This is a genomic window from Streptomyces sp. ID05-39B, assembly GCF_033794725.1.
GTDB lineage: Bacteria > Actinomycetota > Actinomycetes > Streptomycetales > Streptomycetaceae > Streptomyces > Streptomyces bobili.
In genome coordinates, this window is sequence record NZ_JARGEF010000008.1 from 1 (window position 1) to 57,671 (window position 57,671).

The following is a 57,671-nucleotide window of genomic DNA, read 5'->3' on the forward strand; positions in this document are numbered from 1 at the left end:
ACACGCGGATACGACCCGATACGCTTCTTCACCTGGAGAGTGCTTCTTCCCATGCAACCAACAGGACCCTCGACAAGTCCCATCGTTGCAGGTCAGGAGTACTCTCCGCTTATTTGATCAAGCCTCGGACGCCCCACCTCGTGAAAGCGCGAGGCTAATACTCCAGTCTGACTTCGCGATCTTGCTGCGGACCCGGCGGGGAAACGGGGTACGGCCACCGCGTGATCATCGGTTGGTGTGTGGACAAACGAAGATCGTGCGGTGGCCGCGGGCCATAGCGTAGACCCTGCTCGCTGGCGGATGATGTTCGACCAAGCCATGGCCCGGATCGCGGGACGGTTCGGCCGAGTTGAGCCACGAGCGACCGCCCGCGCCTACCTGCTCGGACTGCTGTCGAGGGCGGAGCGGAAGAACTGCTGGCAGCTGGCTGAACAGGCCGGCCTGGCCCGGCCGGGGCCGATGCATCGTCTGCTGCGCTACACCCGCTGGGACGCCGATGCCGTCCGCGACGACCTGCGCGCCTACACCGCCGACCACCTCGGCACCGACGGCGCGGTGCTCATCGTGGACGAGACCGGCTTTGTGAAGAAGGGCCGGGCCTCGGCGGGCGTGCAGCGGCAGTACACCGGTACCGCGGGACGCATCGAGAACTCTCAGGTCGGCGTGTTCCTCGCCTACGCCACCGACCGGGGACGGGCGTTGATCGACCGCCGTCTCTACCTGCCCGAGCACTCCTGGTGCTCCGATCCCGAGCGCCGCCGGGATACCCGACGACGTGCAGTTCACGACCAAGCCCCGCCTGGCCGCAGAGATGATCGCCGCCGCGCTGGACGCCGGCATCACCGCCTCCTGGGTGACCGGCGACGAAGCCTACGGCCAGGACCCTCGCCTGCGGCATGCCCTGGAGGCACGCGGCATTGGCTACGTGCTGGCCGTCGCCTGCTCCACCCGGGTGCGGATCAACCACGGCCGCACCCTTGTCCGCGCGGACACCGTCACTGACCGTCTGCCCGCCACGGCATGGCAACGGCACAGTGCTGGCAACGGTGCAAAGGGCCCGCGCCACTACGACTGGGCCTGGGTCCACATCGGCAGCGGCAGCACCCGCCACCTGCTGATCCGACGCAACCGCACCACCGGCGAACTCGCCTTCTACCTCTGCTGGTCACCCACCGCGGTGACGCTGTCCGAACTGGTCCGCGTCGCCGGCATTCGCTGGAGCATCGAGGAGTGCTTCCAGGCCGCCAAGAGCCACGTCGGCCTCGACCACTACCAGGTCAGGAACTGGACCTCCTGGCACCGGCACGTCACCCTCGCCATGCTCTCCCTGGCCTTCCTGGCCGCCATCGCCGCCGACGCGGCCCCCGACCGGCCCGCCGATCGACACCATCCGGACCGCAGCAGCGACCCGATCTCCTTGACCGTCCCGGAGATCCGCCACCTACTCGCCGTCGTGTTCCACCCACCGGCCATGACCGCAGCCAGACTGCTGCACTGGTCCGCCTGGCGCAGACAGCACCAGGCAACAGCCCGACGCAGCCACTACCGACGGCGCCTCGGCGAACCTGCTGGATAGGCCACGAAACCGCACTGGAGTACTAGGAGGACAGGGACTGTGCCGCAGTAGGCGCGACGCCATCCACGTGCCCCGCGGGGCACGCCGCTGAGGGGCCGAGCACCGCGGTCCGGTGACACGGGCCGGGGCGGTGGGGTACTGCCCACAACGGGCGGTGTTCAACGATGCGTTCACTGTCGGACAGCATCTGCGGTTGTTCCGGATGGCCTACCGGTCGCCGACGCTGGAGCGCGCCGGCGAGCTGATGGAGCTGCTTGCGCTGACCGGCTGCCGACTACGGCAGGTCGGCGGGCTCAGTGGTGGAACGCGACAGAAGCTGAACCTGCTGATCGCGTTGCCCTGGAGGTCGTTGCTGCCGTCCGGCGTACACCGGCTGCGGCGCACGCCATGTTCGACGGGCGTTGCGTCAGGAGGGGATGGTCGTTGTACGGGTGGACGACTGGCGAGGCGGAATCACAGGCGGCCTGGCGACCAGTTGGCGACGAGGAGTGAATCATGGCGAGCGTGGGTTCCTCGGGCGGGCGAAATCCCGTCGCCTCCGCGACCGACGCCGGAAGCGCCCTTTCGCTCGCTGCCGCAGCCAACGTTGCCGATCCACCTCCTGTTTTCCCCTCGCTTCGTCACTTGGCCGTCATTCCCGACGGCAACCGGCGTTGGGCGGAGGACAGGGGTCTGCCGAGCCTGGAGGGTCATCGACGCGGCTGTGAGCGGACGCTGGACCTACTCGACCGATGCCGTGCGGGCACCGGGATCGAAGTTCTCACGCTGTGGACGACGTCCGTCGAGAACCTCAGCCGGTCCCGCGCGGAGGTAGACCAAGGGCTTCCCGTAATCGCCGAGTTCGTGGGGTACGTCGCCTCTTTGGGACAGTGGCGTATCGGGTTTCTCGGCGATCTCGATCTCCTGCCGCTCCCCATGGCGGCAGATCTGCGTGACCATGCGCACCGCAGCAGTACCGTGCAGGGTCCGCTGGTGAACTTCGCCATCGCCTACAGCGGCCGGGACGAGATCGCTCGTGCCGTGCGCAGGCTTCTGGACAGCCGGACCGCGGAGGGGCACCTCCTTCCAGGACAGGAGCCGTTGCGCGCTGCGGAACTGGCTCGGCACCTCGACACCGCCGGTCTGCCCGATCCGGATCTGGTGATCCGCACCTCCGGGGAGACCCGGCTGTCGGGCTTCATGCCGTGGCAGACGCTGCACTCCGAGCTGTACTTCTCACCCGTCCTGTGGCCGGACTTCGATGCGTCCGCCCTGGAGGAAGCGTTGGAGGACTACCGGGGCCGTCAACAGCGCGGAGGACTGTGACGTGCCGGCCGCGGCGCGTGCCGCGCCAGGGTGTGACGATGATCGAGCGGGCGGGACGCGTGTGATGCGAACGGCTGGTCACCAGGCGCGTGCGCTGGACGGGGATACTTCGGTCACGGTCGAGTGCCGGCCGAGTCTGCGCATGAGGGAGGTGCGCAAGAGCTATCGCAGCGGCCCCGTCCTGCGAGGCGTGTCCCTGGACCTGTTCCCGGGGCAGCTGGTGGGTGTGGTGGGTGAGAACGGCGCCGGGAAAAGCACATTGCTGCGGATCCTCACCGGCGACCTGGCCGCGGACAGCGGACTGGCGGAGTGCCGGGGGAGGGTAGGCAGCTGCCCGCAGGACGCGGTGCTCCACGGAGCGTTCACCGTCGAGCAGCATCTGCGGTTCTTCCAGGCTGCCTACGGCCTGAAGAACCTCGACCGGGCCTTCGAACTGCTCGACCAGCTGAACTGCACCGGCTACCGGAACCAGCGCGTGGCGACGCTCAGCGGTGGGACCCGGCAGAAGCTCAACCTCGTGCTGGCCCTGATGCACGAGCCGCAGGTGCTGCTCCTGGACGAGCCGTACCAGGGCTTCGACTGGGACACCTACCTGCGCTTCTGGGACCTGGCCCGGACCCTGTGTGACCGGGGCTGCGCGGTTCTGGTGGTCTCCCACCTCGCCTACGACGCCTCCCGCCTGGACACCCTGTACCGCCTGGACGCAGGCGTGCTGCGGGAAACGGGACAGTCCGCCACGGGTGGGTGGGGCCCGTGAAGCGGTGGTGGTCCTGCCTGCGGTCCGCGCTGCGGTTCGCACTCATCGAACAGGCCCGCAACCGGTTGGCGCTGCTCATCGTGCTGCTGTTCGTCCCGCTGTGGACGACCCTGGCGTTCGAGGTGGTGGCCAGGACGCCACTGCGTTTCCACGTACGCTCGGTGGACCGTTGGTTGGTCATGGACGCCAACGTCCTGACCCAGATCACCGGGGCGCTGCAGGCTCTGACCCTGGTCATCGCTTTCATGATGTTCATCGCCACCGCCCGCTCCGCCCTGTTCGACCGGCGTCTGGTCCAGGCGGGCTACCCGCGGTCCTGCCTGGCGGCGGCGAAATGCGCCACGCTGGTCCTGGTGGCCGCCGTCGTCGCCGTCTACGCCACCGCCTGGACCCACCTGCTGTGGCACCCGGTGCAGCCCATGGTGTTCGCAGCGGGCATGTTCACCGGTGCCCTCACCTACGGAGCATTCGGCATCGTGCTCGCGGCCGTGCTGCGCAGTGAACTCGCCGGGATGTTCCTGGCCATCATGACCAGCTCCATCGACCTGCTGCTGCAGAACCCGATGATCAACCCGAACGCCGACAGCCCCGTTGTGCGCTACCTCCCCGCCCACGGCGCCGTGCAAGCCTCCGTCGCAGCCGGTGGGCTGCACACCGTGCCCTGGAGCTCCTTGTTGCTGGGCGCCGGCTGGGCACTTGGCATGGCCGCGCTGGGCATGACGGCCTTCGCCGTACGCACCCGCACGCAGCGTCTTGCCGCTACCCAGGCGGCTGATCAGCACACCGCCAGGGACGCCACCGCCTCTGTTCAGGCACCGTGAACCGCCGCCCGCTCGCGACCGGCCAGGTACCTGGTCTCCCTCGATCGCCGCAGACCGCGTTGGGCCGCCCCCGCCATGCTGAGCTCTCGCATGCGCGTGTGCCTTGGACATGAGACGCATCCTTCTTCGGGCTCCCGAGCTGTCGAATCCACAGGGCATCGTCGCCGGCGTCCGGCGGGTGCTATCGGATCCGTTCCATGGCCCACTGCGGCAGGTGTTCGAAGAACGCGACCGCCTCCGGGCGCCACCTCGAGCGCCAGTCGGCCGCCCCGGTCGAGGCCAGTTCCGCGTAGCGCTGCATCTCGCTGCGCATCCTTGCCGGCACCCCCCGGAGCTCGGCGATTTCACGGACGGCCCCGATGGTCTCCTCGGTGCAGTTCGGGTCACCGAGCGCGGACTCCACCACGGCCTTCTCGGCATCCGTGGTGGCCGAGAGGATGGCATGGACGGTGTAGCTGCGCCGCCCGCCCCGGATGTCGGCGCCCATGGGCTTACCCATGACCTGTGCGTCTCCGAACAGGTCGAGGTAGTCGTCGCGCATCTGGCCGCCGATCCCCACCAGCCGGGCGTAGCGGCGCAGTTCCTCCTCGAAGGGGGCGGGTTGCTCGCCCGCGGCGAGCAACCCCAGCTGCATGGGGGCCAGCACTGAGTAGCGAGCGGTCTTGTAGTCGGCCACACAGTGCAGCACTTCCTCGTCCGTGTTGGGGGAGAAGTCGCGCTCGAGGTCGATGATCTGGCCCACGAAGGTGTCTGAAGCCGCCCTGGTCTGCGCTTCGACCATGGCCTGCCGGATCGCAGGGGGTGCTTCGGACTCCAGGAGGACCCGTAGAGACAGGGCGAGCGCGAGGTCGCCCGCAAGGATGGCAAGTCCGAGGGCGGCCTGCGGGTGGGCGGGAAAGTTGCGCCGGTAGGCGTAGTACGTGGAGGGACCGCCCCGGCGGGTGGGGCTGTCGTCGATGATGTCGTCGTGGATCAAGCCGTGCGTCTGGAGCAGCTCGACGCTCAGCGCAGCCTCGTCCACTGCCTCAACCGGCTCGGTGGTCACCAGGCGGGCGGCTTCGTATACCAGCGCCACGCGCATCCGCTTCCCCCCGCGCAACGACAGGTCCCGCAGCAGATGCAGGCACTCGGGCGTGAACCTGCTGAACGACGGCACCTCGAGATCAGTGCCAAGAGCGTGGAAGTACTCCTTGAACAGCGTGCTGAAGTGGTTCTCATAGCCGGCCAGACGCGCCTGGATGTGGGTGGTCAGGACAGCGGCATCAGTCACGGAATTCCTCCTGATCGAAAGGACCGGGTACAGGCGAGAACCGGCCGACGGCAGCCCGGAGCGAAGCTGGGTACAGGCGCAGACCGGCCGACGACAGCCCGGAGCGAAGCACTGGTGTGCGCTTCACTGCCTGGCCGCCAGGGGGCGTTCGGACTAGGAGGGTTGAGGTCTCAGGAGCTGTAGGAGACGGCGGCAACGGCCAGCCTGTGCAACGCGCTGTAGGCGGCGGGCGGGAACGCAGCCGTCTCAAGCATCTGTACGACGTGATCGTAGCGGGCAGTGATCATGGCCTCTGTTCGTTGCCGCGCTCCCGTCGTCTCCAGGATGGTCCGCACTTCGCCCGCCCCCCGCTCGTCCAGGTCGGGCCGACCCACCAGGGCACCAAGACGCTGCCGCTGCTCGGGACCGGCCGCCTGCATGCCCAGAGCCAGCAGCACTGTGCGCTTTCCCTCCCGCAGATCACCCAGTCCCGGAGCACACGCGCCGTCCGTGCTGCCGAACACATCCAGCAGATCGTCCCGGAGCTGGAAAGCCTCACCCAGCGGCAGCCCGAGGTCCGTGAAGCGGTCCAGGACCTTCGCATCGGCTCCGGCGACAGCAGCGCCCAGTTGCAGGGGGCGCTCAACTGTCGCCGTAGCGGTCTTGTAACGGACGATCCGCAACGCCGCCTCGACATCATCCGCGTCCAGGCCGGTGCCCATCACGTCCAGGTACTGGCCGTACATCACCTCTTCCAGCATCACGTCGTACAACGCGTGCACCGCTTGCCGCCGTTGGCAGGACAGCTGAGCGGTGTGCAGCAGCTCCTGCGCCCAGATCAAGGCAAGGTTGCCCACCAGCAGGGCGCCACCCGCACCGAGCCGCTCCGCGCGCTGCGACGGGACCAGGCGTGTGCGCAGGGCGCGATGAACGGCAGGTCGGCCACGGCGGCTGACCGAGTCGTCCATGATGTCGTCATGGATGAGAGCGAAGGCCACGAACAGTTCCAGTGACGCGGCCACCCGCACGGCGGTCTCCGTGTCCCCACGGCCGCCGGCGGCGTGCCAGCCGACCACACACAGCAGGGCACGGATGCGTTTGCCGCCGGCAGTCAGGAAGGACCGCAGCGTGTCCACGACCTCGGGGGGAAGGTTCTGCCGGCCGGCCGTGCGAACCTTGCCGTCCAGAAATTCCCGCAGTGCCGCATCGACTCGCTCGCGTACCGCCGACAGATCGACTTCTTCCTGCATCCCGGTGGCAGCCGATGTCACAGGACCACCCCTCCGGCCCGGGCCACGAGCTGACCGGCCTGGCTCGTGAAGAGCGGAACCCGGCAGCTCCGCCCGGCCGGTACGCCCGGTTTCCGCAACAGCCCGCGCCGCCTGCAGCGCCACGTCACGCATTTGATCTGCATGCATCATCAACGACAGGAGTGGCGCTGGATCACGCCCGCTCCACAGCGGACCGGCGCTCCTGAATCAGCAGGCGCAGGCACGCCACCGGCTGTTCCGGCAAGGGACCGCGTGCGACACCGGCGCCCCGCGAAGTGATGGCCCGAAGCCGCTGATGGTGCAGACGCAGGACACAGCGCACCAACGGACGATGAGGCTCTGCGACTTCGGCGACGATTCGGCCGGCCTCTTCGAGCGTGGCATGCGCGGTGTCGGCAGTTGCTGAGATCAGTGCGCGGACACCGGGAGTGTCCCGGCCCTGCTCGAGATCGCCACGCGTCACCCCGTGCCGCTGAAGGTCATCGGTGGGCAGGTAGAGGTTTCCGCCCCGCAGATCCTCCGCCAGGTCGGCGAGGAAATCGGTGCGCTGGCACCCGTCGGCGAGCAGCCGGCAGGAACGGGCGAACCGCTCGTCACCACCACCTGGCTGCACCAGGCCGGTGGTGAGCATGGCGAACGGCCAGGTGAGCTGATCGATGTAGGCCTGGTAGTCGGTTTCGCCGACGAAGCCGGGGAAGCCCAGATCGATCTGCGTACCTTCCAGGTAGGACTCGACCCATCGCCGCGGCAGGCCACACTCTGCGGACGTATGCAGAAAGGCCCGGAGCAGCGGGTGCTCCGCCCGGCCGGTGTCCAACCCAGTCCGCACAAGGCGCACCCACCGGCCGAAGCGTCGCCTGCGCTCCTCAAGGGCGCCCCAATCACACACATCGTCGGTGAAGGACGCGAACGCGAAACCGGCGAGCAGATGCGGCTGGGATGCCGTCGGCGCCAGAACCCGAGCAGCCGCGAAAGCCGCCGGATCGCTACGCATGAGGAACCGCGCCACGTGACCGTAGTCCGCCCGCAGCCGCCGCCCTTCCACTCCTGCTGCGTCCAGACACCGCCGCCACAATCGCACGGGCTTCCCTCGCTCACATATAGAGGTGCAGGCAGGACTACATACGCACCGACGGCGATCCATCAGGTCAACGAACGAAGCACGTCATCTGTCACGCCGTTGGCTGCAGACGGCCTCGCAGAGCAGCCGCGAGTTCGGCGAGCTCCGAAGACGGCGGGACGCACGGGGCAACAGCGACGCCGCGAAGATCCTGCTGCACCCGGATGTCGGCGAACTCACCCTGCGCATGCAGACCTTCGACGTGCGTTCCTGTGCGTTGTCCGGCGCAGCTCGCGGGCCTGGGCGTCATGAGGGGACGGGTTCCAGTTTGCAGCGAAAATGGCGGAGGAGCGGGGGCTGATCGACCAGGCGGTAGCCGGGGGTCCGTTCCTTGGTCTTCACCGTGGTGGTCGAGATCGCCGTCAACCTGGCGCGCACCCGGTGCTGGTTCAACGGGGTATCGGGGACAGCTGGGGGCCGGTCTGGGGTCTGGAGACGCTGGCCTGGGCGGTCGCGGCCACCGACGACTGCACCCGGGCGGCATGGCTCCTGGGCGCCGCCCATCGCATGTGGCCGGAGACAGGGGTGGCGCTGGGGGGCCTGCGCCCGTTCCACGAGGCGCACGTCGCTGCCGAACACCGGGTACGCGATCCCTGGGCGCCGTCCCGGGCTTCCCTGTGCTCCAAAATACCCCCGGGGGTACCTGTGTTACGGTCGTAAGCATACCCCCTGGGGTAATTCTTCATCAGAAGGGAGTACCTCGTGTTCTTCGTCGACACGATCGAGGTGGCCGGGCTCGGCAACCGCAGTTACCTGGCGGGCGGCGAGCGGACCGCGGTGGCGGTCGACCCGCCCCGTGACGTGGATCAGGTGTTCGCGGTGGCGGCCCGGCGCGGGGTGCGGATCTCGCACGTCGTCGAGACGCACGTCCACAACGACTACGTCACCGGCGGCCTGGAGCTGGCCCGGATCACGGGTGCGGCCTATCTCGTCCCTGCCGGGGCCAGGGTCTCCTTCGAGCACGTACCAGTGCACGACGGCGACCGCGCGGAGATCGACTCGGACGCGGGCCTGACCCTGCACGCCGTGGCGACCCCCGGTCACACCCCGCACCACACCTCCTATGCACTCGAGGAGAACGGCACGGCGGTCGCGGTGTTCACCGGCGGTTCGCTGCTCATCGGCACGGTGGGCCGCCCGGACCTGGTCGAGCCGCGGCTGACGGAGCAGCTGGCCCGCGCCCAGCACGCCTCCGCGCACCGCCTGGCCACCGAGCTGCCCGACGAGACGGCCGTGCTGCCCACGCACGGATTCGGCAGCTTCTGCTCGTCCTCCCAGGCGGAGGGCAGCGACACGACCATCGGCAAGGAGAAGGCGTCCAACGAAGCCCTCACCAGGGACATCGACACTTTCGTCGCCGACCTGCTGGCCGGCCTCGACGACATCCCCGCCTACTACACGCACATGGGCCCTGCCAATGCGGCCGGACCCGCGCCCGTCGATCTGACGCCGCCCGCCGCCGCCGACGCCGAGGAGATCGCAGCCCGGCTGGCGGCCGGGGAGTGGGTGGTGGACCTGCGCAACCGCGTCGCGTTCGCCGCCGGGCATGTCTCCGGCTCGTTCAACTTCGAGGCCGAGGGACAACTCGCGACGTATCTGGCCTGGCTGATTCCGTGGGGCAAGCCGGTCACGCTGCTCGCCGAGTCACCCGGGCAACTCGCCACCGCCCAGCGCGAACTGGTCCGCGTGGGCATCGACCGCCCCGTTGCCGCGGCCACCGGCGAACCCGGCGACTGGGTCCGGGAGGGGGAGGCCCAGGCTTCCTTCCCGCGCGCCACGTTCGCCGATCTCGCCGGCCGGCACCCGGCGGAGGGAGTCGTCGTCCTCGACGTCAGGCGCGGCTCGGAGCGGGCGGCCGGATACATCGAGGGCTCGGTCCACATCCCGGTCCACGCGCTCCACGGCCGCCTCGGCGAGGTTCCCGACGGTGAGGTGTGGGTGCACTGCGCGGGCGGCATGCGGGCGGCCATCGCCGGTTCGCTGCTGGATGCCGCCGGCCGTTCCGTCGTCGCGCTGGACGACTCCTTCGACGCGGCCGAAAAGGCCGGACTCACCGTCCGGACCCCCTGACGGCATCGATGCCGCAAGACATCCCACCGATCTTCCATACCGACCACGAGACAGGAGCGAGAAGCCGCCATGAGCATCTTCCGACGAAGCCGGAGCGGTCCGGGTCGCGTGACCGCGCAGGAGGCGGCCGCGTGCACGGGCCACGGGGACACCGCCGAGAGCGGCGGTGACGCCGTACTGCTGGATGTGCGTGAGCCCTACGAGTGGCAGGCGGGGCATGCGCCGCGCGCTGTGCACCTGCCGTTGTCCGCGTTGGCCGCCGGGGCGGGGCTGCCCGCCGAGGCGCAGGCGCGGCCCCTGGCCGTGATCTGCCGCTCGGGCAACCGGTCCAGGCGGGCCGCGGAACTGCTGGTCGCCCGGGGCGCGCAGGCCGTGGACGTGATCGGGGGGATGGAGGACTGGGCGGGGGCGGGCCTGCCGGTGGTGGACGCACGCGGTGGCAACGGCACCGTCGCGTGAGCGCGGTCATACTCGCTCTGGCCGCCGGAGCGGTCATCGGCGTCGCGCTCGGCGCGCTCGGGGGCGGCGGCAGTGTGCTGGCCGTTCCCGCCCTGATCTACCTGCTCGGCTTCAGCCCGGTCGCAGCCACGACCGCCAGTCTGGTCATCGTCACGCTCACCTCGGGCACCGCGCTGGTCGCGCACGCCCGTGACGGCAACGTCCGCTGGCGTACGGGACTGCTGTTCTCGGCGGCCGGGATCGGCCCGGCGATGCTGGGCGGCGCGCTCTTGGCCCGTATCCCGGCGGCCGTACTGACGGCGGCCTTCGCCGTGGTCGCGGGAGTCGCCGCCCTGCGTATGCTGCGGTCCCGGCCGGCCGCGGAGGGCGCCGTGACGGTGCGGCCGGGGCGGGTGGCGGCCGCCGGTGGCGGGCTCGGCGCGGTCACCGGTGTCCTCGGCGTCGGCGGTGGCTTCCTCGCCGTACCGGCCCTGGTGAGCGTGCTGGGCCTGCGGATGGGGAACGCGGTGGGTACCAGCCTGCTGGTCATCACCGTCAACTCGCTGGCCGCGCTGGCGACGCGCGCCGGCACGGTCGAGGGGCTGGACTGGGCGGTCGTCGGGCCGTTCGTCGGGGCGGCGATCCTCGGCGCCTGGGACGGGAAGCGGCTGGCCGCGAAGGTCTCGGGACACACACTTCAGCGGATCTTCGCGCTGTTGCTGCTGGCGGTGGCGGCCTTCATGCTGATCGACGCGGTGCTGTGACGGCCGCCGCGGCGAGGGTCCTCACGCCAGCGACAGGAACAGCTTCTCCAGGCGGGCGCGCATCTGCTGGGCGTCCTCGCCGTTCTTGCGGCCGGATTCGATGTCGGTCATGCACTGCTGCATGCCGGTCGCGATGATCGCGAAACCGGCCCGGTCGAGCGCGCGGGAGGCCGCGGCAAGCTGCGTGACGACGTCCTCGCAGTCACGTCCCTCCTCGATCATCCGGATCACACCGGAAATCTGACCCTGTGCGCGGCGCAGCCGGTTCAGCACGGACTTCAGGTCCGCACCCTCGAGCTCCAGTTCCACGATCACTCCTCAAAGAAAATACCCCTAGGGGTACTGTACGTCCCGGTTCGGGACGGCGTCGACCATGAAGGATCACATCTGTCATGACCAACCCCTCCGCCCTCGTCACCCTCGGCACCGAGCAGGCCCGCACCCGGCTGTACGATCTCACCGTCATCGACGTGCGCACGCCCGCCGAGTACGCCTCCGGCCACCTGCCCGGCGCCCTGAACGTTCCGCTCGACCACGTCCGCCGTGCCCTGCCGGAGATACGGCACGCCGCCGGACGCGGTGACGTCCTGGTGGTGTGTGCCTCCGGAAGCCGTTCCGAGAACGCCTGCAAGCTGCTGGCCGAGCAGGGCGTCACCACGGCCACGCTCTTGGGTGGCACCGGCGCCTGGGCCGCCGAGGGGCACGACCTGCACACACCGGCCGCCTGCGACACGCGGGCCGGCTGGAGCATGGAACGCCAGGTCCGCTTCACCGCCGGCAGCCTGGTTCTGCTCGGCCTCCTCCTCGGCCTGCTCGTGCACCCGGCCCTCCTGCTGCTATCGGCCGGCGTCGCGGGCGGCCTGGTCTTCTCCGCCCTCACGAACACCTGCGGCATGGCGGTCATGCTCGGCAAGCTGCCGCACAACCGCCCACGTGCGGCCGATCTCGACGCAACGCTGGCCGCTCTGCGCAGCCGCTGAACCCGCGTTCCGGGGCGCCCGTGGAGACTCCATGGGCGCCCCGGACGTCAGTTCGCTCCCGTCGAGCCCGCTGCGGCCTTCCGGCGCACGTCGTCCATGTCGACGGCCCGGATCTTGGCGATGAGCTCCTCCAGGGCCTGGGAGGCGGCGCGCCGGGTTGCGAGTACAGGTGTTGCTCTGCTGGGATTCGACCTGGTTCTCTGCGCGCAGCGGTTCGAGCGGACGGATCGATCTTTTGAGAGCTCTCTGACCTGCGAATTCGTGAGCGAGGCGCTTGCGATGGCGACGCTTGTAAGTAGTTCTTGCGGGATTCTTGACGCTCGGACGACGCTCGCATTGGAAGTCTGGGCCTCCGCGGTAGCGATGCGCATGGCCGACTGGTCCCACGCTCCGCAGAGCCGAGCGCGACCCGATCGCACCGCTTGATACCGCCCTGGTATCATCTCCGTATGGCGATGACACTCCGACTCCCCGACGACCTTGACTCGAAGCTCACCGAGCGGGCTCGTCGAGAGGGGCGCAGCAAGCAGGAACTTGCCATTGAGGCCATCCGTGACGCCCAGGACCGGGCCGAGCTGAAGATCGATGACGTCCTGGCCGAGCTCATGGACAGCGATGGGGAGATCCTGGACTACCTGAAGTGACGGACGTGCGCTACATCCAGATCGACGAGATCCTGGCCATCGCCCGCACGGTCAACGGTACCGAGCACAGCGTGCGTGACATGGGCCTCCTCGTGTCTGCGATCGAGCGACCCCGCACGAACGTGTTCGGAGCCGAGTTGTATCCCGCACTGCACGAGAAGGCTGCGGCACTGCTGCACTCCGTCGCCCGCAACCACGCGCTGATCGACGGCAACAAGCCCACCGCCTGGCTCGCCATGCGTGTCTTCCTGCGGTTCAACGGCGTCAGCGCCAGTACTGCCCCGCCGCCCGTCTCCGCGGCCGGCCCGTTCGTCGAGGAAGTCGCACAGGACGACATCGATGTTCCGGCGATCGCCAAGCGCCTCTCGACCTGGTTCCCCGTTTCCTGACGTTCGGCGAGGCAAGGGTGTCTCGTGTGGAGTGCGTGGCGATCCTGGAGCTTCCTGCAAAGGGGATCTGACCTGAGGTGAGCATCACCGGAGCAGCTCTGGGCGAGGTGTTCACCAGCCCCGAGCCCCTCGGCGTCGTCCTCGGTCTGGTCGTCGGCAAGACCCTGGGCATCTTCGCCGCAACGTACCTGGCCGCACGCTTCACCCGCGCCCGCCTCAACCCCGCGCTGGCCTGGGCCGACGTGCTGGGCCTGTCGGTGCTGGCCGGCATCGGCTTCACCGTGGCCCTGCTGATCGGCGAACTCGCCTTCACCGACAGCCAGACAGCAGAGCACGTCAAAGCCGCCGTCCTGATCGCCTCCGTACTCGCCGCACTGCTCGCCGCCGCCCTGCTGCGCCGCCGCAACACCATCTACCGGCGCCTGTACGAAGCCGAAACCGTCGACGCGGACGCCGACAGCATTGCCGACATCTACCAGCAGACTGGGGGCCCGGCCGCCACCGGGCCGGATGGTCAGGCCACCTGATGGCCGGCGAGACATCGGTGCTGATGCCCGTGATCATCGTCGTGGCTCTCGTCATCCGCAGCGCGTTCACCGAGATACGGCACCCGGGCAGCGCCCGCCGCGAATGGGCGTTCATCACCAGCCGGCGGGCGATGGCGGCCGCAGGTGTGGTCGCGGTGACGGCCATCGGCTGGAGCCGGGCCGGGTGGGCCGCCGTCGCCTGGGCCCTGCTCGCCGGGGCACTGACCGCATATGTGATCGGCAGGGAAAGTGAATAATGACCTCCACTACAGCCACGCCCCGGGACTTTCCCTCACGGGAGAGGACTGGCCGAATCAGACTCGGTCTGAAGGCCGATGACGCCCGCACGAGTCGCCCATGACCTACCCATCCGCCCCAAGCAGCAAGGAGGGACAGAGCACCATGCCTGGACACCGAATCGGCACCATCCTGGCGGTCATCGGCGCGTTTCTCACACTGGCCGGAGCAGCGCTCTACGTCCTGCCCGGCCCTGGCCTTCCGCTGCTCGTCCTGGGTCTGGCCACGCTCACGGCGGGCCTCGCCACGTTCGCCGCGACCCGACGCCACCAGACCTCATCTCCTCGAAGCGACAGGAACCCCGAACGCACATGATCTGGCAGTGGACCGGTCTCGCCCTCTTCTCCGTCACGCTGCTCCCTGCCGGCATCGCGCTGCTCACCGGCCATGTACCGCAGCGCCTGCATTCCCGCCTGACACCGATGCGCCCCCGGGGCGTCGCCCTCCTCGCCTTCTACACCGCCGCACCCCTCAACGCACTCCCCCGCCTGGCCGGCGCCTCGGCCACGGCCACCATGGCCGCCACCGCCCTCGCGGGACTGCTCACGTGTGCCGGCTGCATCCTGGTCATCGTGGCCGGCCACCGCACCCAGGCCACCACCCGATGATGGACCGGACCCCCACCCGTCTCAGGCGCCTCGTCTGGTCGCTCACCGCATGGTGGCTCATCCTGGCCACGGGCCTGTGGCTCCTCGGCCGGGTCACCGACCAGAGCGCCCCGCCCACCGCATGCGCCGCCTCCGCCGCATTCCTGCTCGCCGTGGGCGAAGCAGGTGACTGGCTACGCCGACGCCGGCACCACTACCGCACCACCCGCAGAACGCGCCGCCTCTGAAGCCGAACCACCTCAGCATCGGCGGGTGACAGGTCGCCCATGCCGCGGGTCCTGCCCTCGCCTGGCCCATGACGGCGGCGGACTACCGGACCGCGGTCGCCCGGACACCGCAGGGGCCCGAGCCGGGCGGTCTCACCGAAGCGCCCTGGGACCCGGAGTCGACCCGTGCCATGACCGAGCACGGTACCGCCGTGGTCGAGGAACAGGTGGCTGACGTCCTCTTGGCGGACCTGACCGGAGCGGACAGGTGAGAACTCGGTGATTCGCACAGTCGGCGTCGCCGGCCGTGGAGCCCTCCCTGTACGTGCCGTCCCGCCGTGGACGGGCCTCGTCCGTCGTCCCCGTGGCCGGACGGGCATCCAGAACTTCGCCAGTGCCGGTGTACGAGGCTGACAACTCGCGTGGCTGTTTCGGCTGGGTGTGCACACCAGGGCGAGGAAGGGCAACGGATCATGAATGTCGGGGAGTTCGTGGCCGAACTGAAGGCGGCCGGAGTGGTGATGTACGAGGAGGGAGGAAAGCTTCGCTATCGCACGCCACAAGGGGTGATGACAGCAGAGCGTCTGGAGACGCTCCGTACCCACCGCGACGCCGTCCTCGCCCTGTTGAGCGCCGAGGAGTACGGGCCGGCCGTCGTCGCCGATCCCGCGGCGGCGCACGAACCCTTCCCCCTCACGGATGTGCAGGGAGCGTATCTGCTCGGGCGGAGCGGGGCGTTCGACTACGGCGGTGTGGCCTGCCACGGCTATCTGGAGATCGCTCTCCCGCACTGGGGGGCCGAGCGGATCGAGGAGGCATGGAACGAGTTGGTCCTGCGGCACCCCATGCTGCGTGCGGTGGTCTCCGCCGAGGGGTACCAGCGGGTGCTGCCGGAGGTTCCGCGTTACCGGATCCGCCGCGAGAATCTGCGCGGCGCCGCCGACGAGGCCCGGGAGCGTGCGCTGGAGGCGACCCGGAACGAGATGTCGCACCAGGTGCGGCCGACCGAGCAGTGGCCCCTGTTCGAGCTGCGGGCCACCGACACCGACGAGGCCCTGGTCCTGCACGTGGCCATCGACCTGCTCATCTGCGACTACAGCAGTATCCGGCTGCTGCTCGCCGAGTTGGGGGACCTGTGTACGGGCGCCCGGCGGCCCGAACCACTGGGCACCACGTTCCGTGACTACGTGCTCGCCGCGCGCGGGGTGCGTGAGGGGACCCGCTACCGGCGGGACCGCGACTACTGGTGGGCCCGGATCGACGACCTGCCCGCCGCCCCCGACCTGCCGCTGCGCACCGACTCGCTCAGCGCCCCGCGGCGATTCACCCGGCACGGGCTGCGGCTGACGCCCCGTCAGTGGGAGACCCTGACCCGGCGCTCCACCGAGGCCGGAGTGACCGCGTCCGGTGTCCTCCTGCAAGCGTTCGCCGAGACGGTCGGCCGCTGGAGCCGCCACCCTCGCTTCACCCTCAGCCTGACCGTGCAGAACCGGCTCCCGCTGCGGCCCGACCTCGACCGTGTCGTCGGCGACTTCAGTTCCACGAGCCTGCTCCGCGTGGACCTCACCGAAGGCGCGACGCTGGCCGACCGCATGCGGACCGTGCAGGCCCGCCTCTGGGACGACATGGACCACGGGCTCTGCTCGGGCGTGGAGGTGCTGCGGGAGCTGGCCCGCCGCCGCGGGCGTGCCGAAGCACTGCTGCCGGTTACCTTCACCAGTACCGTCGGCGGCGCCGGGGAAGCCGACTCCGGGCTCTCGCTGATGCCCGGGGGCCGACTCGTCCACGGCATCACCCAGACCCCCCAGGTCTGGATCGACTGCCAGGTCATGAACGAAGGCGGCGGGCTCCTCGCCCACTGGGACGTCCGCGAGGGAGTCTTCCCCGAGGGCATGGCCGACGACATGTTCGCCGCCTTCTCGGATCTCGTGACGCGGCTCCTCGACACCCCTGCCGTCTGGGAGGACGCCGACCCGCTGGCCCTGCCCGCCCGGCAGACGCGGCGCGTGGCCGACGTCAACGACACCACCACCGCGCGCCGCCACCAACTCCTGCACACCGCGGTCGTCGGCCAGGCGGAACGCACACCGGAGCGGACCGCGGTGGTGACCTCCTCGCGGAACCTCAGCTACGCCGAACTCCTCGGCAGGGCGCGGGCCGTGGCCGACGCCGTCCTCGGCGCCGGCGGCCGGCCGGGACAACGCGTGGGCATCGTGATGGAGAAGGGCTGGGAACAGGTCGTCGCCGTCCTCGGCGTGCTGCTCGCCGACTGCGTCTACCTGCCCGTGGACACCACACAGCCGGCGTTGCGCCGCAACGCCGTACTGGACGACGCCGAGGCACATGTCGTGCTCACCCGGTCCGCGCTGCTGCCCTCGCTGGACCTCCCCACGGGGACGCACGCGGTCACCGTCGACACCATCGACCCCGTCGGACCGCGGGACCGGGCGGACCGCGGGCACCGAGCGGCGCCCGACGACCTCGCGTACGTCATCTACACCTCCGGTTCCACCGGCACCCCCAAGGGCGTGATGATCAGTCATGCCGCCGCGCTCAACACCGTCGACGACATCAACACCCGTTTCTCGGTGACCGCCGACGACCGTGTGTTCGGACTGGCCCAGCTCGGCTTCGACCTGTCGGTCTACGACGTCTTCGGCCCCCTCTCGACCGGTGGCGCGCTCGTCCTGCCCGACGCCGCGCGCCGCGGTGATCCCGGTCACTGGGCGCGGCTGATCGAGGATCACGCCGTCACCGTGTGGAACTCCGTCCCCGCGCAGATGCAGATGCTGGAGGAGTACCTCCGTACCGACCCCGGTGCGGACGTCTCCCGGCTGCGGCTGGCGATGCTGTCGGGCGACTGGATCCCTGTCACCCTTCCCGACGCCGTGCGACGCCGTGTCCCCGCACTGAACGTGGTGAGCCTCGGCGGCGCCACGGAGGCGGCCATCTGGTCGATCTGCCATCCGGTCACCACGGTCGACCCCGGTGCGCGCAGCATCCCGTACGGGAAGCCCCTGGCCAACCAGCGCTTCCACGTCCTCGACACGTTCCTGCGCGAGTGCCCCACGCACGTCACCGGTGAGCTGTACATCGCCGGAGCCGGCCTCGCCCTCGGCTACCTCGGTGACGCCGAGCGCACCGCCGAGCGGTTCGTGACGCACCCCGTCACCGGCGAACGGCTCTACCGCACCGGCGACATGGGCCGTCGCCTGGACGACGGCGCGATCGAGTTCCTCGGCCGTGTCGACCGTCAGGTGAAGCTGAACGGCCACCGTGTCGAGCCGGCCGAGGTCGAGGCGGTGCTCCAGACCTGTCCCGCCGTCCAGACCGCCGCGGCCATCGTCCAGGGCGAGGGAACAGCCCGCCGGCTCGTCGCCTTCGCCGAGCCCGCGCGAGCCGCCGCACCCGCGCTTCCCACCGCGCTCCGGGACCGGGCGGCCACGAGCGTCACCGAAGCCGTCCGCGCCGTCGAGGCGGACGACGTGGCCGAGATGGTCGCACTGCTCGATCTCTCCGCCCTCCAGTCGATGGCGGCCCTGTTCCGGTCCTGCGGGCTCTTCCCCGACGCCACGGCCGGGCACACCGCTGAGGAGATCATCGAGGCCGTCGGCGCGGCCCCCGAGAACCACTACCTCGTACGGCGCTGGCTGACCGCGCTGGAGGAGGAGGGCCGGGTGGTCCAGGACGCGGACACCGGCCGCTACCGCGAACTGCGCGAGGACGCACCCGGAGAGCACGAGGGCGTCCTGGCCCGGATCGACGCGCTCGAGTCCCGGACCCGGTGGGGCGCCGAACTCCTGCGCTACCACCAGGTCTCCGAGCAGAACCTGGCCCCGCTCGTGCGCAACGAGATCGACCTCAAGACCCTGCTCTTCCCGGAGGGCCGTCTGGAGACCGCCGAGGCGGCGTACCGCGACAACCTGATCAGCCGCCACAACAACGCGGTCGTGGTGTCCGCGATGCGAGAGATCGCCCAGCGGCACGACGGCCCCGAACCGCTCCGTCTCCTGGAGATCGGCGCCGGGGTGGGCGGCACGAGCACGGTCCTGGTGCCCGAGCTGGTCGGCCTGAACGTCGACTACCTGTTCACCGATCTGTCCCACTTCTTCCTCACCGCGGCCCAGGAGAAGTTCCAGGACCACCCCTGGGTCCGGTACGGGCTGTTCGACCTCAACGGCGACCACCGGGCCCAGGGCTTCGCGCCGAACACGTTCGACGTGATCCTGCTGGCCAACGTCCTGCACAACTCGGTGCACGCCGAGCACGTCCTCGCCCGGCTGCGGGAACTCCTCGCGCCCGGCGGCTGGCTGGTCTTCATCGAGGCGACCCGTGACGCCTACCACGTCATGACCTCCATGGAGTTCAACGCGGGCCTGCACGGCTTCGAGGACGCGCGCCGCGAGACGGGGCAGACCTTCTTCGGACGCGAGCAGTGGCTGCGGATGCTCCGTGAGGCCGGCGCCGAGGTCGCCTTCTGTCTGCCCGAGGACGACAGCCCGCTGTCCCGCATCGGCCAGCACGTCTTCGCGTCCCGCTTCAAGGCCGACCGGACCCGGCTCCGGCCCGAAGCGCTCGCCGCCCATCTGGCCGACCGGCTTCCCCCGTACATGATTCCGGCCGAGATCCAGATCGTGGACGGCATACCCCTCACCGGCAACGGGAAGGTCGACCGCGCCCGCCTGGAGGCGTGGACCGCCTCCGCGGCACAGGGACGGGAGGACGAGGGTGGCGACGCGCCGCACGCCGGCATGGAGCAGACCCTGGCCGGACTCTGGACGGACGTGCTGCCGGTCACCTTCGTCGGCCGCGACGCCAACTTCTTCGACCTCGGCGGCGACTCGCTCCTCGTGGCCCGGCTCGTCACCAGGATGCGCGAACGGCTTCCCGAGGCCGCCGACCTGGAATGGGACGACCTGCTGCGCCTGGTGATGAACCGGCCGACCGTGGCGGCGCTGGCCGGGCACCTCGGCGTCATGAGCGGCGGTGTCCCGGGCCTCGCCGGGGCCGCCTCCACCTCCCCCCTGGTCCGGATCAGCGACGGCGGCGCCGGTACGGCGGACACCGCAACCCGGGTCCTGGTGCACGACGGGACGGGCACCCTCATCCCCTACCGGGCCGTGATCCGCGAACTGGGGGACCGGCTCCCCCTGGCCGGCCTCGTCGTCGACGACATCGAGGCGTTCCTCAAGGCGGATCCGCGCACGCAGGTGGCGGAGTTGGCCGACCGGCACGCCGGAGCCCTGCTCGCCGAAGGCATGGGGCGGATCCACCTCGTCGGCTACTGCATGGGCGGTCTGCTGGTGCCCGAGATCGCCCGCCGGCTGACCGCCGCCGGCGCCGAGGTGACCGGTCTCACCGTCATCAGCAGCTACCGGGTGCCGTACCTCGTGGAGGACGACCTGCTGGCCGAATACATCTTCGCCCGGCTGATGCGGGCGGACCTGGCCGGACTCGGTTACCCCCGTGACGAGTCGGGGACGCGCGACCTCGTGCGGGCGACCACCGAGCAGTTCACGAACACGGTCCCGCAGGGCAGCCTCGTCGACCGGCCGGAGTCGGCCCTGACCGGACCCGGACGGGAAGCGCTGCGGGCGTTCCGGGCGCTCGCCGAGCGGTCCCAGGAGGAGCGGTTGCGCGCCGTGGGTGCGTCGATGCGGGTGGAGGACTCCGGACTCCGTTCCGAGGAGCGGCTGTCGAGGCTGTACCGCATCGTCAAGCACAGCCTCGTGGCCGTCGCCTCGCACGAGGCGGCGCCCTGCGAGCTGCCCGCCACGTTCGTCCGTCAGACGGGCGAGGCGGAGATCTTTCCCGGCATGCATCGTGACATGACCGACTACTGGCAGCAGGTGTGCGGCGAGGGTCTGGGCGTCGTGGACGTGCCCGGTGACCACTTCACCTGCGTCCAGCCGCCCAACGCCGGGGCCGTGGCGCGCGCGCTGCTCGCGCAGGAGGACGGCCGGTGAGCGGCGGGACGCCCTTGATCGGCATTCTCGGCGGGTACGGAGCGGTCGGGGCGGCCGCCGCCCGGGTACTCGCGGCCGAGGGAGAGTTCCGGCTGCGGATCGGCGGCCGGGACGTCGAGGCGGCGGCGCGCTGCGCGGCCGCCCTCGGCGGGCAGGCCGAGGTGAGGGAGGCCGACGCCCGGTCCGACGCGAGCCTCGAACGGTTCGCCCGGAGCTGTGACGTGGTGCTCCACTGCGCGGGCCCCGCCTACGAACTGGCCGACCGTCCACGCCGGGCGGCGGCCGCCGCGGGGGCCGACTACGTGGATGTGATGGACGGCTGCGGACCGGGCCCCGCTCCGGCGGGCGAGCGTACGGCTGTCCTGTCGGCCGGTCTCTCGCCGGGCCTGTCAGGGCTGCTGCCCCGGATCCTGACGGAGGAGCGGCCCTCGCCGGGGGCCGCCCGGTTCACCGGGTACTACGTGTCGCGCGGCGCGTTCACCCGGACCGGCGCCATGGACTACCTGCTGAGCCTGGACCGCGGTTACGGCACACCGCGCGCCCAGTGGCGCGCCGGGCACGCGGTGCCCGGCGCGCTGCCCGGCTCGCAGGAGCGCGTGGTGGCGGGCGTGCCGCACCCGGTCACCGTGTACCCCTTTCTCACCCAGGAGCTGGTGGGCCAGGCCCGCGCCCTGGGGCTCGCCGAGGCCCGCTGGTACAACGGCTTCGACGGCCCTCACCTGCTCGACGCGCTGAACCGCTGCCGGGCCGGCGACGACCGGGCGGGCGGTCTGGAGGCGCAGGCGGTCGGGGTGGTGCGGGCCAGCACGCTCGACGCCCTGGGGCGCTCCCCGTACCACGTGCTGTGCGGCGTGCTGGAACTGCCCGATGGCACCGGCACCCTGGTGCGCCGGGTGGTGATCCGGGGTGAGGACGGCTCGGCGATGACCGGCGTGGTGGGCGCGGTCGCGGCCCGCGAGGTGGCCCTGGGGCGCGTCCCCCAGGGTGCGCACAGTGCCGCGCAGGTGCTGCCGGCCCGAGGCGTACTTGACGCACTGCGGCGGCATCTGCCCGGCACGGTCGTCACCTTCTCCGACGACGTGCTCCCCGGGGGTGCCGTCCGCGAGGACCCGCTCATGGAGGAAGGCGTGCTGTGACCCGCCCCGGACGGACACGACGCGCGGCGGGCTCCCGGCCCGCCGCGCGTCGTGTCCGTCCGGGGCACCGGTGTCAGACCGGTTCGCAGGACAGATGCCGCCCCGGCGCGGCGACTTCGACACCGAAGTCCCTGAGCCGGTGGAGGTTGTCCCGGATGGCCGCGGCCCCCTCGTCCAGGTCGGTGTAGTCGACGGGCGCCATGGCCATCCGTTCCAGGCACTTCTCCACGGCGATGTTGGCGCCGTGGTCGTGACGGGGCATCAGCCAGTGCTGGTAGTCGTGCTGCCAGAGACTGAGCACGGTCTTGTCGTTGGTGCGCCGTACCTTGTCGAGGGTCTCCTTCTGCAGCCGGGCGGCCTGCGCGCTGTCCATGCCGATGTGGGACCAGGGCGAAGCGGGATCGGTGGGGTCGTCCGCCACGATCCGCAGTTCCTCCCGGTCCTGCCAGAGCGGCATGGTCTCGTCCGTGATCGAGAACTTGGAGAGCGCGTAGTGCCCCGAGTACTCCCGCAGGAGGTAGTCCTGGGTGTCCTGGAACATCTCCAGGTCCTCGCCGGGGTAACCGACGATGAAGAGGCCGTAGTACGACAGCCCGCTCTGGCTGAGCAGTTCGACGGCCCGGCGGTTCTGCTTGACCGAGACCCGTTTGCTCATCCGTTTCAGGGTGCCGTCGTTCATCGACTCGAAACCGATGTGCAGCTGGAAGCAGTGCGAGGCCCTGAGGCCGGCCACCACGTCCGCCGAATTGAGCGTGTTGGCGCGGCTGAACCCCTCCCACCTCGGCACACCCGAACCCGGGAGGATCTCCAGGAGACGGCGCAGCCGGGTCGGTGGAATGGTGAAGGTCGAATCCATCGCCGAGATGATGTCCGCGCCGTTTCTGTCGGCATAGGAAAGCCAGTCGTCGCGTATCTTCTCGGCGGTCTTGAATCGCCATTTCGGTGAAGCCGCGGGAAACGAGCAGAATTTGCAGTCGAACGGACAGCCCCGCATGGACTCGTACGGGACGATCGACTGATCACCGAGGACCTGTGGTGAGGGGAAGTCGTCGATGTCGACGTACTCGACCGGATTGATACGGATGGTGTCCCCGTCGCGCCACACGAGGTTCGGTACGGCGCTCAGCTCACCCCGTCCCGCCAGTGCGTCCAGGGTCTTGGGCAGGGCGATCTCGCCGTCGCCGCGGACCACCGCGAGGATCTCGGGGAAGTCGCGCATGGCTGCCATGAACTTGAGGTTGGTGAACTGCCCGCCGGCCACGATGGGCGTGCCGGCGAGGTTCTCCCGGACCCACCGCACGGCCGAGCCCAGGATCGGGCCGTTCCAGATGTACGTGGTCGACAGGAGCACCACGTCGATGTCGCCCGTCGGTGCCTTCGCGCGCCCCTCCCAGACGTCCGCCAGATCCAGGCGCTCGAAACCGTGGCCGCTGTTCTCCAGGATCGACAGGAGGGTGACGGTCGTCAGATGGGGTGTCGTGGCCGCGCGCGGCCGGAGCAGGGCGTACTCCCGCCCGTGCTGGGTGAAGGCGAGGCGCCCCAGATCGAGGTCCGGGCTTCCGGCCCTGCGGAGCATCTCGCGGGCCGCGTCGGAGGGATCCCCGGTGAAAAGGGATCCTTCCAGATAGGGCGAATTGAGGTTTGCGGGCCCTAGCCCGCTCAACAGTAGGAAGCGCACGTGTCCCGCTCTCCTGTGGTAAGGGTCGTGGCCGCCCCGGACAGGGGTTGAGGAGATCGTTCCAGCCACTTCTGGGCATCGTCTGGACGGAAACTCCGTGCCGCCATTTCCCCGCCGGAGCGGGCGCCGGGGGCCCCTGGCGCGGCCCGGAGGCGTTCCTGACGGCGCTTGCGGCAGGGGTTCTTATACGTGTAAAGTTATTGCCGTCCTCATGAAACTTGCCCGTCCGGTGGTGGCAGCGCCGACCGCTCCCGGGCCGGACGGTCGCGCCCGAAAGGCGGGGAATCCCATGGCCACGGCAGAGGGTCTGCACAGCCGTGCCGACGGCGGGACGGTGATCGGCGACGGCGGTCCGGACAACGACTCGGGAGGTCCCGCCCCGACCTCCCGGCAGGTGCTCCTGCGCCTGCTTCGCCCCTACCGCACCAGCCTCGTCGCCGTCTTCGTCCTTCAGATCGTCAGCTCCCTCGCCGGCCTCGCACCGCTGATCGCGGTCGTCGAACTCGGACGTGTGCTGCTCGCGCCGGGACCCGTGGACCACGACGCCGCCTGGCTCGCCGTCGGGCTCGGTGTCGCCGGCCTGGTCGTCCGCGTCGTGCTCGCCGCGGCGTCCGGCGGCATCGCGCACCTCGTCGACGGCCGGCTCCAGCTGGCGCTGCGACGGCTGCTCGCCCAGCGTCTCGGCACGGTACCGCTCGGCTGGTACTCCCGCCGCAGTTCGGGAGAGATCAACGGCGTGGTGCAGGGCGACGTCGACCAACTGCACCACCTGATCGCCCACGCACCTGTCGAGGCCACGTCCGCCGTCGTCGTCCCGCTCGCCTCGTTCGCGTATCTCGCCTGGGTGGACTGGCGGCTGACGCTCGTCGCACTCGTGCCGGCCCTCCTCGGCCTGCTGCTCCAGCGCAGGCTGCAGAGCGAGGACCGACAGCGCGAGGGCCGCAGGATGGGCGAGGCCATGGGGCGCATCGGTGCCGCCTCCGTGGAGTTCGTCGAGGGCATCTCGGTCGTCAAGACCTTCGGCGGCGGCGGACAGGCCCACCGGCGCTACCGCAAGGCCGCGGACGACTTCGCCGACTTCTTCCTCACCTACGTGGCGGGCGCCGCGGGCCTCGCCTCACTGGCGGCCCTGGTGCTCTCACCGCCGTTCGTCCTGCTGCTCGTCCTCGGCGGCGGCACGGCACTGATCGCGGCCGACGCCATGCCCCCCGCCGACCTGCTGCCCTTCCCGCTGCTCGCCGTCGCCCTGACCGCCCCCATCGCCGCGCTCGGCCACGGCATGGACAACGTGCATGCCGCCGAACGGTCCGCCGAGCGGATCACGGCCATGCTGAACGTGCCCCCGCTCGCCGAGCCGGTCACGCCTGCCCAACCGCACGGCGCCCGCGTGGAGTTCCGCGGTGTCGGCTTCGCCTACGACTCCGGCCGCCCCGTGCTCCAAGGGATCGACCTGGTCCTCGAAGCGGGCACCACCACCGCACTCGTCGGACCCTCGGGTGCCGGAAAGTCCACGCTGGCCCAACTGGTCCCGCGGTTCGCCGACCCCACCACCGGCTCGGTGCTCCTCGGCGGCGCCGACGTTCGCGACATCCCGGGCGAACAGCTGTACCGCCACGTCTCGTTCGTCTTCCAGGACGTCCGGCTGCTGCGCGCCGGCATCGCCGAGAACATCGCCCTCGCCGTCCCCGAGGCGGACCGCGCCACCGTCGAGCGGGCGGCACGCGCCGCGGGCATCCATGAGCGCATCCAGGCGATGCCCCGCGGATACGACTCCGTGATCGGCGAGGACGTGGGGCTCTCCGGAGGAGAGGCGCAGCGTCTCTCCATCGCCCGCGCCCTGCTCATCGACGCCCCCGTGCTGGTCCTCGACGAGGCGATGTCCTTCGCCGACGCCAAGACCGAGGCCGAGATCCGTGCGGCCCTCGAGAACCTCGTCCGGGGCCGTACGCAACTGGTGATCGCCCACCGGCTGGAGACCGTCGCCCGAGCCGACCGGATCGTGGTCATGGAGGAGGGGCGGATCGAGGAGAGCGGTACCTACGGCGAACTGATGTCCCTGGACGGAAAGTTCGCCGCCATGTGGCGTGCCCGGCGCGCGCGTGCCGGCCAGAAGAGGGAGATCAACCGATGATCAGGCTGCTGCTGCGGGTCCTGGGCGAGCGGCACTCGGGCCCCCTGCGCCGTACCGTCGCGCTCATGTCCGTCTGCGCTGTCGTGGAGGGCCTGTCCTACGCGCTGCTCATCCCGCTGCTCCGGGCCCTGCTCGACGACGACGCGCACGACGCCTGGCCGTGGCTGGCCGCCTTCGCCGTGGCCGTCCTCGTGACCTCCGTTCTCGGTTACCACAGCGACAAGTCCGGGTTCCGCACCGGCGGTGAACTGTCCCGGGGTCTGCACCACCGCCTGGGCGATCACCTCGCCGGACTGCCGCTGGGCTGGTTCACCCCCGGCCGGGTCGGTGACGTCTCAGGGCTCACGAGCCGCAGCGTGATGGAGGTCATGTCGGTACCGGCCCACCGGCTGCGGCCCTTGATCAACGCCACCCTGACCCCGCTGTCCGTGGTCGTGATGCTCTTCTTCTTCGACTGGCGCCTCGCCCTCGCCGGCCTCGTCGCCGTCCCGCTGATCGCCGGAGTGCAGCGCTGGACGTCGAAGGCGACAGCCCGCCAGGACACCGAGCGGGCACGGAGCAGCGACGAGGCCGCCGGCCGTGTCGTCGAGTTCGTCCGCGCCCAGCCGGTGCTGCGTGCCGGCGGCAGGACGGGCGAGCGGTTCGGCCTCCTGGACGACGCACTGCACCGGCAGTGGCGCAGCAGCCGGCGAGCGGCTCTCAGCGGTGTGCCCGGCATGCTCGGCCTCACCTTCTCCGTCCAGGCCGTGCTGACCGCGGTCCTCGCGCTGGGTGTGCATCTGACGCTGGACGGCAGCCTCGGCGCCCCCGAACTGCTGGCGATCATGGTCCTGGCGGCACGCTGTGTCGAACCCCTGCTGTCCCTCGCCGACCTGGGCGGCATCATGCGGGTGTCCCGCGGTGAACTGGAGCGAATCGACGCGGTGCTGACCGAGCCCCCGCTGCCACGCGCCGAGCGGCCGGCCGTTCCGGCTCACGACGGCGTCCGGCTGGAGTCCGTCGGCTTCCGGCGCGCCGACCGCCGTGTGCTCGACGGGCTCTCCCTGGACGTCGAGCCGGGTCGGCGCGTCGCCGTCGTCGGGGCCTCGGGTGCGGGAAAGAGCACCCTGCTCCAGCTCGTGGCCAGGTTCCACGACGTCGACTCCGGCGTGGTGCGCCTCGGCGGGGTGGACGTACGCGACATCGACAGCGAGGAGCTGATGTCCCGGCTCTCCATGGTCTTCCAGGACGTCTACCTCTTCGAGGGCACCATCGAGGACAACGTCCGCATCGGCCGACCCGCCGCCACGCCCGGGGAACTGCGCGCGGCGGCCGTGGCGGCGTCCCTGGACGGGGTGGTCGACCGGCTTCCCGACGGCTGGGACACCCAGGTCGGTGAGGGCGGCGCCGCCCTGTCGGGAGGCGAGCGGCAGCGGGTCTCGATCGCCCGCGCGCTGCTGAAGGACGCCCCCGTGCTGCTCCTCGACGAGGCCACCTCGGCCCTCGATCCGGAGAGCGAGGCGGCCGTCCAGGAGGGCCTGGACCGGCTCATGGCGGGCCGTACGACGATCATGGTCGCCCACCGCCTGAGCACCGTCGAGAGCGCCGACCTGATCGTCTTCATGGCGGACGGCCGGATCGTCGAGCAGGGCACGCACGAGGAACTCGTCCGACGCGGCGGCCGGTACGCCGAGTTCTGGCGAATCGCCGCACACGCGGCGGCCTGAAGGCACGATGGCGAGCGTTCGTCCGGCACACCGTCCGACACACGGAGGTAGGGATGTCACGCAGTGCGGCAGGGAAGCCTGGGGATCTCCGCGAGGAGGTCGCCGCGCTTCTCGGGGTCGAACTGGGCCCTGATGACGACGACGCGAACTTATTCGAACGGGGCCTGCAGTCGCTCCAGTTGATGTCCCTGGTCAACCGGTTGAACCGGTGGGGCGCGGGCGTCGGCTTCACGGAGATGGCCCAGGACCCGCGCCTCCGGGCCTGGTACGGACTGCTCGCCCTCCGCGAGACTGAGCGCGGGGTGGCTCCCGCGCAGGAGCCCGCGGCGGAGCCGGAGCCCGCCGCCGACCCGGTGGCGCCCGTCGACCAGCGCGCGCCCTTCCCGCTGACCGCCGTCCAGCAGGCCTACTGGATCGGCCGCGGCACCGACCGGCCCCTCGGCGGCGTCGGGTGCCACGCCTATCTGGAGATCGACACCCGGGACGTGGTGGCGGACCGCCTCGGGCGGGCCGTCCTCGCTCTCGTCAGCCGGCATCCCATGCTGCGCGCCTCGTTCGCGGACGACGGAACACAGCGGATCACCGAACACGTCACCTGGCCGGGCCTGACGGTCCACGATTTCATGGAACTTCAGGCCCAGGCCGCCGAAGACGCCTTGCTCGATCTGCGGGAACGTCTCTCCCACCGGGTGCTCGACGTCGCCGCGGGCCAGGTGTTCGACGTCCAGCTGAGCCTCCACCCCGGCGGGGCGCAGCGCATCCACGTCAACGCCGATCTGCTGGTCGCCGACGTGCACAGCATCCGCGTGCTGCTCTCGGACCTGGCGGTGCTCTACGCCGACCCGGCGAGCGCCGCCGAACCGCGGTACACCTTCCCCCAGTACCTCGCCGACATCGCCGCCCCACGGGCGGCCGGGCGCGAGCGGGCGCGGGAGTACTGGCAGCGGCGCCTGCCGGAACTCCCCGGCGGGCCCGCCCTTCCGCTGGCGGTGGACCCCGCCGAGATCGGTGTTCCCCATTTCGAACGACGGAGTCACACCCTGACTCCCGAGGAGTGGCGGGCTCTTCGGCACCGGGCCGCCGAACACGGCCTGACCCCGGCCACGTTACTGGCCACCGCCTTCTCCGAGATCCTCATGCGATGGAGCGGACAGCAGCGGTTCCTGCTCAACATCCCGCTGTTCGACCGCGATCAGGGCCTCCACCCCGACATCGAGCGCGTCGTGGCCGACTTCACCAGCCTGCTGCTCCTCGAGGTCGACCTGTCCGGCGAAGCCGGCTTCGCCGACCGGGCCCGCGCGATCCAGCTGCGCCTGCACGACGACGTCGGCCACGCCGCCTACACCGGGGTGGACGTACTGCGCGACTTCGTCCGCACCGACACGGCAACTCCGCGGACTGCGCCCGTGGTCTTCGCCTGCAACCTCGACGCCCCGCTGGTGCCCGACGACTTCGCCGCCCGCTTCGGTGAGCTGTCCTGGATGGTCTCCCAGACCCCCCAGGTCTGGCTCGACCACCAGGTGTACGGCACCCGCGAGGGCGGATTGCTGCTGGCCTGGGACGCCGTCGAGGCGCTCTTCCCGGAGGGCGTGATCGACACGATGTTCGCGGCGTACACGAGCCTGGTGCGGCGGCTGGCGACCGACGACTGGAGCCTCCCACCGGAGATACCCCTGCCCGGGTCCCAGCTGCGATGTCGCTCCGAGGTGAACTCCGTGACCCGGCGGGAGAGCGGCCGTCTCCTGCACCAGACGTTCTTCGAGCGGGCGGCCGACCGGGCCGGGGACCCCGCGCTGCTGTGGGGAGAGGACGGCCGTCTCGGCCACGGCGAACTCGCGGACCGGGCTCTGCGCGTGGCCGGTGCGCTCGCCGCACGGGGGGTCGGGCCGGGCAGCCCGGTCGTCGTCACCGCGCCCAAGGGTCCCGACCAGATCGCGGCGGTGCTCGGCGTCCTCGCGGCGGGCGGCACCTACGTGCCCGTCGGCGTAGACCAGCCCGCCGAGCGCCGGGACCGCATCCACGCACTGAGCCACTGCGTGCTCGTCCTGGACGGCACCGGGGCGACGCCGCCGGCGGGGTCCGCGATCCCCGTCCTCTCCGTCGCCGAGGCGCTCCGGGCGGCGCCCCTGGACGCCCCGGTGGCGGTGTCCGGTGACCAGAGCGCGTACGTCATCTTCACCTCGGGTTCCACCGGTACGCCCAAGGGCGTCGAGGTCAGCCACCGCGCCGGTGTCAACACCGTCGAGGACATCGACGAGCGGTACGGACTGGGGCCCATGGACCGTGTCCTGGCCGTTTCCGCCCTGGACTTCGACCTCTCGGTGTGGGACATCTTCGGCCCGCTCGCCGTGGGCGGTGCCCTGGTGCTGGTCGACGAGAGCGACCGACGCGACGCCCACCGCTGGCTCGCGCTCTGCGAGCGCCACGCCGTCACCGTGTGGAATTCCGTGCCCGCGCTGATGGACATGCTCCTCACCGCTGCCGACGGGGCGCCCGTCGCGGCCCCCCTGCGCCTCGCGCTGCTCTCGGGCGACTGGATCGGTCTCGACCTTCCCGGGCGGCTGGCCCGCGCCACGGCCGGCCGGTGCCGGCTGGTCGCCCTGGGCGGCGCCACCGAGGCGGCGATCTGGTCCAACGTCCACGAGGTGACCGCCGTGCCCCCGCACTGGCGCTCCATCCCGTACGGCAGACCGCTGGCCAACCAGCGGTTCCGGGTCGTCGACCCGCACGGCCGGGACTGCCCGGACTGGGTGCCCGGGGAGCTGTGGATCGGCGGGACCGGCGTGGCGCAGGGATACCGAGGTGACCCCGAGCTGACGAGGGAACGTTTCGTCCGTGAGCCGGACGGGCGCTGGTACCGCACCGGCGACCAGGGCCGCTACTGGCCGGACGGCACGCTCGAGTTCCTGGGCCGCATCGACCACCAGGTCAAGATCAACGGCTTCCGGGTCGAGCTGGGCGAGATCGAGTCCGTGCTCCAGACCCACCCCGCGGTCGACCACGCCCTCGCCACCGTCGTCGGAGACTCCGCACGGGAGATCGCGGTGGCCTTCCTGCCCGCCTCGCTCCGCGCCTCGGCCTCTGCCCGCTCCTCGGCCCCCGCCGAGGCCCGGACGCCGCGAAGCCTCGAAGACCGGGGGCGCCAGGCCCACGAGGAGGAAGCGGAGCTGGCCGAGACGCTTCTCGCGGCCCTGCTGGATCCCCTGCTCGGCTCCGGTGAGCGGGCGGTCCAGGTGAGCGCGCTGCCTGTGGCGGAGCGAGGCCGCCGACTCCTCGCCGGCTGGCTGGACTTCCTCCAGGAACGGCAGGTCCTGATCCGCTCGGCCGGGAGCGTGGCCCGCGGTCCCCGGTGGACCACGGTCCGCGACGGGGCGCGGGCCGGCGCGCTGCGCGCCCGGATCGCCGGCAGCCATCTCCAGCAGGTCGTGGACGGCTGGGCCGGGGCGATGCCCCTGCTGAGGGAGGTGCTCGCCGGCACGGCGGACACCGACTCCCTGGCCGACGACCCCGTCCTGTCTCCCGACGGGCTCGCGCTGCTACTGCCCGGTGTCGGCGCCTGCCTGGACGCCGTCGCGCAAGGCGTGGAGGCCTTGTACGACGACGGCGCGCGAACGCTCCACATCGCCGAGTGGGCGGGCGCGGGCGGCCGGAGCGCGGCCGCACTGCTGGAGCGGCTCAAGCCCGGCACGGTCGACTACGTACTGCTCGACGAGCGGGAGGCGCGGATCGCCGCCGCCGGGGCCCGGCTCGCCGGTTCCGGGCACCAGGTAAGGACCGCTCGGCAGGACGCCTTCGCCGTCCCCGAGTCGGGGCTCGCCGCCTTCGACGTCCTGGTGGCGAACGACGCCCTGGGCCGCGAGCCGGATCCGGACGCCGCCGCGCGGGTGCTGGCCCTGCTGGGCAGGCCCGGCAGCCGGCTGTTCCTCGTCGCGAGGGAGACGGCGTCCCCCCTGGCGGTCCCGACGGTGCCCACCGCGGTCCCGGCCGCCGCCGTGCCCCGCTGGCTGCGAGCCCTGGAACGAGCCGGGTTCAGCCGTGCCGAGGTGACCAGGCGCGAACCCGACGGCGTGGCGCTGATCACCGCCCGGCGTCCGGAGGCGGATGACGCCGACCATGTCGCCGAGCCGGCCGCGATACGTTCCTGGCTCGCCGACCGGCTCCCCGCCCACATGATCCCCGGCTCCCTCGTAGGCCTCGCCGAACTCCCGCTGAGCGCCAACGGCAAGGTGGACCGGCGACGGCTGGAGCAGGCCCTCAGGTACGCGACGGTCCTGGCCGAGGGCATCGAGGACCCCCCGCGGGGCCGGGTGGAGGAAGCCGTGGCGCAACTGTGGGCACGCATCCTCGGCGCGCCCGTCACCTCGCGTGGTGCGGGCTTCTTCTCGCTCGGCGGGGACAGCCTGGCAGCGACCCGCCTGGTGGCCGCCGTCCGCGGCCGGCTGGGCGTGGAGCTGCCGATGCGCGACGTACTGCGGGCCCCGACCGTGGCGGGAATGGCCACGCTGGTGAGCGAGCTGGGCGCCGGGCGGGTCGAGGATCCGGACGCGAGCGGCCCGTCCGAGGAGTTCGAGGAGGGGGAGCTGTGATCCCGGCGGATCCCCGGGCGTCCTCCGCGCCGCGGATCTTCTCCCGGCGCACGCACGCCCGCTCCCGGCTCGTCTGCTTCCCCCACGCCGGCGGGGCCGCGGGCGGCTATCGCGCCTGGTCCCTTGACGCCCCTTGGGACGTCGAGGTGCGAGCGGTGCAGTACCCCGGCCGCGGCGACCGCTTCCACGAGCGGGCCGCCACCGACATGGAAACCCTTCTGGACGACGTTGTCCCCGGACTGACCAGGGAGTTCAGCGGCGACGAGTTGGCGTCCTCCGTGTTCTTCGGGCACAGCATGGGCGCGTCCGTGGCCTACGAGGCCGCACGCAGGCTCGCCATGACCGGCCGCCCGCCGGCGGCGCTCCTCGTCTCCGGCCAGCCCGCCCCGCGGCGGACCAGGGGCGGCGACCTGCACCGCGCCACCAGCGCCGAGCTCCTCGCCGACCTGGGAAGGCTCGGCGGCACCGCCCGGGACGTCATGGCCGACGACGCGCTCCTGGCCGCCCTGCTGCCGGCCATCCGCAGCGACTACCGGGTCATCGAGACCTACCGGCCGCTGCCCGGCGCGGCGTTGGACGTTCCGGTGACCGTGCTGTACGCCGACGACGACCCGGAAGTCACCGCGGACGAGGCCGCCGCCTGGAGCGAGGTCACCACCGGGCCCTGCCAGGTGGAGGTCTTCACGGGCGGCCACTTCTATCTGGAGACCCGGCGGGCGACCGTGCTTCCCCGCGTCTTCGGGGCGGTACGGGCGGCGCTGCCCGCGACCGACACCGCCTGGCCGTGCACACCGTGACGCACCGTCGGACGGCGTCGGCCGCACACCCCCTTTCCCACGACGGACAGAAAGAGAGGATCCCCATGCTGGAGGGCTGCGTGCCTTGGCCGGAACCGGAGGCCCGCACGTACAGGGAGCAGGGGTACTGGAACACGGACGTCCTCGGTACCTGGACCGCGCGCACACCGGAGCGGCGGTCCGGGACCGCGCTGGTGACGGCGGCCGGTGACATGACTCATGAGGAGCTCGACCGGGCGGCCGACCGCATGGCCTCCGGTCTGCTGCGCGCGGGCCTGGTGCCCGGCGACCGGGTGGTCGTGCAACTCCCCAACGAGGTGGCCCTCGTGGTGCTGAGCCTGGCCCTCTTCCGGACCGGCATCCTGCCGGTGTACGCCCTTCCCGCGCACCGCTCGACCGAGATCACCCATCTCGTGGCCACCTCCGGGGCCACGGCCTACGTCTGCCCGGAACGCGTGCTCGACTGCGACTTCCGGCTCGTCGCCCGGGAGGTGCTCGACCGCACGGAGAGCCTTCGGCACGTGTTCGTGGCCGGCGACCCGGGGCCGTACACCGCCCTGTCCTCGGTCGACGCCGATCCCGTCGCCCTGCCCGCGCCGGATCCCGAGGACGTCGCCCTCTTCCTCCTGTCCGGCGGCACCTCCGGACCGCCGAAGCTGATACCGCGCACCCACGCGGACTACGCGTACCAACTCAGGGAGACCGCGCGGCTGTGCGGAGTAGGGCCGGACAGTGTCTATCTCGCGGCGCTTCCCGTGGAGCACAACTTCGCCCTCGGCTGCCCCGGCGTCCTCGGCACGCTCCGCGCCGGCGGAACGGCCGTGCTCGCCCCGGCGCCCACCGCGGACGTGTGCTTCCCGCTCATCGCGCGGGCCAAGGTGACGATCACCTCGCTGGTGCCCCCGCTGGTGCCGCTGTGGCTCGACGCGGCGGAGTGGACGGAGCACGACCTGTCCTCCCTGCGGGTCGTCCAGGTGGGCGGCGCCCGCCTCGATCCGGAGACGGCCGGCCAGGTGCCGGAAACCCTCGGCTGCACCCTCCAACAGGTGTACGGCATGGCGGAAGGGCTGCTCAACTACACCCGGCTCGACGACCCGGAGGGCGTCATCGTCCACACGCAGGGGCGACCGCTGTCACCGGCCGACGAGGTGCGGGTGGTGCGGGAGGACGGGACCGAGGCCGGACCCGGGGAGACGGGCGAGCTGTTCACCCGCGGGCCGTACACCCTGCGCGGCTACTACCGTGCGCAGGAACGCAACCTCACCCGGTTCACCGAGGACGGCTTCTACCGCACGGGTGACCTGGTGCGCCGGACCCCGGAGGGCAACTTCGAGGTCGTCGGGAGGATCAACGACATCGTCAACCGGGGCGGCGAGAAGGTGCCGACACTGGAGGTGGAGGAGCATCTGCTCGCCGCCTTCCCGCTGCTCGGAGCAGCTGTGCTGGCCCTGCCCGATCCCCTGATGGGGGAGCGCACCTGCGCCTGTGTGGTGCCTCAGGACAGCGCGCACCCGCCGACCCTGCGGGACGTACAGGCCGTGTTCAGGGGGCGGGGAGTGGCCGCGTACAAGGTGCCCGACCAACTGGTGGTCCTGGAGCGGCTGCCGGTGACCGGCGTCGGCAAGGTCGACAAACGGGCCCTGCGCGCGCACCTGGGATCCTGACCGACCTGCGCTCATGTCGTCTTCTGGGACGCATGCGTGCGCGACAGCAGTCCGTCCACGATGGCCACCAGACCCTCGCGGTGGGTGTCCCGGGTGGTGATCTCGTCCCACCGGTCGGCGAGCGAGGCGAGCCGGGGGAACTCCTCCGGCGTCAGGGTGGCGAACGCCTTGTCGCGGTGCGGCGGACGCTCGAGCCCCGCGTGGTGCCGCTCGCGGTTCACCCGGATGGTCAGCTCGCCCGCCGTGTAGTACCAGATGACGCGGTAGGCGTAGACGGCCTCCTCCGGGGTGAGTCCGCACTGGATCCCGGCGTCGATGATGTTCTCCACGATCCACAGCGCGGACACGGCCATCAGGTCGTCGGAGGCGAGGACCTCCACGATCCACGGGCACTCGGCGAGGATGTCGTGCAGCGCCTGGCTCGCCGAGATCAGCCGTTCACGCGGATCGGCGGGCAGCTCGGGGCGCGGGAACCGCTGGGCGTGACGTTCGAGCAACAGGAGCAGCAGTTCGTCCTTGTCGCGCACGTAGTGGTAGAGCGCCATCGCGGTGCTCGACAGCTCCTGCGCCAGCCGGCGCATCGACAGGTGCTCCGGCCCCTCCTCGTCCAGGACGTGCTGGGCCGCCGTGAGGACGGCCTCCTGGGACAGGCGGGGCGGGCGGCCGGTTCTGCCGGTGCGCCGGGGCTGAGACGTCATCGCTGTGTCTTCCTGTCGCTCGTGCCGGGTGCGGAGTGGGCCGTCGCTCGTGGGGGCGGTGGCGGTCCGGCCCGCGTACGCGGTCGCCCGGCCACGCCACCGGCGGGCGGCCTCATCCGGGACGCCGGGCGGCCCGCGACGTCGTCATCGTGCCCGGCTCGCCTGCCAGGACCTCCGTCGTCCGCGCGGTCGTCCGCGGAAGGTGACGCACGATCCAGTCGGCGGTGTCCCTGGGTGGCAGCGTAGCCGCCATGACGTGGATACCGGACGGGACCCGGTCCCTTGTGACCTCGTGCGCGGTGATCGAGGCGATCACCCCCACGAGTCCGGTCACGTCGGTGCAGTGCAGGAGCGCGCTCCTGCGCACGGGGACGCCGTCGGCCTTCAGTCCGTCGAGGGTGCCGTACATGATCTGGTACGGGGGGCTCCCGGCCGCGTCCCGCACGCTCACCTGGGCCAGTTCTCTGGCGGCGGCCATGAGCGCCCCGCCGTCGCCCGCCCCCGGCCGGCGCAGGGCGAACCGGTCCAGGAACGCGGGCACACCGGGCCCCTTGAGCACCTCGTGCCAGTTGGCGTCCTGGAGCCGCAAAAGATAGGCCTGCTGCCGCAGCTCCTCCGGGAGGACGTGACGGACGGCGACGGCGTGGGACGGCGGTGGCGCGGGCGACGCGAACGCCTGTGGGACGGGAGGGACTTCCTCGCCCCGCGGTCCTTCGCCGTCACCGGCACGGCGGTCCTGGGAAGGCCCGTCAACGGGGAGGTCGAGCGCCCGCCGCTTGCCGAGCAGGCAGGAGACCGCCGTATGGGACGGGATGGCGCCGAGGCCGCCCCACCAGCCGCTGAAGCGGGTCGGGGAGTCGAGCCCGTCGGCCAGCCAGCGCGGCACCCAGCCGGCCAGGGTGCCCGAAAGGCCCGTGAAGAGCACGGCCGAACAGGTTCCCTCCGGGGTGCGCGCGCCGCCGTCGTCCGTCATGCCCACGTAGTGGACGTCGGCCGCGAGAACCGCGGCACGGACCCGGCCGCGGAGCGAGAACGCGGTCCCGGAGCAGTCGAGTACGGTGGCGCAGCCACGGGTGAAGTGCATCAGGCTCTGGCTGTCGCGGGCGTCGACCACCGCGGCCTCCGCGCGGTCGCCCAGCGTCCGGGCGAACTGCCAGGCCCGGTCGGCGGAGCGTCCGCCGATCCGCAGCCGGTAGCCGTGTTCGTCGGCGAGGAGGCGGGCCGCGGTCGCGCCGACGTGCCCGTACCCGCCGAGGATTCCGATCATGGGTGCCGTGCCGATGCTCATGCGTGTTCTCCCGGGTGTGCCGGACGCCCGCGGAGCAGTCCCTCGACGATGTCCTCCAGGGCCTCCCGGTGGGTGTCCCGCGCGGTGAGCGAGGACCAGCGGTCGGCGAGCGAGGTCACACGGGGGAAGTCGTCGGGCGACAGGGTGGCGAAGGCCCGCTCGCGCTGCGTGGGGCGGGTCAGTTCGGCGTGGTGCTGGTGGCTGGTCGTGCGGATCAGGAGGACGCCGACCGTGTAGTGCCAGATGGCCTGATGTGCCTGGGCCGCCTCTTCGAGGGGGAGACCGCACTCCACCGCCGCGTCGAGGAGGGCCTCCATGACCCAGAGCGCGGACACGGCCAGGAGGTCGGGAGAGGCCAGGATCTCGTGCAGGAAGGGGTACCGCGCGAGGACGTCGTGGAGGAGTTGGGCGGCCGCGAGGAGTCTCTCGCGCGGGTCCTCGGGCAGGATCGGCCGGTCATGGCCCCGGGACCGGGAGGCAACGAGCAGGAGCAGCAGTTCGTGCCGGTCGCGCACGTGGTGGTAGAGGGCCATCGGCGTGATGGAGAGCTCCCTGGCGAGCCGTCGCATCGACAACTGCTGGGGTCCCTCGCTGTCGAGGATGTGCAGTGCGGCCGCGACGATGGTCTCCTGCGAGAGGGGCGCGGACTGACGTGCACCGCCTCTACGCCCGTTGCGGGGCTTCATCTCTGTCTCCCAACCAAGTCGTGGAGCTGTCCGTCCGTGTTCCGACGGGAGGCCGGATCACTGCGTCGTGCTGGGCTGTCCGGGGACGGTGGTGACAACGACAGGAGTCCAGGCTACAGTTATTGTACGCGTAAGACTTACAAGTATAAAAACTCAGGGGAGGATCCAGTGAGGGAGCGGGCGCGGAACCGGGGGCAGGGGTGGCGCGTGGCGGCGCCGACCCGGAAGCGGGGTCCGGTGCCCGGATGAGACGGACTCTGCCCGCGCACCGCCGCGCGGTGCGCGGGCAGGGTTCGGGCGGCCCGGTCGCCTCCCCCGTGAAAAAGCGCCGGGCCGCCCTCACAGCGGTTGCCGCGGAGGGAATTAATTCGGCCAGATCGCGCGGCGAAAAATGTCCGACAGATGAAATCCGGTCAAGCCGAGGTAAATTCGCGGAGGTGCGCAGAAACGTTGTTGATGCGGGAAGAAGTTGTTAGGTAGAGTCAACCTCGGTTCGGCTGCTCCTGGGTTTTGCCAGGAGGCTCGTAGGGGGATCGGTCGCCCCGGGGATAATGGTTCATTTCTGGAGAACGGCATCCTGTTCGGGGGGAAGGCTTCGCGAGTTTTCGCATGCCCAAGTACCCTGGGCTGCGCTGATGAGTCGGTCGCTACCGGCCATGCTGTCTTGTGATGCTTTCCTGTAACCCAGGATCCAATATTCTCCTGCATTCTCTCCTGTGGAGAACGGCCGAGTGTTTTCCGCCCTTGTAGTGGTCAATTTCGGTCGTTAGCTTCAAGGAGGAAGAGCCGTGGTTTTCCCGTACCAGACAATTACCGTACCCATTGGTGTCGAGCCGTTGGTCGCGGCAACGGGTCTCGTCGCGTCGGGCCTGTTCTCCACCTATGTCGTCTACGAGTCGGCAGACGGCTGGTCGGTGGCCGGCGGGATAGCCGCCGAGGTCATACTGAAACCGGACACCGTGCGATGTACGAAGGACGGCGTCACTGTCGAACGCCCCTGGCAGGGCGATCCGTTGGCCCAGGTCCGGGAATTCCTCGAGGGTCTGGAACTGGCCGACTGGCGGGCGTACGGCTGGAGTGCCTTCGAACTCGCCTACGCCGTCGCCGGCCGTCCGGTCGGCGACGACGTCCTGCTCCATCTCGTCGTCCCCCGGACGGAGACCCGCCTGTCCGGGAACCACGCCCTCGTGCGCGGTCTGGACCCGCAGGAGATGGCCCTCGTCGAGAAGACCCTGACCGGCCTGGAGCCGGAGGAGGACACCAGGTACCGGCCCGTCGTCGTGGACGTCGAGGTCGGCGCCGACGCCTACCGCGCCTCCGTGGACACCGTCCTGGCCCGCATACGCGCCGGAGAACTGCAGAAGGCCGTGGTCTCCCGGACGGTCCCCGTCACCTCCGACATCGACCTCCCGGCGAGCTATCTCGCCGGGCGCCGCGCCAACACCCCCGCTCGCTCCTACCTGCTGAACATGGGAGGCCTCCAGGCGCTGGGCTTCAGCCCGGAGACCGTCGTAGAGGTCGAAGCCGGCGGCGCCGTCTCCAGTCAGCCGCTGGCCGGCACCCGGGCCCTGACCGGCGACGCCGACGAGGACCGGCGGCTGCGCGAGAACCTCCTCGCGGACCCGAAGGAACTCCACGAGCACGCCATCTCGGTGAAGGTCGCGGTCGACGAACTCGCCGGGCCCTGCAAGCCGGAAACGGTGGTCGTCCAGGAGTACATGGTGATCAAGGAACGGGGCTCCGTCCAGCACCTGGCCTCCAGAGTCGTGGGCCGGATGCTGCGGGAGGCCAGCCCCTGGACCGCGTTCGCCGCCGTCTTCCCCGCTGTCACCGCCTCGGGCGTGCCCAAGCACTCCGCGTACGACGCCATCGCAGCCGTCGAACCACGCCACCGCGGCCTCTACGCGGGCACGGTGATGACCGTGGCACAGGACGGCTCGATGGACGCCGCGCTCGCCCTGCGCAGCGTCTTCCGCCGGAACGGCGAGACCTGGCTCCAGGCCGGCGCCGGCATCGTCGAACAGTCCGTACCCGAACGGGAACTGGAGGAGACCAGGGAGAAGTTGAGGTGTGTGGCCGGCTCTCTCCTGGCGCCTCCGGCCGAGCGCGAAGCCGTGGCGCGAGGCGACGCGCCCCAGAAGCATCTGTACGTCTGAATCACTGGCAGAAACGGTCCGCCGACCATGACCACGATCACAGGAGGCGACAGGCAATGCCGATAGCGGGGGAGTCCTTGGCAGTACAGCTGCTCGGGCCGGTGCGGGCCTGGCGGCACGGAAGAGAAGTCGTCCTCGGCCCGCCCAAGCAGCGAGCCGTGTTCGCGTTGCTCGCCGGCCGGACGAACGACGTCGTGAACATCGACCACATCATCGACGCGGTGTGGGGCGGAGACGTCCCGCAGACGGCGGCCAACGGAGTCCACACCTACGTGGCCGGGCTCCGCCGGATCCTCGAGCCCGAGCGCAGCAGGCGGGAGAGCGGTGAACTGCTGATCTCGACCGCCGGCGGATACACGCTGCGGACCGATCCCGAGGCGGTCGACGCCACGCTCTTCGCCCGCCGCCACGCCCAGGCACGCCGCGCACGGGCGGAGGGCAGGCTCCAGGAGGCGCTGGACACCGCCGAGTCCGCGTTGTCCCTGTGGCACGGGGAGGCGCACTCCGGCGTTCCCGGACCGTTCGCGGCGATGGAACGGACCAGGCTCCAGGACATCCGGCTCACGGCCGTCGAGGAGTGGGCCGCCGACATGCTGGCGGCGGACCGCCCGGTCGAGGCGGTCACCGTGCTGCTCGGGGCCGTGGCCGAGGAGCCGCTGCGCGAGAAGCTGCGCTGGCTGCTGATGACGGCGCTGTACCGCTGCGGACGCCAGGCGCATGCCCTGGAGGTCTACTCCGAGACCCGGCGGCTGCTGCGGCACGAACTCGGCATCGATCCCAGCGCCGAACTGCGCACGCTGCACCAGCAGATCCTGACCGGCCGGCTCGTCACCCCGGACACGGCCGACCGCACGGGCGCCGTCACCCTCACCGCCGCGGACGCCCGGACGTCCGCCGCCCCGGAGCCCGCCACGACCCGCATGGTGCTCGCCGAGACACCCAGGCCCGCCCAACTTCCCCCGGTGGCCCGGGGGTTCGTCGGGCGCTCCCGGGAGTTGGAACACCTGACACGGCTGCTCACCGAGAACGACGGCAGAGGGGCCTCCACCCCCATCGTCGTCATCGACGGCCCGGCCGGAGTGGGCAAGACCGCCTTCGTGCTCGAACTCGCCCACCGGCTGTCGGAGCGGTTCCCGGACGGGCAGCTCTACGTCGACCTGCGCGGCACGAGCATGGAGGGCCGTTCGCTGAGCGCCTGCGAGGCCCTGCGCCAGGTGCTGCGCAGCCTCGGGGTCGACGACGCCCGTATCCCCACGGACCTGGCGAGCCGCGCGACGCTGTACCGGAGTCTGCTGCACGGCAAGCGCGTCCTCCTGATGCTCGACGACGTGCTCAGCGCAGACCAGTTACGGCCGCTGATCCCCGGTGGGTCCTCCTGTGTGCTCAGCACCGGCCGACAGCGCCTGGGCGGCCTCGCCGTTCGTGACGGCGCGCATCTGCTCCGGCTGGACCCGCTCGGCACCCAGGACGCCCTGGCACTGCTCCGCTGCCTGAGCGGGGACCGGCTGCGACGCCAGGAGGCCGTGGCCAGGCGGCTGGTGGGACTGTCCGGCGGACGGCCCCTGGCACTGCGCATGATGGCCGAGACGCTGGCTGCCAACCAGGACGTGCCCCTTGCGTCACTGGTCGAGCACTTCGCCGACGAGCACGGGCGACTCGAGCGGCTGGCGTCGGGAGGTGACCCCTCGAGCAGTCTGCACGCCCTGTTCGAGACGTCGTACCAGGCGCTGCCCGACGAGGCGGCGAGGATGTTCCGGCTCCTCGGGCTCTTCGGCGACGGGCTGATCACCGTGTCGGCCGCGGCCGACCTGACCGGCACCACCGAGCCGGAGGCGGCCGGCACGCTGCGGCTGCTGGCGCACCGCAACCTGCTCGTCGAGGCCGGCCGGGGCGAGTACCGGTTCCACGAGCTGATGCGGCTCTACGCGGCCGAGTGCGCCGAGCGCGAGCCGCTCACCCACCGCAGCGCAGCCGTCGCACGTCTGCTGCAGGCGACCGCCTCGGTCGCCTGAGTGCTGTCCCGTCCTCCCCGACGGGAACGCGACGCGGGCCGGGAGGCCCCGCCGGATAGCCGAAACGTCCGCACACAGCCCGTGTGCGGACGTTTCCGCGCGCGGCGCCGCGCCCCGGTCCACCCCCGGATCACGGACGACGTTCGGGGCCCGCAGGCGGGCCCCAGAGACCGTTCAGAGCATCTGTAGGTGACTGAAGCAGAGTGGTCGCCATGGGCAGTAATCAGGTGGCACTACTCCTCTTCGACCTTGCGTTCATCCTCGTGCTGGCCCAGGGACTCGGGCACCTCGCCACCAGGATCGGCCAGCCGCCCGTCGTGGGCGAGATCCTCGCGGGAGTCCTCCTCGGGCCGACACTCCTCGACGGGGCGGTCTCCGACGCCCTGTTCCCCCACGGGATACGGCCGTTGCTGAGCGCGATGGCCGATGTCGGCGTCACCCTGTTCATGTTCGGTGTGGGACTGGAGATCGAACGCCAGGCGCTGCGCGGCCGAGGGCGGATGGCCGCGGCCGTCACCCTCGGATCGACGGCGGTGCCCTTCGTACTCGGCTCCGGACTCGGCTACCTCCTGCTGCGCAACCACGAGACCGACCAGAAGGCCGCCTTCATCGTCTTCATCGGCCTGGCCGTGTCCGTGACCGCCTTCCCCGTACTGGCCAGGATCCTCTCCGACCGACACCTCGGCGCCACCACGCTCGGCGGCATCGCGCTGGCCTCGGCGGCCCTTGTCGACATGGTCGCCTGGACCGCCCTGGCCGGGGTGCAGGCCGCGATCGGGAGCGGCGGCGCCCACTGGCGGGTGGCCCTCATGATCCCGTTCGTCCTGGTGCTGGTCCTGGTCGTACGCCCCTGGCTGCGCCGCCGCACACGCCGGGGCGACGGCCAAGGGCCCGCGCCGTCCTGGTGGTACCCGTTGGTGCTGATCGGCGCCCTGCTCTGCGGCGCGGCGACCGAGGCCATGGGCATGCACTACATCTTCGGTGCCTTCCTCTTCGGCCTGATCATGCCGAGCGAGGGCGCCGAGCGGCTGCGCGCCGACCTCATGCACCGCACCCACACGGTGACCGCCGTTCTCCTGCCCGTCTACTTCGTCGTGGCCGGACTCAAGGTGGACCTCAGGGGATTCGGCTGGACGGAGGTCACCGAACTGGCTGCCGTTCTCCTGGTCGCCGTGCTCGGCAAGTTCGGCGGGACGTACCTGGGTGCCCGGAGCACGGGGCTGCCTCCCAGGGCCGCCACGGCGCTCGCCGCGCTGATGAACACCCGCGGTCTCACCGAGCTGGTCATCCTCGGCGTCGGACTCCAGGCAGGGCTGCTCGACGGCGGGCTGTACTCCCTCCTGGTCGTCATGGCACTGGTGACCACGGCGATGACCGGCCCCGTGCTGACCCGGACGTACGCGAAGCCCGTGACCGTGCCGGAGACCACACCCGGGCAGCCGGACCGCTCCTCCGTCACCACCCCCGCCGCGTAGCGGAAGCAGGACAAGGACCAGAAGGAGACGCAGACATGCCCTCGGCCGAACTCCGGGAACCCGTCCGCCCCGGCACCCGTCGTCAGGATCAGCCGGCCGGGTCGGTCCGGACCCTCGACGGACTCTTCACCCGGGCCGCCCGGCGCCACCCGCGCGCCGTCGTGGTGCGTGAGGGGCCGCACGTTCTCACCTACGGCAAGATCGATCTCCTCTCCGACCAGCTCGCCACGGCGCTGCTGAGGGCCGACGTACAGCTGGGGGACCCGGTCCTCGTGCACTGCGGCGACCACCGGCGGACGCTGGTGGCCCACCTGGCGGTCCTGAAGGCGGGCGGGGTGTGCGTCCCGGTGCCCCGCGACCTCCCTGTCTCACAGATCCGCCGGATCGCCGTCGTCAGCGGCGCCGACACGGTGCTGTGCTGCGGCGGCACGCAGGAGGCGTGGTGGCACGACGACGACCGCATACGGCGGTTCGTCCTGGACGACCCCGAGCTGTGGAAACGGCTCGGAGCACGTCCCCTGGACCGGGCGCTGCCCCGCTCCGCACCCGCCGAGCCCGCCTATCTGCTGCCGGCCGGGGAGGGCGGGGCGTGGAGTTCGGCCCACCTCGTGGACCACCGGGCCTGGCATCTGGCGATGGCCGCCAGGTCCTCGCAGACCGGACCCGCCGGCCCGACGGTCACCGTCACCGAACATCCCACCGGACCGGCCACCCTGTCCGCGATGTGGTGGGCCTTCGGATCCGGCAGCACGCTGCACGCGTGGCCGGGCGAACCCGCCGCGGGCCCCGGCGGGGGCGTCGCGGTGTACGAACCGCGGGAGTACGCGCGCGTACTCGACACCATGGCGCGCGAACCCCGTCCGCCGCGGCCCCGGATGATCCTCCTCGTGGGCGCCCCCTGCCCGCCCGAACTGGTGGCCCGGCACGCCGGCATCCTGCCCGACACGGTCCTGCGCGCCGAGTTCGCGCCCGGCGGGAGCGTGTTGCCCTGGGCGGTGAGCACGTGTCCCGCCGGACAGGACGACATGTCCCGCGGTGCGAGCCCGGTGATCGGGGCGGCGCCCGGCGTGCGGCTGAGCGTGCGCGGGGCCCTGGGGGAGAACCTCCGCACCGGGCAGGCGGGGGAGGTGTGCGCCCAGGGGCGGACCCTGCCCTTCGACGTCATCGGCGACGGCTTCGTCTCCGGCCGGGGAGGGGCTCTCCTGCGTTCCGGCTTCGCCGGACGGCGGAACCAGGACGGGGACATCGTCCTCACGGGCCTGCGCCACGCAGGCACGCCCCACCACTGGGCGAGCGGCGAGGACGACGTGGCCTCGACCCCACCGGGCCGCGGCCGCGTCGTCCTCGCCGTTCCCTCCCGGACGCACGGCCCCGATGTGTGTGTGACGTCGTGATCAGCCGGTTGTCCGAAGCCGCCCCACACCGGCACGGTGTCAGGCGGGCTCGTCGCTCCCGGCCGTGATCCACTGCCACTGGGTGTACGAGTCCCAGGCGAACTGCGCCCCGTGCCGGGCGCCGTTGCCCGAGGCGCCGAAACCGCCGAAGGGCACCACCGCCTGGTGGTTGACCGTCTGGTCGTTGATGTGGATCATGCCTGTCCGCAGCCGGTCGGCCAGACGTCGACCGCGCTCGACCGAACCCGTCCGCACCGCGGCCACCAGGCCGTACTCGGTGTCGTTGGCGACGGCGACCGCCTCGTCGTCGTCCTCGACGACGACGACCGGCGCCACCGGACCGAAGATCTCCTCGGTGAACGCCCGCATCTTCCGGGTCACCCCGGTGAGGACGGTCGGCGGGTAGAACGGCCCGTCCGGGACGGCACCGCACCGCGGTTCGGCGCCGGCCGCGATGCTGTCGCGGACGATCCCGTGGGTGCGCCGCAGCTGACCGCCGTCGATCATCGGACCCAGGTCGACTCCTTCGGTCCACGGATCGCCGACGGTGAGCCGCCGGGCCTCCTCGACCAGTCGGCGTACGTACTCCTCGGCGACCGACGCGTGCACGAGGTGCCGCCCCGCCGCCATGCAGATCTGGCCCTGGTGGAAGAAGGACGCGAAGGCTCCCGCCGCCGCGGCCGCTTCCAGACCGGCGTCGTCGAGCACGATCAGCGCGTTGTTGCCGCCCAGCTCCAGCGAGACCCGCTTGAGGGTGCGCCCCGCCACCGCTCCCACCTCCCGGCCGACCGCCGTCGAGCCGGTGAACGACACCATCGCCACGGCCGGGTCGGCCGTCAGCGCGCCGCCCGCGACCGCGTCGCCCGGCAGCACGTGCAGGACCCCCTCCGGGAGCCCCGCCTCCTCGAAGAGACGCGCCACGACCAGGCCGCCCGAGACCGGTGTGCGGACGTCGGGTTTGAGGATGACGGCGTTGCCCAGGGCGAGCGCCGGTGCCACCGAACGCAGGGCGAGCAGCAGCGGCACGTTCCACGGGCTGATCACCCCGACCACGCCCAGCGGCACCCGGCGGGCCTCGCTCGACCGGCCCGGTGCACCGGGCAGCACCTGTCCGTGCGGCTGGGTGGGCAGCGCCGCCGCCTGGAGGAGTTCCTCCACCGTGTCCGCGATCTCGGTCTCCGCCTTGGCCCGTACCGCACCGCCCTCACGGATCAGCCACTGGGCGACCTCGCCGCGGTGTTCCTCCAGCACGGCCGCCGCGCGCCGCAGTACCGCCGCACGGGCGGCGGCGGGCAGGGCACCCCACGCCGGCTGCGCCCGCGCCGCCCCGGCCGCGGCACGAGCGACGTCCGCCGCGTCGGCGACACCGACCTGGGCGAGCCTCTTCCCCGTCGCCGGTTCGAGCACCTCGACGACGGCGTCGTCGGACGTGGGCCGCCAGCCGTCGCTGAACACCTTCCCGGCGAGTCCGACCGTGTCGACCAGGTTCGTCATGGCTCCTCCTGACGTGCTGATGTGGTCCTCGCCTGCGTTCGCGCGCCGGTCAGACACTGTCGGCGTGGCTCGTGACGGGTACGTCGATGAGGACGGGCTCCGCCCCCGCGGCGGCCCGCGCCACGGCCTCGGCGAGGTGGTCCGTCGAGCGGGCCCGTACCGCGGTGATGCCGAAGAACTCGGCGACACGGGTGAAGTCGAGTTCCGGCGGCGCGAGATCCAGGCCGTCGGGGCCGTCCGCTCCGTCCCCGAGGCCCAGGAAGTCCGTGGCGGGCGTCAGATCGAGCCGTGGCGCCGGGAACTCCGGGCCACCGGCGCCGCGACGCGCGGCCCGGCTCCGTCGGGCGGCGGTTTCCTTCAGGGTGCGGTACTCGCCGTTGTTCATCACCACGAAGGTGACCGGGACGCGGTAGTGCGCGGCGCTCCACAGCCCCTGGAGTCCGAACAGGGTGCAGCCGTCACCGAGCACGGCGACCACCGGGCGGCCGGGATCCCCCATCCGGGAGCCGATCGCGGCCCCGATGCCGGAGCCCAGCCCGCCACCCACCGTGTGGACATAGGAACGGGGACGCTCCAGCGGCAGCACGCTGCGCAGCAGCAGCCCGCTGGTGATCGCCTCCTCCACCACGACGGAGTCCGCCGGGAGCCCTCGGACGACGGCGTGCACAGCGGCCAGCGGGTCCATCGGGGCATCGCCGTAGGCCGCCAGCGCGCGCTTGTGCACGCGGGCCCGGGAGGCCTCGTGCGCACGGCCGGCCGCCTCGGTGCGCGACGGCGCCTCCGGCACCTTCCCGGCCAGCTGCGCCGCGAGCGCCGCGAGCGTGGCCCGGATCCCGCCGACCAGAGCGAGCGCCACGGGGAAGGTCCGCCCCGGTTCGCCCGGGTCGTCGTCGAGCTGGATGACGGCGGTGCCGGCGGGGATGGGTGAACCGGGCTCGTAGTGGTGCGCCATGAACGCCCGGGTGCCGGCGATGAGCACCACGTCGTGGCCGTCGAGAGCCGTCCGGATCGCCGAGTAGCGGGCGTCGAGCATGCCCGCGTAGAGCGGATGCACGGTGGGGAAGTCCACGCCGTCGTGCATCGGCTGGTGGAAGACGGTCGCCCCGGTCGCCTCGGCGACCGCCACCAGCTCGGCCACGGCGCCGTCGCGTCCCACCCCGTCGCCCGCGACGATCAGCGGTCGCTTCGCGGCGGCGAGCCGCTCGGCGGCCTCCGGCCATGCGGCGGCGGCGCCGAGGCCGCCGAGTCCCGACCTCGGAGCGGGCGGCGCGACGGGCGTCTCCTCCTCCAGAAGGTCCATCGGGATCGAGAGGAAGACCGGGCCCGCCGGTGGCTGGACGGCCAGCGCGAAGGCCCGGCGCAGCATGCCCGGGAGGTCATGGGCGTGCTGGACGTCGAAGGTGTGCTTGACCGCCGCGCGGGCGATCCCCACCAGGTCGCCGGAGAGCATGGGGTCCTGTGCCAGATGGCGCCGGTCCTGCTGCCCCGCGGTCACCACCAGCGGCGTACGCGAACGGCCGGCGTTGAGGAGACCGACCATGCCGTTGGCGAGCCCGGCGGCGATGTGCAGGCTGACGAAGGCGGGGCGGCCCGTGGCTCGGGCGTACCCGTCGGCCATCGCGACCACGGAGGCCTCCTGGACCCCCAGGACGTACTGGAGGTCGGCGGCCGCCGTGACCGCCTCGACGAAGGGGAGTTCGGTCGTGCCCGGGTTGCCGAAGACCCGCGTCACGCCCTCGTCGCGCAGCACCTCCAGCATCGCGTCGACGGGCCTCATGAGCCGCTTCCCGTCCGACGGTGCGCGAAGGCACCGGCGCTGAATCTGTCCACCTTGTCGATGACGTCGGCGCTGTAGAGCCGCAGCGCCTGTTCGAGGGCGAACTCGGCGGCGTACGCGCGCAGATGGTCCATCGGCTCCTCGGCGAGATTGATCATGTGCCGGTTCGGGACCACGGCCGGGCTCGCCAGCCGGGCGACCGCGGCCTCGACGCTCGCGTCCATCAGCTTGGGGTCGACCACCTCGTCGCAGACGGCGCCGGCCTCGGGCTCGCGTGCCCAGAGCTTTCGGCCGGACAGGATGACCTGCCGCGACAGTCGCCCTCCCGCGAGCGCGGTCAGCCGGAGGTTGGCCATGCCCGGCACGATGCCCTCCTGGGCCGCCGGAAGGCTGAAGTAGGAGTCGGCGGCGGCGATGACGTGATCGACGGCGAACAGCATCTGCATGCCACCGCCGATCGCGAAGCTGTCGACCGCGGCCACCCACGGCTTCTCCACCAGCGGCCGGGGCCAGGCGTCGTCGACCCGGACACCGCGGATCAACTTGTGGAGGTGGCCGAGTTCACGGCGGAGCAGGAAGTCCACGAACGAGATCCGGCCGTAGTGCAGATCGACCAGGTTGATCCCGGCGCAGAACACCCGCCGGCCCTGGTAGCGCGGGTGGGTCATCTTCCCGCCGCGCAGCACCCCCACCTTGACACGGTCGTCGAGCAGGGCGAGGTCGACGGCCGTCTCCAGGTCGTCCACGAGCCGGTCGTCCTCGGCGTTGAGGAACCGGCCGTTGCACAGGGTGAGGTGAGCCGCCCGGTCGATCCTCTCGAGCCGGACGGTGCCCAGTTCGAGGCTCCCCGTCCGGTCGAACTCGCCCAGCAGCGACCGGGCGCGCCGGGTGGGCCGCAGCAGGGCCTGCATCAGATGCGGGCCGGCCTGCGGCGAGCGCAGCACCCAGTGGAAGAAGAGGCCCTGGTCGATCTCCCGCCCGTCCTTGTCGGCCTGCGTCGCGCACTCGCGCTCCGCCGCCATCTGTGCCTCGGTCGGGGTGAGCCCGGGAAAGGCCTCGGACGCGGCCAGCACGAGCTCGGACAGCGAGCGCTGTTCCCGCAGGCCACCGGTCAGTTCGTGGTAGACCCGCTCGGCGTGCAGTGCCAGGAACGCGCTGCGCACGCGCCGTTGGCCGGCGATCACCTCGGCGGCGAGCTGCTGCTGGCCGGGATCGCGCCCTGCCTTGGCGGGGAGTTCCGCGAGCAGCTTCTCGGCCTCGGCCGTGGAGGCCATCAGGGCGTTGGCGTCGGCCAGCAGCGAGCCGCTGAGGACGGGTGTCCGCGCGGGCCACCGCTCCGCGTCCGCCACGGGAGGTGTCGTCATGTTCCCTGCTCCTTCCGTGCCGCTCATCACGCGGTGCCGCGGGCGCCCGCGAACTCGCCCCTTGTCCGGCGCAACGTCCGGTCGCAGGCGGCGAGATGCTTGCCCAGCGCCTCCTCGAAGGCGGTCACACCGGCCTCGATGACGAGCTGCCGACGGATCGCCAGCTCGGCGGGGTCCAGCCGGGCGAAGCGCTCTGCCAGACGGGCGGCGACGGCGGCCGGGTCCTTGGCGGTCTGGTCGATCAGCCCCATCGCCAGGGCCCGTTGCGCGGACAGTTCGGCGCCGAACAGGACGAGTCGGCGGGCGTGGAGGCCGCCGAGCTGGTTGGTGAGGCGGTGCACGGCCATGCCGGCCCAGACGCCGTCGTTGTGCACAGGAACGTTGATACGCAGCCCCGGCGCGCCGATCCGGTGGTCGGCGGTGAGGAGCACGTCGAGCGCGGGACCGCTGCAGACGCCCTCGACGGTCACGATCTTGGCGAACCGCCCCTGTTCGAGCCGCCGCAGCGCCTTCTCCCAGCGGCTCACCACATCGATGCCGACATCGCCGGGCCAGTTCTGCGCCGGGCCCGTGCCGGACAGCCGTATCACGGCGCTCGTACCCCCCGTGTCCTCCTGGCGGTCGCAGAACGCGTTGACGTCGGCGACCAGCAGCGGGCACAGCGGGCGGGTGCTGTCGATGTCCAGGGTGTGCGGGGACGGGCCCTGGGCGAGGTCGGAGGAAGACATGTCTGACTCCTGATCGTCGGTGTGGAAGAGGAACGCGAGAGAAGAGGTCCGGCGCGGGGGCCGTTCAGTAGCGGACGAGCGCCGTCTCGAGCGTCGAACCGGGGCCCATCGTCATGAGGACGCCGTAGTCGCCAGGGCGTGTCACGCCTTCCCGCAGCTGCTGCTCGTACGAGAACAGGAAGGAGCCGCTGGAGAGGTTGCCGTAGTCGCGCAGCACGTCGGTCGTGTGCCGCACGTCGTGCCGGGTGAGGCCGAGGTTGACCGACACCGAGTCGATGACCTTCTTGCCTCCGGAATGCACCAGCCAGTGCGCGATCTGACTGCGCCGCAGCCCGGTCCCGTTGAGCAGATCCGAGACGACGCCCTCGGCGTGCGCGCCGACCACGTAGGGCACCTCGCGGTCCAGGTAGAAGCTGAACCGGCCCTGCTTCTCGTCCCAGTCGTAGCGCATGGCGTCGACGGCGTCGGGGACGATGCAGCTGGCGTACTTCAGTACCTGCGGGCCGGGATTCTGCGGGTCGTGCGAGACGGCGATCGCCGCGGAGCCGTCACCGAAGAGGCTGTTGACGACGGAGGTGCGCATGGTGCCGTCGAAGACGTACGCCGCCGAGCACACCTCGATGCACACCATCATGGCGATCTTCCCGGGGTTGGCCGAGGCCCAGCCGGTGGTCGCGTTGAGGGCGTTGAGGCCCGCGTTGCAGCCCATGCCGACGATGTCGAGACGGCTGCAGTCGGTGGGGATGCCCAGCTCCCGGATGAGCAGGGCACTGAAACCGGGCGTCAGCAGGCCGGTCGAGGTCACACAGACCAGATAGCCGATGTCGCTGACCGCGGCCTCGATGCGCTTGAGGCAGGACTGGAGCGCACGGGCGCCCATCTCGGTGCCCCGGGCCTTGTGCTTGGCCAGCAGTTGGCCCTGGGTCTCGCTCTGCGGCCGGCCGTCGTCACCGTACGGCGGAACGTTCAGGAAACGCCGGTCTATCGCACTGTTGAGGAACACCGAACGGATTCTTCCGTCCTGGATCCCGTACATGTCCAGGAGATCCTCCTGGGAATAGGATGAATCCGGGGTCGCGGTCCCGACACCGAGAATGGTCGGTCCGGTCCGTGTTTCCGCCCAAGGCGTCGTTTTTTCACGGAGGATCACTTTGGCTGCCCCTCGCTCATGTCGGTGGAAAGGCTTTCGATGACCTGTGAAAGAGTCGCGGATTCAGCCTAGTCGAACAATTGAGGAATGCGGATACCCCTCCTTCTGTGAAGGCGGTCACCGTGCTCCCTAGGGGGAATAGGGGGTCGAATTCGAATGGGCCTCGGCGAGTAAGGGGTCCGCCCCCGCCGTGTTTTCCATTTTCTCCAGGAAAACCGGGAGGTCGGTGCGGCTGCGCACCTGGAGCTTTCGGTAGACCTGCGTCAGGTGCTGCTCGACGGTGCTCACTGTGATGCACAGCCGCCGCGCGATCTGCCGGTTGGTGCACCCCTGCGCGGCCAGACCCCCGACCCGGCGCTCGGCCGCGCTGAGTTCCGCCGCGCGGTCGCCGCCGAGGCGAGGCCCCCCGGAAGCGGCCCCGGCCGAGGGCGCACCCACGAGACCCGGTTGCAGGGACCGGGCGAGGCGCTCCGCGTGGCAGTCCCGCGCAGCCCGCCAGGCCCGGCGCAGGGTTGGCCTGGCCCGTCGTGAATCGCCGGTCGCGGCGTAGGCGCCGCCGAGGTCGGCCAGTGCGTGGGCGTATTCCAACCGGTCACCGGCCGCCTGCGAGGCCTCGGCGGCGTCGTTGAGCAGCGGCGGCCGCTCGTGCGCCTCCAGGGTCGCGGCCAGATGCCGCAGCGCCCGGCCGAGTGTGCGCTCGTCGTCGGCGGGAAGGCCGTCGAGCTGCTCCTCCAGGAGCGTGCGCGCCTCGTCCCGGCGGTCGAGGTGCACCAGGGCCTGCGCGGCGTCGATCCGCCACGGCGACTGCCGGGGGCCGTCGGCCGCCCAGTCGCGCAGGAGCCGGCAGCAGGTCCTGAAGTCGCTCAGCGCCGCGTAGGGCCGGCCGACCGCCAGGTGGTACTGCCCGCGCGCCCGCAGGTACCGCAGACCGAACGGTGTCTCGAGCATCGCGGCCGGTACCGGCATGTTCAGATACGCGGCGGCGTCCTCGTCACGTCCCGTCTCCACCGCGGTGACGAGCAGACAGGCAAGAGGCGCGCCGGCCAGCACGCCCCAACTCGCCATGGAGGTCTCGTCCAGGGCCGCGGACCCCAGCTCGGCGGCGGCCCGCAGGTCACCCCGGAGCAGCGCCGCGTCGGCGCGTGCCGCAGTGAACAGGCCCTGCCAGTCCGGGCCGTCGTGAGCCGCCGCGTCCGTGAGCATCGGCAGGCACCACGGCGCCACCGTCGCCAGGCGTTCGGGCCTGGCCAGCGCGAGCAGGCCCAGGCAGATGCGGGAGAGCGGTTCGTCGGTGCGCACGCTCTGCCAGAGATGGTCGCCGGACGCCGCCACATCGCCCCGCACGTCCGTGAGCCCTGTGCCGACGAGGAAGGAGGTGACGCGCGGATCGACGGGCGCGGAGGCCGGGGCCCCGGCACCGGTGCCCGCATGGCGGTGCTGGGCGGGATAGCAGAGTTCCAGACAGGCGCGCACGGCGGCGAGCTCCGCCGCCTCCGGCCCGGTCGCCGTCGCGGTGAGCCGGTCGAGCGCGGTGGCCGCCTCGTCCACCCGGCCGTGCCAGAGGAGGTACTCGAGCACGGACAGGGACTGACGTCCGCGCAGCAGGCCGCGGTTCACCGCGTCCCCGAGCTGGCCGAGATGGCGCACCGCGCGGGCGGGCTCGATGCGCCATTCGGCCTCGGCGAGCACCGCACGGCTCACGGCGCGCTGCTGCTCGTCGTCGGCGAGGGAGTGGGCCAGTTCGAGGCAGTCGAGTGCGAAGCCGACCTCCCCGCTGGCGGTGGCGCTGGCGGCGGACTCCCGGAGCACGGCCGGCGCCCATGGCTCGTGGGTCTCCCCGGCGGCGATCAGCTGGTGGGCGATCGAGGTGGAACGGCCGCCCTCGGCGTGCAGCATCGCGGCGGCGCGCCGGTGCCATGCGATGCGCCCGGGGGCGCCGAAGTCCCGAAGGACGGCTTCCCGGACGTCCGGGTGCCGGTAGCGGCCCCGGTGCAGCAGACCCGACGCGTCGAGCAGTTCGACGAGTGCGCGGGCCTCGATCGCGCCGACTCCGCCGAGCCGGGCGATGAACTCGGCACGGTGGGTCTCCCCGACCACGGCGACGGCCCGAGCCACGGCGAGCGCGTCCGGTTCGAGACGGTGGAGGCAGCTCACGGCCCGTTCGGCGAATCGGTCACCCACCACCAGACCGGTGGGCGGCTCCACTCCCGCCGACCGGGTGGACGCCTCCCAGTCCTCGGCCAGCGCTCTCACCAGCAGGGGATTGCCGCCTGTGACGGCGAACGCGCCCGCGGCGAGACTGTGCGCCACGTGAGCGTCGAGGTGGTGCGCGAGCAGTGCCGCGACACCGTCGCAGGTGAGCGGGGAGAGCCGGATCTGCGTGCAGTACGGGTGGCGGGACAGCTCGGTGCGCAGATCCGCGTGCTGGGAGCCCGAGCGGTCCTGGTCGGCGAGGACCAGCATGATGCGTGACCGGCGCAGCCGCCGGGCGAGGAAGAGCAGGCACTGGAGCGAGTCGGCGTCCGCGTGGCATATGTCGTCGACCCCGATGAGCAGCGGCTCCTCGGCGCTCATGTCGAGGAAGATCCGGGAGACGCCCTCCAGGACCTCTGGGCCGACCGTGCTGCCCGTACCGGCCCCGCCCCCGATGACGGCCTCGGCCCGCCGGGCGTACCCGGCGCCGGCGCCGTGCAGGAGCTGGCTGAGGAGGCCGAAGGGCAGCTGCCGTTCCGTCGGAGAGGCGGCGGCGCCGAGGAAGCGCACCCGGGCATCCGCCACCCGCTCCGCGAAGGCGTGCAGCAGTTCGGTCTTGCCGACGGCCACCGGGCCTCGGAGGACGACGACGCTACCGGCTCCGCGCAGACAGTTCTCCAACAGGTCGGACAGCTGAGCGAGTTGGGGCTTCCGCTCGACCAGCGCCATCCGTGTGCACCTCCTCGGGCCGTGACGGCTCCAGTCTGCGCGGAGTGCTCTGAAGGAGTGCTGGACGTTCTCTCCCCGAGGCCGGCACGGGGCGCGGGAGTGTGCGGGGCGCGGAAGCGTGCCGTGCGCTGGGTGCGGAGTGCCTGCGAGGCCCCGCACATGGGCGAGTGCCCGGAGGCCCCGGACGTGGGCGAGTGCCCGCGAGGTCCCGCACATGGGCGAGTGCCCGCGAGGTCCCGCACATGGGCGAGTGCCCGCGAGGTCCCGCACGTGGGCGAGTGCCTGCGAGGTCCCGCACGTGGGCGAGTGCCTGCGAGGCGGCTCCGCACATGAAGGACCGGCCGCGCGGGAGATCCGTTCGCGGCCGGTCGGGGTGGGGGTGGGTGAGGTCGATGGCGTCAGCCCCGCTCCGCCGGAGTCCCCTCCTGCGTCCGTACGGCGGGACGGGGCCCGGGGCCGGCTTCCTTGGGGGCAGCCCGGCCCGGCTTGGGGCTCGGGCTCGTGCGGGGGAGGAGGAACACGGCGACGAGGACGGCGAAGACCAGCAGGGCGCTGTTGGACGCGAACACCGTGCCGTACCCGTCGGTGAGCCGTGACCGGGCGGAGTCCGTCGCGGGGGCGTCGGACGTGGCTGCGGCCGCGACCGTGCTCATCGCCGCCAGGCCGATGCTGCCGCCGAGCTGGCGCGCGCTGTTGAGCAGACCCGAGGCCATGCCGGCCTCGTTCGGGGCGACCCCCGAGGTCGCCGCGTTGGCGATCGGGACGAGGAGCGGTCCGATGCCGAAGCTGGTCAGCAGGCACGGTCCGAGGACGTCGACCGGGAAGGTGCCGTCGGGCCTGATCAGGCTGAACCAGTACATCCCGGCGGCGCCGACGATCCCGCCCACGATGAGCAGTTGCCGGGCCGAGAACCGGGCGAGCAGCTTCACCGCGTACAGTGACCCGACGACGAGGCCGAGACAGAACGGCAGGAACGCCAGGCCGGCGCTCAGGGCACCGAACCCGAGGACCTGCTGGAGGTAGAGGGAGACGAAGTAGAAGGAAGTGAAGATCGTGATGGAGACCATCATCATGTACAGGTTCGCGCCGGCCACCGAGCGGTTGGTGAGCATGCGCAGCCGCAGCAGCGGTTCCCGGGCGGCGGTGCCCTCGTAGACGAAGAATCCGGTCAGCAGGACCGCCGAGACGATCAGACCGGCGATCGTGCTCGTCGATCCCCACGCCTCGGTCTCGGTCCTGACCAGCGTGAAGACCAGCAGCGACGTGCCCAGCGTGGCGAGGACCGCACCTACCACGTCGAGCTTGCGGGCTGTGTCGGCCGCACCGGCCGCCGCCACGTGACGATGCGCGAGCCACATGCCGATGAGCGCCATCGGGACGTTCACCAGCATGACCCACCGCCAGTTGATGTACTCCGTGAGCAGACCGCCCACCACCACGCCGACGGCGGCACCGCCGGCCGTGACGGCGCTGTACACGCCGAGCGCCCTGCCGCGTTGCGGCCCGGCCGGGAAACTCGTCGTCAGGACCGCGAGCGCGGCCGGGGCGATCAGTGCCGCGCCCACGCCCTGCGCGGCGCGCGCGGCGATCAGCTGGCCCGGACCCTGCGCGAGACCGCCCAGGAGCGAGGTGATGCCGAACAGCGCGAGACCGATCAGGAGCAGTGGCCTGCGGCCGAACCTGTCGGCGGCCCGTCCGCCCAGGAGCAGCAGTCCGCCGAAGGTGAGGGTGTAGGCGTTGACCACCCAGGACAGTCCCGACTCGTCGAAGCCGAGCGCCGTCTGCATCGACGGCAGAGCGACGTTCACCACCGAGACGTCGAGGGAGACCATGAGCTGGGCGATGGACACGGTCCACAGGACCCCTCCGGGGCTTGTGGTCCGGTCCTCTCGTGGTGGGTTTTTATACATGTAAAAATAGTAGCCTCGCGGGATGGCCTTGTCGAGCGAAAGCAGCGGAGCCCACGCCCTCCGCAGGCGCCGTCGTCTCGGGCCGGCACCTCATCCCCCGTGCGCCCGGGAGGCGTGAAGCAGCTCCGCCGTGAGCCGCGCGGTGGGCTTCACGGTCGCGCAGCAGCCCGCCGCCCAGGCGAGCGCCGTCCGGTGCTCGTGGGCGTTGAAGTCCGCGACCGCGTCGGCCGCGAGGAAGACCTCCAGGTTGTGGCTGAACGCGTCCACCGCCGTGGTGACACCACTCAGGTGCGCGTACACGCCGCAGATCACGAGCTGGTCGCGGCCCAGTTCCCGCAGCTGCCGCGCCAGGCCCGAGCCGAAGAAGGCGCTGTAGCGCCAGGCGGACAGCACGGTGCCGCTCGCGTCCGGGGCCAGCTCGCGCACGATGGCCGCGTCCTCCAGGGCGTCGTCGAGGCCCTTGCCCCAGAAGTCCGTGAGCAGGCCGCGCTCCCCGGGTGCCTGGGTGCCGGGCTGGACGGTGTGGACGACCGGCACGCGCAGCCCGCGGCACGTCCGGAGCAGGGCCGAGCAGTTGGCCAGCAGAGCGTCGAGCGGCTGCGTGCCGCGGGTGTACGGCCGTAGGAAGAAGCCCTGCATGTTCAGGACGAGCAGAGCGGATCGCTCAGGGTCCGCGGTCCAGTCGACCCTGCTCTCGGCGAACTCGTCCGGACCGGGCATCGGATACGGATCGATCACGCGTACGTCCATGGTCTGCCGTTCCCTTCGCCGGGGTCGTCAGGAGATGAAGTCGTACGACAGGAAGGCGTTCTCCATGTCCTCGGCCCAGGACCCGTACCGGCGCATGCCGTACAGCAGGGGCATCGGCCGGCGCAGGGAGGTGACCAGCGTGACGCGGGCCAGCACCACCGTGTGGTCGCCGACGGCCTGTTCGCTGGTGACCGTGCAGTCGGCGATCGTGTGCGCGGCCTCGGTCAGATGCGGCCCGCCCTGCCCGGCCGGCACCCACGGCACCTGGTCGAACCGGTCCGCGGCCCCCGAGCCGAACAGCTCGGCGGTGGACCGCGCGTGCTGATGAAGCAGGTTCACCGACAGTGACCCGCTGTCCTGTACCGCGCCGAGCGTGGGACTGCCGGCCCGTAGACAGACGAGCAGGGTGGGCGGGTCGAGCGCGACGCTGCACAGTGACGTGCATGTCATTCCCCAGGGGATGCCGTCACGGCCCTGCGCCGTCACGACCGAGACACCCGTGGGGAACCCGGCGAACAGAGGGCGGGGATCGGCTTCGTACCGTTGGTGCGACATGAGTCCTCACTCGCCTCGGTCACGGGGGTGCGGACAGGGAACGCCCTGGCCACATGGATTCGCCGTACGGATCCGGCGGTACGCGTCCGCAGGTGCCGACCCCCCTCCGGACGGCCTCGTGGGGCAGGGGCGGGTCCACGAGAACGGCCGGAGGGGAGGCGCCGGGGGGTGGTCCGGAGCCCGGCTCCGGGAGGCCCCCTCCCGGTGGGCCGGTTCAGCGGACCGGGATCAGTAGTGCCCGGCCCCCGTCTCCGCCTCCTTGGCCCGCTCCATGCCCCGGGCGGCGTTGAGCATGCGCTTGCCGATCTCCGGCGGGGCCTGGGTGCGTGACCACTCCTCGGCCGCCGCCATCCGCTCCCGCGTCATGTTGAAGCAGCGGTTCTCCGGCAGTCCGAACTTGTCGGCGTGCGCGATGAAGTCCACTTCCTTCTGGATGTACTCGTGGATCCGCGCGGCGGCGACGTCCGGCTCGACGGTCCCGGCCTCGACCGCCTCGCACAGTTCACGGGTCAGCTCGCCCATGCGGACGTAGGTCTCGCTGATCGGGAGGGGGGACCCCGGGTTCCCGGACCGCTCGGTCTCCAGGAAGACGTCGGGGTCGCCGGTCTCGCTGAACCGGTAATAGG

The 57,671-nt window shown here is 71.4% G+C and carries 43 protein-coding genes and 3 pseudogenes (1 of these 46 running past the window's edge); 28 read left to right on the forward strand and 18 right to left on the reverse strand.

Annotation, left to right across the window (positions count from 1 at the left end; translation table 11 throughout):
- Positions 1 to 318: 318 nt before the first annotated feature.
- The 4 genes and pseudogenes from P1P75_RS03685 (at position 319) to P1P75_RS03700 (ending at position 4,459) form a co-directional block, all read left to right on the forward strand.
- A pseudogene (locus P1P75_RS03685) lies at positions 319 to 1,576 on the forward strand (IS701 family transposase).
- A 495-nt stretch (positions 1,577 to 2,071) separates the two neighbouring features.
- On the forward strand, positions 2,072 to 2,881 hold the full coding sequence (gene uppS, locus P1P75_RS03690; RefSeq protein WP_319251754.1) for a polyprenyl diphosphate synthase: 810 nt from the start codon (positions 2,072 to 2,074) through the stop codon (positions 2,879 to 2,881).
- 142 nt (positions 2,882 to 3,023) lie between these two features.
- On the forward strand, positions 3,024 to 3,638 hold the full coding sequence (locus P1P75_RS03695; protein WP_319251862.1) for an ABC transporter ATP-binding protein: 615 nt from the start codon (positions 3,024 to 3,026) through the stop codon (positions 3,636 to 3,638).
- The gene (locus P1P75_RS03700) at positions 3,635 to 4,459 is read left to right on the forward strand and encodes an ABC transporter permease (RefSeq protein WP_319251756.1); all 825 of its coding nucleotides are present in this window, start codon (positions 3,635 to 3,637) and stop codon (positions 4,457 to 4,459) included. The genes P1P75_RS03695 and P1P75_RS03700 overlap by 4 nt, the downstream gene beginning before the upstream one ends.
- Before the next feature lie 181 nt (positions 4,460 to 4,640).
- On the opposite strand, the gene P1P75_RS03705 is transcribed toward P1P75_RS03700, so the two are convergent.
- From P1P75_RS03705 to P1P75_RS03715, 3 genes are all read right to left on the reverse strand, one after another.
- Positions 4,641 to 5,729 (reverse strand): polyprenyl synthetase family protein, encoded by a 1,089-nt coding sequence (locus tag P1P75_RS03705; protein ID WP_319251758.1) that lies wholly within the window; start codon positions 5,727 to 5,729, stop codon positions 4,641 to 4,643.
- 170 nt (positions 5,730 to 5,899) lie between these two features.
- On the reverse strand, positions 5,900 to 7,102 hold the full coding sequence (locus P1P75_RS03710; protein ID WP_319251760.1) for a polyprenyl synthetase family protein: 1,203 nt from the start codon (positions 7,100 to 7,102) through the stop codon (positions 5,900 to 5,902).
- A gap of 49 nt (positions 7,103 to 7,151) precedes the next feature.
- The gene (locus P1P75_RS03715; RefSeq protein ID WP_319251762.1) at positions 7,152 to 7,988 is read right to left on the reverse strand and encodes a squalene/phytoene synthase family protein; all 837 of its coding nucleotides are present in this window, start codon (positions 7,986 to 7,988) and stop codon (positions 7,152 to 7,154) included.
- Between the two features lie 97 nt (positions 7,989 to 8,085).
- Here P1P75_RS03715 and P1P75_RS41970 point away from each other — a divergent pair, with 97 nt between their 5' ends.
- From P1P75_RS41970 to P1P75_RS03730, 4 genes are all read left to right on the forward strand, one after another.
- Positions 8,086 to 8,400 carry a hypothetical protein gene (locus tag P1P75_RS41970; RefSeq protein ID WP_369076326.1) on the forward strand — a complete coding sequence of 105 codons (315 nt, stop codon included), beginning with the start codon at positions 8,086 to 8,088 and terminating at the stop codon, positions 8,398 to 8,400.
- A 401-nt stretch (positions 8,401 to 8,801) separates the two neighbouring features.
- Positions 8,802 to 10,169, forward strand: coding sequence for an MBL fold metallo-hydrolase (locus tag P1P75_RS03720; protein ID WP_319251764.1), 1,368 nt, complete (start codon positions 8,802 to 8,804; stop codon positions 10,167 to 10,169).
- 69 nt (positions 10,170 to 10,238) lie between these two features.
- Positions 10,239 to 10,628 (forward strand): rhodanese-like domain-containing protein, encoded by a 390-nt coding sequence (locus P1P75_RS03725; protein ID WP_319251766.1) that lies wholly within the window; start codon positions 10,239 to 10,241, stop codon positions 10,626 to 10,628.
- Positions 10,625 to 11,371, forward strand: coding sequence for a sulfite exporter TauE/SafE family protein (locus P1P75_RS03730; RefSeq protein ID WP_319251768.1), 747 nt, complete (start codon positions 10,625 to 10,627; stop codon positions 11,369 to 11,371). The genes P1P75_RS03725 and P1P75_RS03730 overlap by 4 nt, the downstream gene beginning before the upstream one ends.
- Positions 11,372 to 11,392: 21 nt before the next feature.
- Here P1P75_RS03730 and P1P75_RS03735 read toward each other — a convergent pair whose 3' ends face one another.
- On the reverse strand, positions 11,393 to 11,680 hold the full coding sequence (locus tag P1P75_RS03735; protein WP_101403955.1) for a metal-sensitive transcriptional regulator: 288 nt from the start codon (positions 11,678 to 11,680) through the stop codon (positions 11,393 to 11,395).
- A gap of 83 nt (positions 11,681 to 11,763) precedes the next feature.
- Here P1P75_RS03735 and P1P75_RS03740 point away from each other — a divergent pair, with 83 nt between their 5' ends.
- The 11 genes and pseudogenes from P1P75_RS03740 (at position 11,764) to P1P75_RS03790 (ending at position 22,124) form a co-directional block, all read left to right on the forward strand.
- A complete protein-coding gene (locus P1P75_RS03740) occupies positions 11,764 to 12,351 on the forward strand; it encodes a rhodanese-like domain-containing protein (protein ID WP_319251774.1) in 588 nt (195 codons plus the stop codon).
- A gap of 449 nt (positions 12,352 to 12,800) precedes the next feature.
- Positions 12,801 to 12,995 (forward strand): hypothetical protein, encoded by a 195-nt coding sequence (locus tag P1P75_RS03745; RefSeq protein ID WP_319251776.1) that lies wholly within the window; start codon positions 12,801 to 12,803, stop codon positions 12,993 to 12,995.
- Positions 12,992 to 13,384: a Fic family protein gene (locus P1P75_RS03750; protein ID WP_319251778.1), complete on the forward strand. Its 393-nt coding sequence runs from the start codon at positions 12,992 to 12,994 to the stop codon at positions 13,382 to 13,384. Before P1P75_RS03745 ends, P1P75_RS03750 begins: the two co-directional genes overlap by 4 nt.
- Positions 13,385 to 13,461: 77 nt before the next feature.
- Positions 13,462 to 13,911 (forward strand): annotated as a pseudogene (locus tag P1P75_RS03755) (Na+/H+ antiporter NhaA); the annotation flags it as partial.
- The gene (locus P1P75_RS03760) at positions 13,911 to 14,168 is read left to right on the forward strand and encodes a hypothetical protein (protein WP_319251780.1); all 258 of its coding nucleotides are present in this window, start codon (positions 13,911 to 13,913) and stop codon (positions 14,166 to 14,168) included. The pseudogene P1P75_RS03755 and the gene P1P75_RS03760, both read left to right, overlap by 1 nt.
- Before the next feature lie 145 nt (positions 14,169 to 14,313).
- Complete coding sequence (locus P1P75_RS03765) at positions 14,314 to 14,523, forward strand: PGPGW domain-containing protein (RefSeq protein ID WP_319251782.1); 210 nt, start codon at positions 14,314 to 14,316, stop codon at positions 14,521 to 14,523.
- Positions 14,520 to 14,816 (forward strand): hypothetical protein, encoded by a 297-nt coding sequence (locus tag P1P75_RS03770; RefSeq protein ID WP_319251784.1) that lies wholly within the window; start codon positions 14,520 to 14,522, stop codon positions 14,814 to 14,816. Before P1P75_RS03765 ends, P1P75_RS03770 begins: the two co-directional genes overlap by 4 nt.
- Positions 14,816 to 15,043: a hypothetical protein gene (locus P1P75_RS03775; protein ID WP_319251786.1), complete on the forward strand. Its 228-nt coding sequence runs from the start codon at positions 14,816 to 14,818 to the stop codon at positions 15,041 to 15,043. Before P1P75_RS03770 ends, P1P75_RS03775 begins: the two co-directional genes overlap by 1 nt.
- A gap of 65 nt (positions 15,044 to 15,108) precedes the next feature.
- Positions 15,109 to 15,294, forward strand: a pseudogene (locus tag P1P75_RS03780) (DUF2399 domain-containing protein); the annotation flags it as partial.
- 201 nt (positions 15,295 to 15,495) lie between these two features.
- Positions 15,496 to 20,988 carry a non-ribosomal peptide synthetase gene (locus tag P1P75_RS03785; RefSeq protein ID WP_319251788.1) on the forward strand — a complete coding sequence of 1,831 codons (5,493 nt, stop codon included), beginning with the start codon at positions 15,496 to 15,498 and terminating at the stop codon, positions 20,986 to 20,988.
- Positions 20,985 to 22,124, forward strand: a complete 1,140-nt coding sequence (locus P1P75_RS03790; protein WP_319251790.1) for a saccharopine dehydrogenase NADP-binding domain-containing protein — start codon at positions 20,985 to 20,987, stop codon at positions 22,122 to 22,124. Before P1P75_RS03785 ends, P1P75_RS03790 begins: the two co-directional genes overlap by 4 nt.
- Positions 22,125 to 22,197: 73 nt before the next feature.
- Here the strand turns inward: P1P75_RS03790 and P1P75_RS03795 are convergent, their stop codons facing one another.
- Positions 22,198 to 23,802, reverse strand: a complete 1,605-nt coding sequence (locus tag P1P75_RS03795) for a radical SAM protein (protein WP_319251792.1) — start codon at positions 23,800 to 23,802, stop codon at positions 22,198 to 22,200.
- Between the two features lie 289 nt (positions 23,803 to 24,091).
- Between P1P75_RS03795 and P1P75_RS03800 the strand changes: the two genes are divergently transcribed.
- From P1P75_RS03800 to P1P75_RS03820, 5 genes are all read left to right on the forward strand, one after another.
- The gene (locus P1P75_RS03800; protein ID WP_319251794.1) at positions 24,092 to 25,933 is read left to right on the forward strand and encodes an ABC transporter ATP-binding protein; all 1,842 of its coding nucleotides are present in this window, start codon (positions 24,092 to 24,094) and stop codon (positions 25,931 to 25,933) included.
- Positions 25,930 to 27,639 (forward strand): ABC transporter ATP-binding protein, encoded by a 1,710-nt coding sequence (locus tag P1P75_RS03805; protein WP_319251796.1) that lies wholly within the window; start codon positions 25,930 to 25,932, stop codon positions 27,637 to 27,639. Before P1P75_RS03800 ends, P1P75_RS03805 begins: the two co-directional genes overlap by 4 nt.
- Before the next feature lie 53 nt (positions 27,640 to 27,692).
- Positions 27,693 to 32,225, forward strand: a complete 4,533-nt coding sequence (locus P1P75_RS03810; RefSeq protein WP_319251798.1) for a non-ribosomal peptide synthetase — start codon at positions 27,693 to 27,695, stop codon at positions 32,223 to 32,225.
- Positions 32,222 to 33,022, forward strand: coding sequence for an alpha/beta fold hydrolase (locus P1P75_RS03815; RefSeq protein WP_319251800.1), 801 nt, complete (start codon positions 32,222 to 32,224; stop codon positions 33,020 to 33,022). Before P1P75_RS03810 ends, P1P75_RS03815 begins: the two co-directional genes overlap by 4 nt.
- A gap of 65 nt (positions 33,023 to 33,087) precedes the next feature.
- The gene (locus P1P75_RS03820) at positions 33,088 to 34,686 is read left to right on the forward strand and encodes an AMP-binding protein (protein WP_319251802.1); all 1,599 of its coding nucleotides are present in this window, start codon (positions 33,088 to 33,090) and stop codon (positions 34,684 to 34,686) included.
- Between the two features lie 11 nt (positions 34,687 to 34,697).
- Here the strand turns inward: P1P75_RS03820 and P1P75_RS03825 are convergent, their stop codons facing one another.
- The 3 genes from P1P75_RS03825 to P1P75_RS03835 all read right to left on the reverse strand — a co-directional run bounded on the left by P1P75_RS03825 (position 34,698) and on the right by P1P75_RS03835 (position 37,358).
- Positions 34,698 to 35,384, reverse strand: a complete 687-nt coding sequence (locus P1P75_RS03825; RefSeq protein WP_319251804.1) for a TetR/AcrR family transcriptional regulator — start codon at positions 35,382 to 35,384, stop codon at positions 34,698 to 34,700.
- 112 nt (positions 35,385 to 35,496) lie between these two features.
- Positions 35,497 to 36,672, reverse strand: coding sequence for a saccharopine dehydrogenase NADP-binding domain-containing protein (locus P1P75_RS03830; RefSeq protein ID WP_319251806.1), 1,176 nt, complete (start codon positions 36,670 to 36,672; stop codon positions 35,497 to 35,499).
- On the reverse strand, positions 36,669 to 37,358 hold the full coding sequence (locus tag P1P75_RS03835) for a TetR/AcrR family transcriptional regulator C-terminal domain-containing protein (protein WP_319251808.1): 690 nt from the start codon (positions 37,356 to 37,358) through the stop codon (positions 36,669 to 36,671). Before P1P75_RS03835 ends, P1P75_RS03830 begins: the two co-directional genes overlap by 4 nt.
- An 836-nt stretch (positions 37,359 to 38,194) precedes the next feature.
- Here P1P75_RS03835 and P1P75_RS03840 point away from each other — a divergent pair.
- The 4 genes from P1P75_RS03840 (at position 38,195) to P1P75_RS03855 (ending at position 44,395) form a co-directional block, all read left to right on the forward strand.
- On the forward strand, positions 38,195 to 39,514 hold the full coding sequence (locus P1P75_RS03840; RefSeq protein ID WP_319251810.1) for a salicylate synthase: 1,320 nt from the start codon (positions 38,195 to 38,197) through the stop codon (positions 39,512 to 39,514).
- A 77-nt stretch (positions 39,515 to 39,591) separates the two neighbouring features.
- Complete coding sequence (locus tag P1P75_RS03845; protein WP_319251812.1) at positions 39,592 to 41,526, forward strand: BTAD domain-containing putative transcriptional regulator; 1,935 nt, start codon at positions 39,592 to 39,594, stop codon at positions 41,524 to 41,526.
- A gap of 212 nt (positions 41,527 to 41,738) precedes the next feature.
- Positions 41,739 to 43,001 carry a cation:proton antiporter gene (locus P1P75_RS03850; RefSeq protein WP_319251814.1) on the forward strand — a complete coding sequence of 421 codons (1,263 nt, stop codon included), beginning with the start codon at positions 41,739 to 41,741 and terminating at the stop codon, positions 42,999 to 43,001.
- A 35-nt stretch (positions 43,002 to 43,036) separates the two neighbouring features.
- Positions 43,037 to 44,395, forward strand: a complete 1,359-nt coding sequence (locus P1P75_RS03855; RefSeq protein WP_319251816.1) for an AMP-binding protein — start codon at positions 43,037 to 43,039, stop codon at positions 44,393 to 44,395.
- Positions 44,396 to 44,434: 39 nt separating this feature from the next.
- Here the strand turns inward: P1P75_RS03855 and P1P75_RS03860 are convergent, their stop codons facing one another.
- The 10 genes from P1P75_RS03860 to P1P75_RS03905 form a co-directional block, all read right to left on the reverse strand.
- A complete protein-coding gene (locus tag P1P75_RS03860; protein ID WP_319251818.1) occupies positions 44,435 to 45,889 on the reverse strand; it encodes an aldehyde dehydrogenase family protein in 1,455 nt (484 codons plus the stop codon).
- Between the two features lie 49 nt (positions 45,890 to 45,938).
- Positions 45,939 to 47,666, reverse strand: coding sequence for a thiamine pyrophosphate-binding protein (locus P1P75_RS03865; protein WP_319251820.1), 1,728 nt, complete (start codon positions 47,664 to 47,666; stop codon positions 45,939 to 45,941).
- On the reverse strand, positions 47,663 to 49,030 hold the full coding sequence (gene dpgC / locus P1P75_RS03870) for a (3,5-dihydroxyphenyl)acetyl-CoA 1,2-dioxygenase DpgC (protein WP_319251822.1): 1,368 nt from the start codon (positions 49,028 to 49,030) through the stop codon (positions 47,663 to 47,665). Before dpgC ends, P1P75_RS03865 begins: the two co-directional genes overlap by 4 nt.
- A gap of 26 nt (positions 49,031 to 49,056) precedes the next feature.
- Positions 49,057 to 49,758 carry an enoyl-CoA-hydratase DpgB gene (gene dpgB, locus P1P75_RS03875; RefSeq protein ID WP_319251824.1) on the reverse strand — a complete coding sequence of 234 codons (702 nt, stop codon included), beginning with the start codon at positions 49,756 to 49,758 and terminating at the stop codon, positions 49,057 to 49,059.
- 64 nt (positions 49,759 to 49,822) lie between these two features.
- Complete coding sequence (gene dpgA / locus P1P75_RS03880) at positions 49,823 to 50,908, reverse strand: 3,5-dihydroxyphenylacetyl-CoA synthase DpgA (RefSeq protein ID WP_319251826.1); 1,086 nt, start codon at positions 50,906 to 50,908, stop codon at positions 49,823 to 49,825.
- 129 nt (positions 50,909 to 51,037) lie between these two features.
- Positions 51,038 to 53,830 carry an AAA family ATPase gene (locus P1P75_RS03885; RefSeq protein WP_319251828.1) on the reverse strand — a complete coding sequence of 931 codons (2,793 nt, stop codon included), beginning with the start codon at positions 53,828 to 53,830 and terminating at the stop codon, positions 51,038 to 51,040.
- A 398-nt stretch (positions 53,831 to 54,228) separates the two neighbouring features.
- On the reverse strand, positions 54,229 to 55,680 hold the full coding sequence (locus P1P75_RS03890) for an MFS transporter (protein ID WP_319251830.1): 1,452 nt from the start codon (positions 55,678 to 55,680) through the stop codon (positions 54,229 to 54,231).
- Between the two features lie 150 nt (positions 55,681 to 55,830).
- Entirely contained in the window at positions 55,831 to 56,490 is a 660-nt protein-coding gene (locus P1P75_RS03895) for an isochorismatase family protein (protein ID WP_319251832.1), read from the reverse strand.
- 27 nt (positions 56,491 to 56,517) lie between these two features.
- Positions 56,518 to 57,045 (reverse strand): flavin reductase family protein, encoded by a 528-nt coding sequence (locus P1P75_RS03900; RefSeq protein ID WP_319251834.1) that lies wholly within the window; start codon positions 57,043 to 57,045, stop codon positions 56,518 to 56,520.
- A 228-nt stretch (positions 57,046 to 57,273) separates the two neighbouring features.
- A protein-coding gene (locus P1P75_RS03905) for a tryptophan 7-halogenase (protein ID WP_319251836.1) crosses the window boundary here: on the reverse strand, positions 57,274 to 57,671 show its 3' end. The gene runs 1,282 nt beyond the window's last position; only the last 398 of its 1,680 coding nucleotides appear in the window; its start codon lies beyond the right edge, outside the window; the stop codon is at positions 57,274 to 57,276.

Bases quoted from the DNA above. Each gene is read 5' to 3' on its own strand.
- uppS (WP_319251754.1), top strand. From the start codon at position 2,072: ATGGCGAGCGTGGGTTCCTCGGGCGGGCGAAATCCCGTCGCCTCCGCG.
- P1P75_RS03695 (WP_319251862.1), top strand. From the start codon at position 3,024: ATGAGGGAGGTGCGCAAGAGCTATCGCAGCGGCCCCGTCCTGCGAGGC.
- P1P75_RS03725 (WP_319251766.1), top strand. From the start codon at position 10,239: ATGAGCATCTTCCGACGAAGCCGGAGCGGTCCGGGTCGCGTGACCGCG.
- P1P75_RS03740 (WP_319251774.1), top strand. From the start codon at position 11,764: ATGACCAACCCCTCCGCCCTCGTCACCCTCGGCACCGAGCAGGCCCGC.
- P1P75_RS03745 (WP_319251776.1), top strand. From the start codon at position 12,801: ATGGCGATGACACTCCGACTCCCCGACGACCTTGACTCGAAGCTCACC.
- P1P75_RS03760 (WP_319251780.1), top strand. From the start codon at position 13,911: ATGGCCGGCGAGACATCGGTGCTGATGCCCGTGATCATCGTCGTGGCT.
- P1P75_RS03765 (WP_319251782.1), top strand. From the start codon at position 14,314: ATGCCTGGACACCGAATCGGCACCATCCTGGCGGTCATCGGCGCGTTT.
- P1P75_RS03770 (WP_319251784.1), top strand. From the start codon at position 14,520: ATGATCTGGCAGTGGACCGGTCTCGCCCTCTTCTCCGTCACGCTGCTC.
- P1P75_RS03775 (WP_319251786.1), top strand. From the start codon at position 14,816: ATGGACCGGACCCCCACCCGTCTCAGGCGCCTCGTCTGGTCGCTCACC.
- P1P75_RS03785 (WP_319251788.1), top strand. From the start codon at position 15,496: ATGAATGTCGGGGAGTTCGTGGCCGAACTGAAGGCGGCCGGAGTGGTG.
- P1P75_RS03800 (WP_319251794.1), top strand. From the start codon at position 24,092: ATGGCCACGGCAGAGGGTCTGCACAGCCGTGCCGACGGCGGGACGGTG.
- P1P75_RS03805 (WP_319251796.1), top strand. From the start codon at position 25,930: ATGATCAGGCTGCTGCTGCGGGTCCTGGGCGAGCGGCACTCGGGCCCC.
- P1P75_RS03810 (WP_319251798.1), top strand. From the start codon at position 27,693: ATGTCACGCAGTGCGGCAGGGAAGCCTGGGGATCTCCGCGAGGAGGTC.
- P1P75_RS03820 (WP_319251802.1), top strand. From the start codon at position 33,088: ATGCTGGAGGGCTGCGTGCCTTGGCCGGAACCGGAGGCCCGCACGTAC.
- P1P75_RS03825 (WP_319251804.1), bottom strand. From the start codon at position 35,384: ATGACGTCTCAGCCCCGGCGCACCGGCAGAACCGGCCGCCCGCCCCGC.
- P1P75_RS03830 (WP_319251806.1), bottom strand. From the start codon at position 36,672: ATGAGCATCGGCACGGCACCCATGATCGGAATCCTCGGCGGGTACGGG.
- P1P75_RS03835 (WP_319251808.1), bottom strand. From the start codon at position 37,358: ATGAAGCCCCGCAACGGGCGTAGAGGCGGTGCACGTCAGTCCGCGCCC.
- P1P75_RS03850 (WP_319251814.1), top strand. From the start codon at position 41,739: ATGGGCAGTAATCAGGTGGCACTACTCCTCTTCGACCTTGCGTTCATC.
- P1P75_RS03855 (WP_319251816.1), top strand. From the start codon at position 43,037: ATGCCCTCGGCCGAACTCCGGGAACCCGTCCGCCCCGGCACCCGTCGT.
- P1P75_RS03860 (WP_319251818.1), bottom strand. From the start codon at position 45,889: ATGACGAACCTGGTCGACACGGTCGGACTCGCCGGGAAGGTGTTCAGC.
- P1P75_RS03865 (WP_319251820.1), bottom strand. From the start codon at position 47,666: ATGAGGCCCGTCGACGCGATGCTGGAGGTGCTGCGCGACGAGGGCGTG.
- dpgC (WP_319251822.1), bottom strand. From the start codon at position 49,030: ATGACGACACCTCCCGTGGCGGACGCGGAGCGGTGGCCCGCGCGGACA.
- dpgB (WP_319251824.1), bottom strand. From the start codon at position 49,758: ATGTCTTCCTCCGACCTCGCCCAGGGCCCGTCCCCGCACACCCTGGAC.
- P1P75_RS03885 (WP_319251828.1), bottom strand. From the start codon at position 53,830: ATGGCGCTGGTCGAGCGGAAGCCCCAACTCGCTCAGCTGTCCGACCTG.
- P1P75_RS03895 (WP_319251832.1), bottom strand. From the start codon at position 56,490: ATGGACGTACGCGTGATCGATCCGTATCCGATGCCCGGTCCGGACGAG.
- P1P75_RS03900 (WP_319251834.1), bottom strand. From the start codon at position 57,045: ATGTCGCACCAACGGTACGAAGCCGATCCCCGCCCTCTGTTCGCCGGG.